Annotated in this window: 57 protein-coding genes and 1 tRNA gene (1 of these 58 cut by a window edge); 27 read left to right on the top strand and 31 right to left on the bottom strand. The window is 61.3% G+C overall.

Annotation, left to right across the window (positions count from 1 at the left end; genetic code table 11):
* Positions 1-431: the final stretch of an aldehyde dehydrogenase (NADP(+)) gene (locus TMS3_RS08410; protein WP_025164823.1), read on the top strand. The gene continues 1156 nt to the left of window position 1, outside the view; the window shows 431 of its 1587 coding nt (coding positions 1157-1587); its start codon lies off the left edge, out of view; its stop codon occupies positions 429-431.
* Positions 432-694: 263 nt separating this feature from the next.
* Here TMS3_RS08410 and TMS3_RS08405 read toward each other — a convergent pair whose 3' ends face one another.
* From TMS3_RS08405 to TMS3_RS08395, 3 genes are all read right to left on the bottom strand, one after another.
* Positions 695-1702 carry an Ldh family oxidoreductase gene (locus TMS3_RS08405; RefSeq protein ID WP_025164822.1) on the bottom strand — a complete coding sequence of 336 codons (1008 nt, stop codon included), beginning with the start codon at positions 1700-1702 and terminating at the stop codon, positions 695-697.
* A gap of 101 nt (positions 1703-1803) precedes the next feature.
* Positions 1804-2277, bottom strand: coding sequence for a WbuC family cupin fold metalloprotein (locus TMS3_RS08400; RefSeq protein ID WP_025164821.1), 474 nt, complete (start codon positions 2275-2277; stop codon positions 1804-1806).
* A gap of 4 nt (positions 2278-2281) precedes the next feature.
* A complete protein-coding gene (locus TMS3_RS08395; protein WP_025164820.1) occupies positions 2282-2839 on the bottom strand; it encodes a hypoxanthine-guanine phosphoribosyltransferase in 558 nt (185 codons plus the stop codon).
* 281 nt (positions 2840-3120) lie between these two features.
* Between TMS3_RS08395 and upp the strand changes: the two genes are divergently transcribed.
* Together upp and TMS3_RS08385 are read left to right on the top strand one after the other, a co-directional pair.
* On the top strand, positions 3121-3759 hold the full coding sequence (gene upp / locus TMS3_RS08390) for a uracil phosphoribosyltransferase (RefSeq protein ID WP_025164819.1): 639 nt from the start codon (positions 3121-3123) through the stop codon (positions 3757-3759).
* A gap of 2 nt (positions 3760-3761) precedes the next feature.
* Complete coding sequence (locus TMS3_RS08385) at positions 3762-5027, top strand: uracil-xanthine permease family protein (RefSeq protein ID WP_025164818.1); 1266 nt, start codon at positions 3762-3764, stop codon at positions 5025-5027.
* A 266-nt stretch (positions 5028-5293) separates the two neighbouring features.
* Here the strand turns inward: TMS3_RS08385 and TMS3_RS08380 are convergent, their stop codons facing one another.
* From TMS3_RS08380 to TMS3_RS08370, 3 genes are all read right to left on the bottom strand, one after another.
* The gene (locus tag TMS3_RS08380) at positions 5294-6625 is read right to left on the bottom strand and encodes a spinster family MFS transporter (protein ID WP_025164817.1); all 1332 of its coding nucleotides are present in this window, start codon (positions 6623-6625) and stop codon (positions 5294-5296) included.
* A 257-nt stretch (positions 6626-6882) separates the two neighbouring features.
* Positions 6883-7905, bottom strand: a complete 1023-nt coding sequence (gene hemH / locus TMS3_RS08375; protein WP_025164816.1) for a ferrochelatase — start codon at positions 7903-7905, stop codon at positions 6883-6885.
* Between the two features lie 12 nt (positions 7906-7917).
* Positions 7918-8820 (bottom strand): TIGR01777 family oxidoreductase, encoded by a 903-nt coding sequence (locus TMS3_RS08370; RefSeq protein WP_025164815.1) that lies wholly within the window; start codon positions 8818-8820, stop codon positions 7918-7920.
* A gap of 200 nt (positions 8821-9020) precedes the next feature.
* On the opposite strand from TMS3_RS08370, the gene TMS3_RS08365 reads away from it, so the two are divergent.
* The 12 genes from TMS3_RS08365 (at position 9021) to TMS3_RS08310 (ending at position 19138) form a co-directional block, all read left to right on the top strand.
* Entirely contained in the window at positions 9021-10010 is a 990-nt protein-coding gene (locus TMS3_RS08365) for an NAD(P)/FAD-dependent oxidoreductase (protein ID WP_025164814.1), read from the top strand.
* Positions 10010-10255 carry a TIGR02450 family Trp-rich protein gene (locus TMS3_RS08360; RefSeq protein ID WP_025164813.1) on the top strand — a complete coding sequence of 82 codons (246 nt, stop codon included), beginning with the start codon at positions 10010-10012 and terminating at the stop codon, positions 10253-10255. Before TMS3_RS08365 ends, TMS3_RS08360 begins: the two co-directional genes overlap by 1 nt.
* Before the next feature lie 135 nt (positions 10256-10390).
* On the top strand, positions 10391-11359 hold the full coding sequence (locus TMS3_RS08355; RefSeq protein ID WP_025164812.1) for a YbgA family protein: 969 nt from the start codon (positions 10391-10393) through the stop codon (positions 11357-11359).
* Entirely contained in the window at positions 11356-12306 is a 951-nt protein-coding gene (locus TMS3_RS08350; protein ID WP_025164811.1) for a MerR family transcriptional regulator, read from the top strand. Before TMS3_RS08355 ends, TMS3_RS08350 begins: the two co-directional genes overlap by 4 nt.
* An 8-nt stretch (positions 12307-12314) precedes the next feature.
* Complete coding sequence (gene phrB / locus TMS3_RS08345; protein WP_025164810.1) at positions 12315-13769, top strand: deoxyribodipyrimidine photo-lyase; 1455 nt, start codon at positions 12315-12317, stop codon at positions 13767-13769.
* On the top strand, positions 13766-14188 hold the full coding sequence (locus tag TMS3_RS08340; protein ID WP_025164809.1) for a nuclear transport factor 2 family protein: 423 nt from the start codon (positions 13766-13768) through the stop codon (positions 14186-14188). Before phrB ends, TMS3_RS08340 begins: the two co-directional genes overlap by 4 nt.
* Positions 14185-14958 (top strand): SDR family NAD(P)-dependent oxidoreductase, encoded by a 774-nt coding sequence (locus TMS3_RS08335; RefSeq protein WP_025164808.1) that lies wholly within the window; start codon positions 14185-14187, stop codon positions 14956-14958. Before TMS3_RS08340 ends, TMS3_RS08335 begins: the two co-directional genes overlap by 4 nt.
* Entirely contained in the window at positions 14955-16202 is a 1248-nt protein-coding gene (locus tag TMS3_RS08330) for an NAD(P)/FAD-dependent oxidoreductase (RefSeq protein ID WP_025164807.1), read from the top strand. Before TMS3_RS08335 ends, TMS3_RS08330 begins: the two co-directional genes overlap by 4 nt.
* Complete coding sequence (locus TMS3_RS08325; RefSeq protein WP_025164806.1) at positions 16202-17002, top strand: DUF1365 domain-containing protein; 801 nt, start codon at positions 16202-16204, stop codon at positions 17000-17002. The genes TMS3_RS08330 and TMS3_RS08325 overlap by 1 nt, the downstream gene beginning before the upstream one ends.
* Positions 16989-18263, top strand: coding sequence for an SAM-dependent methyltransferase (locus TMS3_RS08320; RefSeq protein WP_025164805.1), 1275 nt, complete (start codon positions 16989-16991; stop codon positions 18261-18263). Before TMS3_RS08325 ends, TMS3_RS08320 begins: the two co-directional genes overlap by 14 nt.
* Positions 18256-18783: a DUF2878 domain-containing protein gene (locus TMS3_RS08315; RefSeq protein WP_025164804.1), complete on the top strand. Its 528-nt coding sequence runs from the start codon at positions 18256-18258 to the stop codon at positions 18781-18783. Before TMS3_RS08320 ends, TMS3_RS08315 begins: the two co-directional genes overlap by 8 nt.
* Positions 18784-18820: 37 nt before the next feature.
* A complete protein-coding gene (locus TMS3_RS08310) occupies positions 18821-19138 on the top strand; it encodes a YkgJ family cysteine cluster protein (RefSeq protein WP_025164803.1) in 318 nt (105 codons plus the stop codon).
* An 86-nt stretch (positions 19139-19224) separates the two neighbouring features.
* Here TMS3_RS08310 and TMS3_RS08305 read toward each other — a convergent pair whose 3' ends face one another.
* The 6 genes from TMS3_RS08305 to hemA form a co-directional block, all read right to left on the bottom strand.
* On the bottom strand, positions 19225-19734 hold the full coding sequence (locus TMS3_RS08305) for an acyloxyacyl hydrolase (RefSeq protein WP_025164802.1): 510 nt from the start codon (positions 19732-19734) through the stop codon (positions 19225-19227).
* A 116-nt stretch (positions 19735-19850) separates the two neighbouring features.
* Entirely contained in the window at positions 19851-20639 is a 789-nt protein-coding gene (murI, locus tag TMS3_RS08300; protein WP_025164801.1) for a glutamate racemase, read from the bottom strand.
* Positions 20632-21387, bottom strand: coding sequence for a molybdopterin-synthase adenylyltransferase MoeB (locus TMS3_RS08295; RefSeq protein ID WP_025164800.1), 756 nt, complete (start codon positions 21385-21387; stop codon positions 20632-20634). Before TMS3_RS08295 ends, murI begins: the two co-directional genes overlap by 8 nt.
* A gap of 7 nt (positions 21388-21394) precedes the next feature.
* Positions 21395-22228: a peptide chain release factor N(5)-glutamine methyltransferase gene (gene prmC, locus TMS3_RS08290; protein WP_025164799.1), complete on the bottom strand. Its 834-nt coding sequence runs from the start codon at positions 22226-22228 to the stop codon at positions 21395-21397.
* A 130-nt stretch (positions 22229-22358) separates the two neighbouring features.
* Positions 22359-23441, bottom strand: a complete 1083-nt coding sequence (gene prfA, locus TMS3_RS08285; RefSeq protein ID WP_025164798.1) for a peptide chain release factor 1 — start codon at positions 23439-23441, stop codon at positions 22359-22361.
* Positions 23438-24718, bottom strand: a complete 1281-nt coding sequence (gene hemA / locus TMS3_RS08280; protein WP_025164797.1) for a glutamyl-tRNA reductase — start codon at positions 24716-24718, stop codon at positions 23438-23440. The genes prfA and hemA overlap by 4 nt, the downstream gene beginning before the upstream one ends.
* A gap of 186 nt (positions 24719-24904) precedes the next feature.
* Between hemA and TMS3_RS08275 the strand changes: the two genes are divergently transcribed.
* The 8 genes from TMS3_RS08275 (at position 24905) to TMS3_RS08240 (ending at position 32007) form a co-directional block, all read left to right on the top strand.
* On the top strand, positions 24905-26635 hold the full coding sequence (locus TMS3_RS08275; RefSeq protein ID WP_025164796.1) for a tetratricopeptide repeat protein: 1731 nt from the start codon (positions 24905-24907) through the stop codon (positions 26633-26635).
* Positions 26635-27252 (top strand): lipoprotein insertase outer membrane protein LolB, encoded by a 618-nt coding sequence (lolB, locus tag TMS3_RS08270; RefSeq protein WP_025164795.1) that lies wholly within the window; start codon positions 26635-26637, stop codon positions 27250-27252. The genes TMS3_RS08275 and lolB overlap by 1 nt, the downstream gene beginning before the upstream one ends.
* 190 nt (positions 27253-27442) lie before the next feature.
* The gene (gene ispE, locus TMS3_RS08265) at positions 27443-28252 is read left to right on the top strand and encodes a 4-(cytidine 5'-diphospho)-2-C-methyl-D-erythritol kinase (protein WP_235576635.1); all 810 of its coding nucleotides are present in this window, start codon (positions 27443-27445) and stop codon (positions 28250-28252) included.
* Positions 28253-28366: 114 nt separating this feature from the next.
* Positions 28367-29308 (top strand): ribose-phosphate pyrophosphokinase, encoded by a 942-nt coding sequence (locus TMS3_RS08260; RefSeq protein ID WP_025164793.1) that lies wholly within the window; start codon positions 28367-28369, stop codon positions 29306-29308.
* 112 nt (positions 29309-29420) lie between these two features.
* Positions 29421-30059 (top strand): 50S ribosomal protein L25/general stress protein Ctc, encoded by a 639-nt coding sequence (locus TMS3_RS08255; RefSeq protein ID WP_025164792.1) that lies wholly within the window; start codon positions 29421-29423, stop codon positions 30057-30059.
* 69 nt (positions 30060-30128) lie between these two features.
* The gene (gene pth, locus TMS3_RS08250; protein WP_025164791.1) at positions 30129-30719 is read left to right on the top strand and encodes an aminoacyl-tRNA hydrolase; all 591 of its coding nucleotides are present in this window, start codon (positions 30129-30131) and stop codon (positions 30717-30719) included.
* 34 nt (positions 30720-30753) lie between these two features.
* A complete protein-coding gene (gene ychF, locus TMS3_RS08245) occupies positions 30754-31854 on the top strand; it encodes a redox-regulated ATPase YchF (protein WP_025164790.1) in 1101 nt (366 codons plus the stop codon).
* Between the two features lie 76 nt (positions 31855-31930).
* Positions 31931-32007, top strand: a tRNA-Met gene (locus tag TMS3_RS08240).
* 99 nt (positions 32008-32106) lie between these two features.
* On the opposite strand, the gene TMS3_RS24580 is transcribed toward TMS3_RS08240, so the two are convergent.
* The 11 genes from TMS3_RS24580 to TMS3_RS08195 all read right to left on the bottom strand — a co-directional run bounded on the left by TMS3_RS24580 (position 32107) and on the right by TMS3_RS08195 (position 41008).
* Complete coding sequence (locus tag TMS3_RS24580) at positions 32107-32433, bottom strand: excalibur calcium-binding domain-containing protein (RefSeq protein ID WP_083491729.1); 327 nt, start codon at positions 32431-32433, stop codon at positions 32107-32109.
* 64 nt (positions 32434-32497) lie between these two features.
* Complete coding sequence (locus tag TMS3_RS08235; protein WP_025164789.1) at positions 32498-32803, bottom strand: HigA family addiction module antitoxin; 306 nt, start codon at positions 32801-32803, stop codon at positions 32498-32500.
* Between the two features lie 12 nt (positions 32804-32815).
* Positions 32816-32971 (bottom strand): type II toxin-antitoxin system RelE/ParE family toxin, encoded by a 156-nt coding sequence (locus TMS3_RS24575; protein ID WP_083491728.1) that lies wholly within the window; start codon positions 32969-32971, stop codon positions 32816-32818.
* Positions 32968-33603, bottom strand: a complete 636-nt coding sequence (locus TMS3_RS08230) for a LysE family translocator (protein WP_025164788.1) — start codon at positions 33601-33603, stop codon at positions 32968-32970. The genes TMS3_RS24575 and TMS3_RS08230 overlap by 4 nt, the downstream gene beginning before the upstream one ends.
* 461 nt (positions 33604-34064) lie before the next feature.
* Positions 34065-34373, bottom strand: a complete 309-nt coding sequence (locus TMS3_RS08225) for a hypothetical protein (RefSeq protein ID WP_025164787.1) — start codon at positions 34371-34373, stop codon at positions 34065-34067.
* A gap of 129 nt (positions 34374-34502) precedes the next feature.
* Positions 34503-35297 carry a methyltransferase domain-containing protein gene (locus tag TMS3_RS08220; RefSeq protein ID WP_025164786.1) on the bottom strand — a complete coding sequence of 265 codons (795 nt, stop codon included), beginning with the start codon at positions 35295-35297 and terminating at the stop codon, positions 34503-34505.
* A gap of 295 nt (positions 35298-35592) precedes the next feature.
* Positions 35593-35814, bottom strand: coding sequence for a hypothetical protein (locus TMS3_RS26155; protein ID WP_051394209.1), 222 nt, complete (start codon positions 35812-35814; stop codon positions 35593-35595).
* A gap of 319 nt (positions 35815-36133) precedes the next feature.
* A complete protein-coding gene (locus TMS3_RS08210) occupies positions 36134-36778 on the bottom strand; it encodes a YajG family lipoprotein (RefSeq protein WP_025164784.1) in 645 nt (214 codons plus the stop codon).
* A gap of 532 nt (positions 36779-37310) precedes the next feature.
* Positions 37311-38219 carry a DMT family transporter gene (locus TMS3_RS08205; RefSeq protein WP_025164783.1) on the bottom strand — a complete coding sequence of 303 codons (909 nt, stop codon included), beginning with the start codon at positions 38217-38219 and terminating at the stop codon, positions 37311-37313.
* Positions 38220-38224: 5 nt separating this feature from the next.
* Complete coding sequence (can, locus tag TMS3_RS08200; protein ID WP_025164782.1) at positions 38225-38869, bottom strand: carbonate dehydratase; 645 nt, start codon at positions 38867-38869, stop codon at positions 38225-38227.
* A 147-nt stretch (positions 38870-39016) separates the two neighbouring features.
* Positions 39017-41008 (bottom strand): bifunctional metallophosphatase/5'-nucleotidase, encoded by a 1992-nt coding sequence (locus tag TMS3_RS08195; RefSeq protein WP_025164781.1) that lies wholly within the window; start codon positions 41006-41008, stop codon positions 39017-39019.
* Positions 41009-41217: 209 nt separating this feature from the next.
* Between TMS3_RS08195 and TMS3_RS08190 the strand changes: the two genes are divergently transcribed.
* A complete protein-coding gene (locus tag TMS3_RS08190; protein ID WP_025164780.1) occupies positions 41218-41598 on the top strand; it encodes a hypothetical protein in 381 nt (126 codons plus the stop codon).
* Between the two features lie 4 nt (positions 41599-41602).
* Here the strand turns inward: TMS3_RS08190 and rimI are convergent, their stop codons facing one another.
* The 5 genes from rimI to TMS3_RS08165 form a co-directional block, all read right to left on the bottom strand.
* Positions 41603-42055 (bottom strand): ribosomal protein S18-alanine N-acetyltransferase, encoded by a 453-nt coding sequence (rimI, locus tag TMS3_RS08185; protein ID WP_025164779.1) that lies wholly within the window; start codon positions 42053-42055, stop codon positions 41603-41605.
* Positions 42052-42864: a hypothetical protein gene (locus TMS3_RS08180; protein WP_025164778.1), complete on the bottom strand. Its 813-nt coding sequence runs from the start codon at positions 42862-42864 to the stop codon at positions 42052-42054. Before TMS3_RS08180 ends, rimI begins: the two co-directional genes overlap by 4 nt.
* Complete coding sequence (locus TMS3_RS08175) at positions 42861-44408, bottom strand: 2-isopropylmalate synthase (RefSeq protein WP_025164777.1); 1548 nt, start codon at positions 44406-44408, stop codon at positions 42861-42863. The genes TMS3_RS08180 and TMS3_RS08175 overlap by 4 nt, the downstream gene beginning before the upstream one ends.
* 480 nt (positions 44409-44888) lie before the next feature.
* Positions 44889-46133, bottom strand: a complete 1245-nt coding sequence (locus tag TMS3_RS08170; protein WP_025164776.1) for a saccharopine dehydrogenase family protein — start codon at positions 46131-46133, stop codon at positions 44889-44891.
* 30 nt (positions 46134-46163) lie between these two features.
* Entirely contained in the window at positions 46164-47261 is a 1098-nt protein-coding gene (locus tag TMS3_RS08165) for a carboxynorspermidine decarboxylase (protein WP_025164775.1), read from the bottom strand.
* A gap of 395 nt (positions 47262-47656) precedes the next feature.
* Here TMS3_RS08165 and mksB point away from each other — a divergent pair, with 395 nt between their 5' ends.
* From mksB to mksF, 3 genes are read left to right on the top strand one after another with little or no spacing between them, the layout of a single operon-like run.
* Entirely contained in the window at positions 47657-48925 is a 1269-nt protein-coding gene (gene mksB / locus TMS3_RS08160) for an Mks condensin complex protein MksB (RefSeq protein WP_025164774.1), read from the top strand.
* A complete protein-coding gene (gene mksE / locus TMS3_RS08155) occupies positions 48922-49617 on the top strand; it encodes an Mks condensin complex protein MksE (protein ID WP_025164773.1) in 696 nt (231 codons plus the stop codon). Before mksB ends, mksE begins: the two co-directional genes overlap by 4 nt.
* Positions 49614-52451 carry an Mks condensin complex protein MksF gene (gene mksF, locus TMS3_RS08150; protein ID WP_025164772.1) on the top strand — a complete coding sequence of 946 codons (2838 nt, stop codon included), beginning with the start codon at positions 49614-49616 and terminating at the stop codon, positions 52449-52451. Before mksE ends, mksF begins: the two co-directional genes overlap by 4 nt.
* Positions 52452-52517: 66 nt before the next feature.
* On the opposite strand, the gene TMS3_RS08145 is transcribed toward mksF, so the two are convergent.
* The 3 genes from TMS3_RS08145 to TMS3_RS08135 are packed head-to-tail and all read right to left on the bottom strand — an operon-like array spanning position 52518 to position 56080.
* Positions 52518-54818, bottom strand: a complete 2301-nt coding sequence (locus TMS3_RS08145) for a PqiB family protein (RefSeq protein WP_025164771.1) — start codon at positions 54816-54818, stop codon at positions 52518-52520.
* Positions 54811-55434, bottom strand: coding sequence for a paraquat-inducible protein A (locus TMS3_RS08140; protein WP_025164770.1), 624 nt, complete (start codon positions 55432-55434; stop codon positions 54811-54813). Before TMS3_RS08140 ends, TMS3_RS08145 begins: the two co-directional genes overlap by 8 nt.
* The gene (locus tag TMS3_RS08135) at positions 55421-56080 is read right to left on the bottom strand and encodes a paraquat-inducible protein A (RefSeq protein WP_025164769.1); all 660 of its coding nucleotides are present in this window, start codon (positions 56078-56080) and stop codon (positions 55421-55423) included. The genes TMS3_RS08140 and TMS3_RS08135 overlap by 14 nt, the downstream gene beginning before the upstream one ends.
* Between the last annotated feature and the right edge of the window lie 159 nt (positions 56081-56239).

Genomic DNA, 56239 nt, shown 5'->3' with positions numbered 1-56239 from the left:
AACTGCTCCAGGAAGAAGTTTTCGGCCCGACCACCCTTGTGGTCGAAGTGACGGACAAGACCGAACTGCTGGCAGCGCTGCAAGGTTTACACGGACAGCTGACCGCCACCCTGATCGCCGAACGTGAAGACCTCGCGCCCTTCGCCGATGTACTAGCGCTGCTTGAGCAGAAGGTCGGCCGGGTGTTGTTCAACGGCTACCCAACGGGTGTGGAAGTGTGTGACGCGATGGTTCATGGCGGCCCTTACCCCGCCACCTCGGACTCGCGCGGCACCTCGGTGGGCAGCCTTGCCATCAACCGCTTCCTGCGGCCGGTATGCTACCAGAACTGTCCTGATCAATTGCTCCCGCAAGCCCTGCAAAACGCCAACCCACTGGGAATTGCCCGTTTGGTTGATGGTGAAACCACGCGCGACCCCCTGGCCGGATAGCTGTCGGCTCAGCCTTAGGGTTCTTGCCTTGCCCCGGTTCAGCGAGCCGGAGCTTTTTTGGCTATGCCCCGATGATGGGCTGCGAGGGTTTCGTAGGGTGGGTTAGCGGCGTATCGCGGTATATCACCTCACCTCGATAACCGTACGCCGCGTAACCCACCAGAAGGCAATCGGCTTGCTCATCATGGTGGGTTACGGCGCCACTGGCCGGCAACAGCCTATAGCCCTGCACCAGGCGCCTAACCCACCCTACGGTTCTGTCGCTAGTCGGCAATCAGCGCCTTGAGATCGTCATACAAGGCCTGGGGAATCTGCACGCCCTGCTCGGCGCTGCGCGCTCGGGCCTCGTAGCGACGCTGCGACGGCAGGCGCGCGCCTTGGCCCTGGATACTCTCGAACATCGCCTCGGCTCGAGCCAGATGCTCATCGGTGGCTTCACCGAGAAAGCGCCTTGGATCAATCACCACGATCAGTTCACCGTGATACGGCGATGACTTGCTGCCCGCGTCATAAGCCAGTGATTCGGCACTGGTCAGATCACCAATCAGCGGGCCGGCAATCAGCTCCACCATCGCCGCCAGCGCTGAGCCTTTGTGCCCGCCAAAGGTCAGCATGGCGCCGTTCATGACCGCCTCGGCATCCGTGCTCGGCTGACCATGCTGGTCAATCCCCCAGCCCAGCGGAATGGGCTTGCCCGCACGCCGATGCAGTTCAATCTCACCACGGGCAATCGCGCTGGTGGCGAAATCAAAAATAAACGGGTTGTGCCCGGCACGTGGCCAACCGAAGGCAATCGGATTGGTACCGAACACCGGCTTGCTGCCACCTGCCGGTGCCACCCAGGCATGGCTTGGAGTGAAGGCGAATGCCACCAGACCGGCCTCGGTCAGCGCCTCGATCTCGACCCACAATGCCGAGAAGTGCACACAGCGATTAATCGCCAGCGCGGCTATTCCGCACTGCCTGGCCTTTTCAACCAGTACCGGCAAGCCGGCCTGAAACGCCAGCTGAGAAAAGCCACCCTTGGCATCCACCCGAACCAGCGCCGGGGCCTGATCGATGACCTCCGGGTCGGCGTCCGCAACGACCTTGCCTGCCTTCAGCGAGCTGACGCAGCCGAGCACGCGATACAAGCCATGGGACGCGCAGCCATCACGCTCACCCGCCAGCACCGTAGCGCTCACTGCCTGTACATGGGGCTCGCTGAAGCCGTTGCCACGTAAAATTTTTTGCGCCAGTTCGCGCGCCTGTTCCAGGGTCAATTGAATCACGGTCAGCCTCCTCTGATAGCCAGTGGCTAGAGTGGCGCCTGGGGGCTAAAGCGGCTTGACCCCTTTACCTAGACAGGATGACGAATTCGGCACAGCAGTGCTCAGGAGAACTGCCCACGCATCCAGGCCAGATAGTCGGCGACCTCCGCGTCACCTTCGCTCGGTGCCCAGGGCGCGCGCTCGCCCTCACCGACCGGCCGGTAGGGGCCGGCCTTGCACTCGAACAGAATACTGTCGGCGGCCAGCACCACCAGGGCGTGGAACACACCGGGCGGCAGATCGACGCCGATACAGTCGCCGCCCTCCTCGAGCACGCGCGTTTCCAGCAGCTCGCCGCTGTCGCTGAAAATCAGCAGGCCCAGACGTCCCTTGAGCACCAGCAAGGCTTCGGCCTTATCCGCCGACAGGTGACGGTGCGGCGCAATATAGGTATCTGGCTGCAAGCCCACGGCCATGCGGTGGCAAGGCTCTTCCATCTGGTGGAAGTTGTGGTGCTGACGCTGGCGCGGACTGGCCGCGGCCTTCCCGGCCAGTTCGGCGAACAGGGTTTGATCGAGAAAGCGCGGTGCGTCCATGGGCTTACAGCCCCTTGACCGCAAAGATGCCGGCGGCGTTGCGCCAGTAGCCCTTGTAGTCCATGCCGTAACCGAAGATGTAGCGGTCGATGCAGGGCAGACCGACGTAATCGGCTTTCAGGTCCGGGCGCGCCTTGCGGTCGTGGTCCTTGTCGATCAGCACAGCGGTATGCACCGCGCGGGCGCCGGCGTGGCGGCAGAAATCGATGATGGCGCCGAGGGTGTGCCCTTCATCGAGGATATCGTCGATGATCAGCACGTCGCGGTCGATAAAAGAGACTTCCGGCTTGGCCTTCCAGAACAGCTCGCCGCCGCTGGTTTCGTTGCGGTAGCGGGTGGCATGCAGATAGGACACTTCCAGCGGGAAGTCGAGTTTTGGCAGCAGCTTGCCGGTGAAGATCAACCCACCGTTCATCACGCAGAACACCACGGGATTGCGTTCGGCCAACTCGCCATTGATCGCCACGGCGATCTGCTCAATGGCCGCTTCGACTTCGGCTTCGGTGTACAGGCAATCGGCTTCCGCCATGACTTGGCGAATGTGCGCGAGATCGGCGGACATGGTGATTCCTCTTCAGTGGGCGGCACTGCGCAAGGCAGAGAACCTGATCGGTACGTCAAAATAAAAGTCGGCAAAGGTACGCATCTGCCATCCAGGGGGCAAGCCCTGATGAACGAGCGTGGCCCCTGAGTATCCTAACCCGGTCGCAACCGGCGGGTTTATCGGCGAACTGGGGGATATTAAACGCTAACCTCTAGAAAGACTCGGCCATACGCCACCACTTGGCCCGGCCAATGCTTTAATCTAACGGCATTTTTGCCAGCCCTGCCGGAGAACCCGCCATGCCCATTCTCGAGATCCGCCATCCGCTGATCCGCCACAAGCTCGGTCTGATGCGCCGCGTCGATATCAGCACGAAGAATTTCCGCGAACTGGCGCAGGAAGTCGGGGCCTTGCTGACCTATGAGGCGACCAAGGACCTGCCCCTGGAAAGCTACGAGATCGAGGGCTGGTGCGGCACTGTCCAGGTCGAGAAGATCTCCGGCAAGAAGATCACCGTGGTGCCGATCCTGCGCGCCGGTATCGGCATGCTCGACGGCGTACTCAGCCTGATTCCCGGGGCCAAGGTCAGCGCCGTAGGCGTGGCGCGCAACGAAGAGACCCTGCAAGCGCACACCTATCTGGAGAAGCTGGTGCCGGAGATCGACGAGCGCCTGGCGATGATCATCGACCCGATGCTCGCCACCGGCGGTTCGATGGTCGCCACCATCGACCTGCTGAAGAAGGCCGGCTGCAAGGAGATCCGCGCCATGGTGCTGGTCGCCGCGCCTGAAGGCATCAAGGCGGTGACCGATGCCCACCCGGACGTGACCATCTATACCGCCTCCATCGATGAGCGCCTGAACGAGCACGGCTACATCATTCCCGGTCTCGGCGATGCCGGCGACAAGATCTTCGGCACCAAGCAGAAGGACGCCTGAGTATGCAGGATCACCTGCAAGACGCCCCCTGGCGCCAGGCCCTGGCCGGTTCGCAAATGCTTTTCGTGGCCTTCGGCGCGCTGGTGCTTATGCCGCTGATCACCGGCATGGACCCTAACGTGGCGCTGTTCACCGCTGGTCTCGGCACGCTGATTTTCCAGCTGGTGACCAAGAACCAGGTGCCGGTGTTTCTCGCCTCCAGTTTCGCCTTTATCGCACCGATTCTCGCCGCCAAGGCCGACTTCGGCCTGCCGGCGACGCTCGGCGGCCTGGTCGCCGCTGGCCTCATGTATATGCTGCTGGCCGGCGCGGTGCGCCTCAAGGGCACCGGCTTTATCGACCGTTTGCTACCGCCGGTGGTGATCGGCCCGGTAATCATGTCCATCGGCCTGGGCCTGGCCCCGGTCGCCGCCAATATGGCGATGGGCAAGGCCGGTGACGCCAGTGCGCAACTGGTGCCCTATGACATTGCCTTGATGATCTCCCTGCCGGCGCTGATTACCACCCTGGTGATGGCCGTGGTGGGCAGAGGTATCCTGCGTCTGGTGCCGATTCTCGCCGGCGTCGCCGTGGGTTATGGATTGTCCTGGATGTTCGGGGTGATCGACTTCGCCCCCATTGCCGCCGCGCCCTGGCTGGCCGTGCCGAACTTCGTCGCCCCCGAACTGCATTGGGGCGCCATCCTGTTCATGCTGCCAGTGGCCATCGCCCCGGCTATCGAGCATATCGGCGACGTGCTGGCGATCGGCACCGTGACCGGCAAGAATTACCTGAAGAAACCCGGCCTGCATCGCACCCTGCTCGGGGATGGCTTGGCCACCTCCGCCGCAGGCCTGCTCGGCGGCCCACCCAACACCACCTATTCGGAAGTCACCGGCGCGGTGATGCTGACCAAGAACTTCAACCCCAAGGTGATGCTCTGGGCCGCAGTGATCGCCATGCTCCTGGCCTTTATCGGCAAGTTCGGCGCGTCCCTGCAGAGCATTCCGGTACCGGTAATGGGCGGCATCCTCTGCCTGCTGTTCGGCTCCATCGCGGTGGTCGGTTTGAACACCCTGATCCGCCACCAGGTCGACCTGTCCGAGGCGCGCAATTTGGTAATAGTCGCGGTGACTCTGGTGTTCGGCATCGGCGGCATGGTGATCGGCGCCGGCGACGTCAGCCTCAAGGGCATCTCGCTGTGCGGCATCATCGCCATCCTGCTCAACCTGCTGCTGCCCGGCGGTCAGGGCTGGCGCAGCAAGACGTTGAGCGACGATCAGGCCTGAAAACAACTCGGGCAGTGCGCCGCAACCCGCGTGCTCGCGCAGCGCGCCATCAGCCAGAGATAAGAATGCCCCGCCAAGTGCGGGGCATTTTTATTTCCAGGACTACCCGCCTGAACGGTTGGTGGGTTAACTCAAGTTCGGATGCTGAGGCTTCGAGACCAGGTGCTGCGACGCGTCATAGTGGGCTATGGCGAGGAGCGGCGACGCAGTATCGGGGCCTCACGCACCGATACTGACTCATCGAACTCGCCACGCAGGCCACTCGCTCAGGCCGGCTCGGCCGACCATTGCTGCAGGCGCACCACGCTCTCACGATAGGGTTGCAAGCCTTTGTTCAACAGGGCGATAGAGGAAAATACCGCCAACGAAGAAACGATCAACAGCGAGTAACGCAACGCCTGGTCGTCGGCGAATACATAGTCGGTGACCAGCGCGACAGCCGTCGGACCAATACCCAAACCGATCAGGGTGATAACGAACAGGTAGATCGCCGAGGCCTGACCCCGCATGGAGTTGGGCATGATTTCCTGGATCGCTGCGGGAGCTACGCCAAAAGGCATGCTCAGGCAGAACACCGTTGGCGCCATCAGCAACACGGCCCACAGCGCCTCGTCCATCAAGGGGAAGGCCACCACACAAGGCGCCGCACCGATGGCGGCGTACAGACCGACACGCATATTGGCGTCACTGCGCCCACGCTTGGCCATCCAGTCGGCCAAGCGTCCACCGAAGACGATGCCCAGGCAACCGAACACCGCGACGATGCTGCCGTAGACGATGCCGACCTGGCCGGCATCCCAGCCATAAGTGCGAATAAAAAAGGTCGGCACCCAGGCTGCGCTGCCGTAGCCGGCGAACGCCAGGCCGGCGAAGCCGAAGTTATGGCACAACACGGTCCGTTTGTTGGCGCGAATATAGCGCCCGACATCGGCCAGCGGCACTACCACCCCCGCCCCGACACCACGCCGTGCTGGCTCTTTGACCGCCAGCATGAGCAGGGTGAACAGCACACCGGCGGCGCCAAGCGCGAGAAAAATCAGTTGCCAGGGCCGCACTTCGCCCACTATCGGCAGCAGCACGTCGCCTTGAGCCGAGGCCAACTTGATCACCAGGCCACCGAACAGAAAGGCCAGGCCCGAGCCCAGGTAGACCCCCATCGAGTAGACACTGATGGCTGTGGCGCGGCGCTCGGCGGGAAAGCTGTCGGCGATCAGCGAATAAGCCGCTGGCGACAAGGCCGCTTCACCGACACCCACGCCGATCCGACAGATCAGGAACTGCCAGTACAGCCTGGCCATTCCGCAGGCGGCGGTGGCCGCACTCCAGAACAGGATGCCGATGGCGATCAGCCCACGCCTGCTCCGGGTGTCGGCCAGACGCCCCAAGGGAATGCCACAGACGGTGTAGAACAGGGCGAAGGACAAGCCCATTAGCAGGCTCATCTGCGTATCGCTGATCAGCAGGTCGCGACGAATGGGGCCGACCAGCAGGTTGAGGATCTGCCGGTCGATAAAGGACAACACGTACGCCACCATCAGAATGGCGACAGTGGTCCAGGCGCGGACATTGGAGGGATAGCCGTTATTGTTGTTGGACACTGGCGGTCTCCTCGGCACCGTTTACGCGGTGCGCGACGGTTGAAAGAGACTCCAGCTTAGGCCGACATTGGCCATGGTGAGTATGACAAGACCCCGTTATCAATCTGGCGAATGCGCGGCATCCCTTCGGACTGATAACCGACCCGTACGTAGCCCGGATGCAGTCCGGGAGATTTAGATTCCCCGGATTGCATCCGGGCTACTGACTGACACGCTGATCAAGCGACGTCCCTCCCGCCCAGCAAAAGCATGGGCACTCAAAGCATCAGCGGCGCTCGTTCGCTCAGGCTGTTCAGCGCCGCCACCCAGCTCGGATGATCGTTGAGGCAGGGCACCAGCTGCAGGCTTTCGCCACCTGCGGCCTGGAATTGCTCAAGGCCCCGGTCGCCGATCTCTTCCAGGGTCTCGATGCAATCGGCGACAAAGGCCGGGCACATCACCAGTAGCTTCTTCACCCCCTGCTTACCCAGCTCGTCCAGGCGAGTTTCGGTATAGGGCTCGATCCACTTGGCCCGGCCCAGGCGCGACTGGAACGACACCGACCATTGCTCCGGGCCTAGACCCAGACGGCTGGCGAAGGCCGCGGCGCTGCGCAAACATTGTGCGCGGTAACAGTGAGCCAGCACCTCGGGCGAGGCCGTGCGGCAGCAGTCGGCGCCCTGCAGGCAGTGGCCGCTGGGGTCGAGTTTGTGCAGATGACGCTCGGGCAGGCCGTGAAAACTCAACAGCAGATGATCGAACGGCTGCTGCAGATAGGGCTTGGCGCTGTCCACCAGGGCGTCGAGGTATTCCGGCTGATCGTAGAACGGCGGCAGCACGGCGATACGCAGGTTCAGGTTGTGCGCGCGCACGACCCGTTTGGCCTCCTCGATCACCGTGGTCACCGTGCTGTCTGCGAACTGCGGATACAGCGGCGCCAGGGTGACTTGCTGGATGCCCTGCTCCGCCAGGCGCAGCAGCGCCGACTCAATCGACGGCTGGCCGTAGCGCATCGCCAACTCGACCGGCCCGTGACGCCACTGCGCCTGTATCGCCTGCTGCAACCGCCGACTCAGCACCACCAGCGGCGAGCCCTCCGGCCACCAGATCGAGGCATAGGCGTGCGCCGACTGCGCCGGGCGCTTGATCAGAATCAGCGACACTAGCAGTCGGCGCACCGGCCACGGCAGGTCGATCACGTAAGGGTCCATCAGAAACTGGTTGAGGTAACGCCGGACATCAGCCACTTCGGTCGACGCAGGGGAGCCCAGGTTGACCAGTAGCAGGGCGTGATCGGTCATATCTATTCCTAGTCAGTGACGGCCCAACAAGTCCTCGAGGGCCGTATCCAGATCGGTGAAACGAAAGGTGAAGCCTGCCTCGCCTAAACGCAGCGGCAGCGCACGCTGACCACCCAGCAGCAAGGCGGATAATTCTCCCAGCCCGACGCGCAGCAACAACGCCGGCGCCGGCAAAATCGCCGGACGGTGCAGCACGCGGCCCAGGGCGCGGGCAAAATCGGCGTTACGCACCGGCTCTGGCGCGCAGGCATTATAAGGACCGCGGGCCTGCGGCTGCTGCAAGAGAAAATCGATCAGGGCGACTTGATCGGCTAAATGAACCCACGACATCCATTGCCGTCCGTCTCCGAGCGGCCCGCCCAGGCCCAGCTTGAACGGCAACAACAAGCGCTTGAGAAAGCCGCCGTCCTTCGCCAGCACCAGACCGGTACGCACCAGCACCACGCGGATGCCCAGGTCTTCGGCGCGAAGGGCGGTTTCCTCCCAGGCGCCACACAACTGCGCGGCGAAATCTTCGCAGACCGGCGGGGTATCCTCATGCAGCTCACGCTCGCCGCCATCGCCGTACCAGCCCACCGCCGAACCGGAAAGCAGCACCTGTGGCTTCTGCTCACACAGTTTCAGCCACGCCAGCAACTGCTCGGTCAGGGTGATCCGGCTGGCCCATAACAGAGTTTTGCGCTTGCGCGTCCAGGGTCGATCGGCAATCGGCGCACCCGCCAAATTGACCACCGCATCCAACCCTACGTCGCCCAGTTCCTCGAGTTGGCCGATGCCACGCACCTGCGCACCACATAAACCTGGCACCTGCTGCGGACTGCGACTCCATACCGTCAGCTGATGCCCCTGCTTCGCCCAGTGGCTACACAGAGCCCGACCAATCAGTCCAGTACCGCCGGTCAGTAATATGTGCATGACATCTCCCTCGCATGGCGTAACACGGCATATCCACCCTAGTCTGATTCATGACGTTACAACGTGTCTTTAATCCAACTCAGGGTTGTCCTAATACTATAGAGAGGCGCGATTTAATCGAATCAAGCCTATACACAACCAAAACATTGTATAGCTTTTTCCTGAAGCGTAGCCTAATGCTCTAGCACACGAGGTAGACCATGAGCGCAACTGCACCCATCGCCATCATCGGCACCGGCATCGCCGGATTGTCCGCCGCCCAGGCCCTGCATGCCGCTGGACAAGAGGTCGAGTTGTTCGACAAAAGCCGCGGCAGCGGCGGGCGCATGTCGAGCAAGCGCAGCGATGCCGGCTCCCTGGATCTGGGCGCGCAATACTTCACAGCCCGCGACCGCCGCTTCGTCGAAGTGGTGCAGCAGTGGCAAGCTCGCGGCTGGGTTGCCGAATGGACGCCGAGTCTCTACCACTGCAACGACGGCCTCCTCAGCGCCTCGCCGGACGAACAGGTGCGCTGGGTCGGCATCCCGCGCATGAGCGCCATTACCCGCGCCATGCTCGGCGCCCTGCCCGTGCACTTCTCCTGCCACATCACCGAGGTGTTTCGCGGCGAGCAGCACTGGACCCTGCAGGATGCCGAGGGCCAGAGCCACGGCCCGTTCAGCCATGTCGTGGTTGCAGCCCCGGCGCCACAAGCCAGCGCGCTGCTGGCGGCGGCACCGAAGCTCGCTGCCGCCGCTGCCAGTGTGGCGATGGAGCCAACCTGGGCGGTCGCCCTGGCCTTCGACAGCCCCCTGGCGAGCCAGGTCGAAGGCTGCTTCGTGCAGGACAACCCACTCGACTGGCTGGCGCGCAATCGCAGCAAACCCGGTCGTGACACCGCACTGGACACCTGGGTTCTGCACGCCAGCAGCAGCTGGAGCAAGCAACATCTCGACCTGTCCAAGGAAGCCGTAATCGAGCACCTGCACGGCGCCTTTGCCGAGTTGATCGGCTGCGCCGTACCCGCTCCCGCCTTCAGCCTGGCGCATCGCTGGCTCTACGCCCGCCCAGCCAGTGCGCACCAGTGGGGGGTTCTGGCCGACGCCAACCTGGGTCTCTACGCCTGCGGCGACTGGTGCCTGTCCGGCCGAGTCGAGGGAGCCTGGCTCAGCGGCCAGGAGGCGGCGCGCAGGCTGCTCGAACACCTGTAATGAACGCCCCAGCACTAAGCGTCGCCGCGAAACATCGCCTCAACCCGCGCAAACTGCTGCTGTCCAAATGGACGGCAGTCCACCCGCAGAACCGTGAAAAACACTTCCTGGTCAGCCAACTGTTCTGCGACGAGGACGGCACCCTGCTGCACATCGAGTTGCAAGCGGTGTACAGCCAACGCAGCCAGTGCCTGGACTGGCGCGTCCTGCAAGATCCCCAGCACTGGCAGATCGGCTGGAAATAGCGGGCACGGCCCACCACCCAACAAACCTATACAATAATTGTACAAATAATTTGTACATGCACAATATCGCACCTATGATGGAATTAAGTTGTACAACCAAATCTGGATGTATAAGTATTCATCAGAGGTTGCGCCATGAATCGGCACCACTCAGCGCCCAGCAAACCCAAACTCGCGATCAGCGCCTGCTTGCTCGGTGCCGAGGTGCGCTACAACGGCGGCCATAAGCAATCGCAGCTGTGCAGTCGCACGCTCAGTGAGTACTTCGACTTCATCCCGCTCTGCCCTGAAGTGGCCATAGGTCTCGGCACCCCACGCGAGCCGATTCGCCTGGTCGGCGACCCGGCCGCACCGCGAGCAGTCGGCACCGTGCAGCGCGAGCACGATGTCACCGAGCCGCTGGCCGCATACGGCGAACAGATGGCCGCAGGGCTGGATGACATCTGCGGCTACATCTTCATGCAGCAGTCGCCGTCATGCGGCCTGGAACGGGTCAAGGTCTACCAGGACAACGGTCGCCCCAGCGAACCCAAGGGCCGCGGCATCTATGCCGAGGCCTTCTGCGCGCGCCGCCCGGACCTGCCGGTGGAAGAGGACGGCCGGCTCAACGACCCGGTCCTGCGTGAGAACTTCCTCACTCGCGTGTTCGCCTATGCCGAATGGCAGCAACTGCTGCGCGCGGGCCTGACGCGCCAGGCGCTGATCACCTTCCACTCGCGCTACAAATACCTGCTGATGGCCACCAACCCGCTGCAGTACAAGGCCCTTGGACGTCTGCTCGGCGACCTCGGCCAGCATCAACTGGCGGACCTGGCCCCGCGTTATTTCAGTGAACTGATGGCGGCGCTGAAGCAGTGCGCGACCCGACGCACCCACAGCAATGTGCTGCAGCATCTCAGCGGTTATCTCAAGCGCGCGCTGAGCGGCGAGGACAAGCAGGAAATACAGCAGCTAATCAGCCAATACCGCCTCGGCTTCGTACCCTTAGTGGTACCGCTGACCCTACTCAAGCACCACTTGCGTCGCCATCCCGACCGCTACCTCGCGCAGCAGGCCTACCTGCAACCGCACCCGGAAAACCTCAGCCTGCGCAACGCCCTATGAGCGCCGAGAAAACCGCTGCCGAGCCCTCTCGGTCCAGCGCTGGCTATCAGCCCGCACTGGCCGAGGACCTGCTGCCGATTCGTGAGGTGGCCCGCGCTACCGGGGTCAACCCGGTTACCTTGCGTGCCTGGGAGCGCCGTTACGGCCTGATCGTGCCGCAGCGCACGGCCAAGGGACATCGCCTGTACTCGGCCGAGCAGGTCGCACGCATTCAGGCGATTCTCGCCTGGCTCGAGCGTGGCGTTGCGGTCAGCCAAGTGAAGGGCCTGCTGCGCAGCGATCAGCCCGTCTCGACCCAGACCACCTCCCGGTGGCAACAGACGCGCAAAGAGCTGCTGCAGGCGATCGGCAAGCTGGCCGAACGGCGACTGGATGATTGCTTCAACCGCGAACTGGCCCTCTACCCAGCCCATACGCTGTGCCAGCACCTGCTATTACCGCTGCTCGATGAACTGCAACTGCGTTGGCGCAACCAGTTCGGCGCCCAGGCCGAGCGGGTGTTCTTCTACTCCTGGCTGCGCAGCAAACTCGGCGCACGGCTGTACCACAACAACAGTCAGCGCGGCGGCGCCCCTCTGTTGCTGGTCAACCTCTCCGAGCTGCCGATGGAACCGGGACTGTGGCTAACCGCCTGGCTGGCCAGCAACTCCGATTGCCCGGTGGAAGTATTCGACTGGCCGATTCCGCCAGCCGAACTGGCCCTGGCGATCGAACAGATCAAACCTCGCGCGCTGCTACTGTATTCCAGCCAGACGCTCAATACCGCGCTTCTCCCGCGTTGGCTGACGGGCCACAACTGCCCCTGTCTGATTATCGGAGCAACGGTATGCATCCATCGGACGGAACTGCACGTACTTACTACACATAACAACGCAGTGCACATGGCCGAGGGCCCTCTCGAAGCACTGGCAACCCTCACCCGTCTCGGCTTACTGGACCGGACATAAGGATTCCCATGCACCAACTGATGTGGTTTCGCAGCGACCTGCGCGTGCAGGACAACAGCGCCCTCACCGCCGCCATGAGCGCCGGGCCGACCCTGGCGCTGTTCCTGCTCAGCCCTGGGCAATGGCGGGCGCATGACGACGCGCCCTGCAAGGTCGACTTCTGGTTGCGCAACCTGCGCGAGCTGGCTGCGACGCTGGCCACGTTGAATGTGCCGCTGCTGATCCGTCAGGCCGATGACTGGAGCGCCGCACCGCAGGTGATCGGCGAGCTGTGCCAGAAACTGCGGATCAGCGCTGTGCACGCCAATCAGGAGTACGGCGTGCACGAACAGCGGCGCGACCAGGCCGTGGCGCAGAGGCTGCAGCAGCAGGACATCGTGCTGCACGACCACCTGGACCAACTGCTGTTCAATCCTGGCACTGTGCTGACCCAGAGTGGCGGCTACTTTCAGGTCTACAGCCAGTTCCGGAAGGTTTGCTATCAGCGCCTGCACAGCGCCCTGCCGCCGCAGTTCGGAACTCCTGCGGCACAAGCTCCGCTGGCCATTGAGGGTGACGCTATGCCAGCCGAGGTGAGCGGCTTCCCGGCGCCCAGCGCAGCCATGCGCCAGCTCTGGCCGGCGGGCGAAATGGAGGCCCGACAGCGTCTGCACAGTTTCGCCGAGGAGCGCATCGACTATTACCAGCAGCACCGCGACATCCCGGCCCTACCCGGCACCAGCCAGCTGTCGGCCTACCTCGCCGCCGGCGTGCTGTCGCCGCGCCAGTGCCTGCACGCCGCACTGCAGGCTAATCGGGGCGAGTTCGAGAGTGGCAGCAGCGGCATCGTCACCTGGATCAATGAGCTGCTCTGGCGCGAGTTCTACAAACACATCCTGGTCGGCTACCCACGACTGAGCAAACACCGCGCCTTTCGCCCGGAAACCGAAGCGTTGGCCTGGCGCCAGGCGCCCGCCGAACTGTTGGCCTGGCAGCAGGGCCGTACCGGTGTGCCGATCATCGACGCGGCCATGCGCCAACTGCTGACTACCGGCTGGATGCACAACCGCCTGCGGATGATCGTGGCGATGTTCCTGACCAAGAACCTGCTGATCGACTGGCGCGAGGGCGAGCGCTTCTTCATGCGTCAGCTGATCGACGGCGACCTGGCGGCCAACAACGGCGGCTGGCAGTGGAGTGCCTCCACCGGCACCGATGCGGCGCCCTACTTCCGCATTTTCAACCCGGTCAGCCAGTCGCAACGCTTCGACCCGGACGGCCGTTTTATCCGCCATTGGCTGCCGGAACTGGCGAGCCTGAGTAACAAGGACATCCACAACCCCGGTGCATGCGCGAACAAGGGCGGCGATCTGTTCGACAGGCTCGATTACCCACAGCCGATAATCGACCTGAGCAGCAGTCGCGCCCGCGCCCTGGAGGCCTTCAAGAGTCTGCCCAAACGCGGCACACAGGTGCTGCCATGAGCGATTTCCTGCGCCAATTCGCCAAGGACTTTGCCAGCCTGAACAGGCACAACCTGGACCGCCTCGGCGAGCTGTACAGCGACGACGTGCTGTTCTGCGACCCGCTGCACGAGGTGCGCGGGCTGGCCAATCTGCAGCACTATTTCGCCGAGCTGTACGCTCATGTCAGCGAGCTGCGTTTCGACTTCTATGGCTTCGATCAAGTCCGCGAGGGCGAGGGTTACCTGCGCTGGACCATGAGCTATCGCCACCCACGCCTGGCGCGCGGCCAGTTGATCCGGGTCGAAGGCTGCTCGCACCTGCTGTGGAACGGCAAGGTGCATCGCCACCGTGACTATTTCGATGCCGGCAGCCTGCTATATGAGCACCTGCCCCTGCTCGGCCAGGCGATTCGCTGGTTGAAGCGGAGGCTGGCATGAACGGCCGGCGCATCTGGCTCACCGGCGCCAGCAGTGGCATTGGCGCGGCCCTGGCCGAGCTGTTGCTGCAAGACGGCCATCGCCTGGCGCTCAGCGCGCGCCGGGTCGACCCCTTGCAGGCCTTGGCGACTCGCTACCCGAATCAGGTGCTGGTGGTCCCCGGCGACCTCGGCGAGGCCGCCCAGGTCCAGTGGATCGGTGAGCGCATTGCACAAGTGTGGGGCGCGCTGGACACGCTGATTTTAAATGCCGGCAGCTGTGAATATATCGACGCAAGGGCCTTCGAGGCAGCCATGCTCGAGCGGGTCATGCGCACCAATGTATTAGCCGTCGGCTACTGCCTTGAGGCTGCGCTGCCCCTGTTGCGCCAGGGCCTGCGCCCGCATCTGGTTGGCGTCGGCAGCTCGGTGACCTATCTGCCGCTGCCGCGCGCCGAAGCCTATGGCGCCTCGAAGGCCGCACTGCGCTATCTGCTGGAGGCGCTGCGCATCGACCTGGCCAGCGAGGGTATCGACGTCACCCTGATCAGCCCCGGCTTCGTCGAAACGCCGCTGACCCAGCACAACGACTTCCCCATGCCCATGCGTTGGCCGGTGGCTAAAGCCGCCCGACATATCGCCACCCGCCTGGACAAACGGCCCTTCGAGATCGCCTTCCCAGGGCCTTTCATTGCCGGCCTGCAGTTGCTCGCTCATCTGCCCGCACGCCTGCGCCTGGCCATCGGCACACGCCTGGCGCGCAGTGAACCAGCCCGCAAGGACAACCCATGAAAATCGCCATCATCGGCAGCGGCATCGCCGGTCTGACCAGCGCCTACCTGCTCAACCGCAGTCACCAGATCAGCCTGTTCGAGGCCAGCGACTGGGTCGGTGGGCATACCCACACCGTCGACGTCGAAGTCGCCGGCCAGCAGTACGCCGTAGACACCGGTTTTATCGTGTTCAACGACTGGACCTACCCGAACTTCATCCGCCTGCTCGACCACCTCGGCGTCGCCTGCAAACCCACCGAGATGAGCTTCTCGGTCAGCGACCCGGCCACTGACGTGGAGTACAACGGCAACAACCTCAACAGCCTGTTTGCCCAACGCAGCAACCTGCTGTCGACGAAGTTCTGGGGCATGGTTCGCGATATCCTGCGCTTCAACCGCGAGGCGCTGGTCGACCTCGAGCAGCAGCGCATCGCCGCCGATACCACCCTGGGCGCCTACCTGCGGGGCAAGGGCTACGGCGAGCGTTTCATCCAGCATTACATAGTGCCGATGGGCGCGGCGATCTGGTCGATGTCACTGAGCGACATGCTCGGCTTTCCCCTGCAGTTCTTCGTGCGCTTCTTCAAGAACCACGGCCTGCTGTCGGTCAGTAATCGTCCGCAGTGGTGCGTGGTCGAGGGCGGCTCGCGTAGCTACGTGGCGCCGCTGACGGCCTCGTTCAAGCAGCACATTCGCTTGAACTGCCCGGTGCATCGGGTCGAGCGCGACGAAACGGGTGTGACCCTGCACAGCGCAGCCGGCAGCGAGCGCTTCGACAAGGTGGTGTTCGCCTGCCACAGCGACCAGGCACTGCAACTGCTGGCCGAGCCGACAGCGGTCGAGTTGGCGATTCTCGGCGCCCTGCCCTATGCCGACAATGATGTGGTGCTGCACACCGATAGCCGCCTGCTGCCCCGACGCCGCCTGGCCTGGGCCAGCTGGAACTACCGCCTCAGCGGTGCGTTGGAGCAGCCGGCGGCGGTCACCTACGCGATGAACATTCTGCAGGGCATCCGCAGCGACACCAACTTCTGCGTCAGCCTGAACCAGACCGCAGCCATCGAGCCGAGCACCATCCTTGCCCGCTATAGCTACGCCCACCCGCAATACAGCCTGGCCGGCATGGCCGCACAGGCGCGTTGGAAGGAGCTGCTCGGCGCCAATCACAGCTACTTCTGCGGCGCCTACTGGGCCAACGGTTTCCATGAAGACGGTGTGGTCAGCGCCCTGCGCGTGGCCCAGGCGTTCGGGGAGGCACTCTGATGAACAGCGCCCTGTACAGCGGCTGGGTGCAGCATCGCCGCTTTGCACCCAAGCCGCACCACTTCCGCTACCGCATGGGCCTGCTCTATCTGGACCTGGAAGAACAGCAGCAGGTGCTCGGCCTATCGCCGCTCGCCGGTCAGGGCCGCTTCGCCCCGTTCGCCTTCCGCGAGAGCGACTTTCTCCCCGAGTTCACTCGCAACGGCGTCAGGTTGATCGACGCGGTGCGGCAGCGCGTTGGAGCAGCATTGGGGCATACGCCGCAGGGTTCGGTCTGCCTGCTGGCACAACCGCGCAGCTGGGGCCTGGCGTTCAATCCAGCGAGCTTCTTCTACTGCCATGAGGCCGATGGCAGCCTGGCGGCAATCCTCTGCGAGGTCAGCAACACGCCCTGGCGCGAGCGTTACCACTATGTACTGCCGGCCGTGGGTGAAGGCCATCAGCACTTCGCCGTGGCCAAGGCCTTTGACGTCTCGCCCTTCCTGCCCCGTGAACTGGAATACCGCATGGCCTTCAGCCCGGCCGGCGCCAGGCTGGGCATCCATATGGCCGACTGGCAGGGCGAAAACAAACTCTTCGATGCCAGCCTCAGCCTGCAGCGCGAAGCACTCACTCGCGCCAGTCTGCATCGCTACCTGCTGCGTTTTCCCTGGATGACCGGCAAGACCCTGGCTGCGATCTACTGGCAAGCACTGCGCCTGCTGCTCAAACGCCTCCCACTGTTCAATCACCACGCCGCGGCGGACAGCTTCAGCGTTGCCCTCCCGCGCCCGAAGGACCTACCCCATGAAAAGCCCTAGCCTGACTTCCGCCAAAGACTCGGTGCGCGCCGGCAATGGCCTCGGCGCCGGCCTGTTACGCCAGGCAGTGATGCGCCAGTTGCGCCAGTTGCGCCACGGCCACCTGGTGATCATCGAAGGCGATGAGCGCTTGGAGCTCGGCGACCCGCATGCCAGCCTGCGTGCGGAAATCCAGGTGCAGGATGGTGCGCTCTGGGGCATGGTTGCCGGCAATGGCTCGATCGGCGCCGGCGAGGCCTATATCCATGGTTACTGGACCACGCCCGACCTGACCGCAGTGGTGCGAGTGTTCGTCAGCAATCTGGACGTGCTGGACGCCATGGAGCGCGGCCTGGCCCAGCTTGGACGCCCGCTGATGCAAGGCCTGCACTGGCTCAACCGCAACACCCGCAAGGGCTCGCGCAAGAACATCGCCGCCCACTACGACCTGGGCAACAACCTGTTCGAGCAGTTCCTCGACCCGAGCATGATGTACTCGGCCGCCCAGTTCCGCAGCGCGGACGACAGCCTGGAACAAGCGCAACTGAACAAGCTGGAGCGTATCTGTCAGAAACTGGCGCTGAAACCCGACGATCACCTGCTGGAAATCGGCACCGGCTGGGGCAGCATGGCGCTCTATGCGGCGACTCACTACGGCTGCCGCGTGACCACCACTACGCTGTCGCAAGAGCAGTACGCCTATACCGCACAGCGCATCGCCGAGCAGGGCCTGCAGCAGCGCATCACCCTGCTGCGCAAGGATTACCGCGACCTCGACGGCCAGTTCGACAAACTGGTGTCCATCGAGATGATCGAAGCGGTCGGCCATCGCTTCCTGCCCACTTACTTCCAGCAGTGCGCACGCCTACTGAAAGACCATGGCCTGATGCTGCTGCAGGCCATCACCATCCGCGACCAGCGCTACGAACAGGCGAAAAACAGTGTCGACTTCATCCAGCGCTATATCTTCCCCGGCGGCGCCCTGCCCTCGATGCAGAAGATGCTGGAGATCATCGGCAGCCAAACCGACATGAGCCTGCAGCACATGGAGGATTTCGGCCCACACTACGCACGCACCTTGCGCCTGTGGCACCACAACCTGCATCAGGCCAGGCATAAACTGGAGCAACTCGGCTACGACGAGCACTTCTATCGCCTGTGGGAGTTTTACCTGTGCTATTGCGAGGGCGGCTTTATCGAGCGCACCATCGGCACCGCGCAACTGCTGCTGGCCAAACCGGCGGCCCGACCTGAACCACTACTGGGACCCTTGCATGCCTAAACTGATTGCCAACGCCCTGCTGTTTCAGCTCGGCTGGCTCGCCGCGGTGCTCGGCGGCGACAGTCCCTGGCTGCTGATCGTCGGCGGAGTAGTGGCGGTGCATCTGCTGTGGACCAGCAGCTGGGCGGCCGAAGGCAAGTTGCTGTTCAGCGTGTTTCTCGCCGGCAGCGCGCTGGACAGTTTCCTGCTCAATCTCGGCGTATTCGATTTCGGCGAGCCTCGCACCGTGATTCCATTGTGGCTGGCCCTGCTCTGGCTGCTTCTGGGCACCACCCTCAACCACTGCCTGGCCTGGACCGCGCAACCCTGGTGGCGCGCCAGCCTGCTCGGCGCCATCGGCGGGCCCTTGTCCTACTACGGCGGTGCACAACTGGCCGGCATCGGCCTGCCCCACAGCACCTGGCCGACCCTGGCGTTACTGTCAGCCATCTGGGCCCTGGTCATGCCCCTGCTGCATGGTTTCGCCAAACTCTACCGCGCGCAACACGAACAACGCCTGCGTACACGTCGGTCGTCTTGATCTCGCGCCGAGGCGCGCCTGGCGTACACTGCGCGATATGACCGACAGCCAACACATCAGCCACACCCAACTGCCCAGCGAAAACGCCGTGAGCTGCTCCAACTGCGCGGCCTGCTGCTGCCAGCTGGAAGTCATGTTGATCACCGATACCGGCGTACCGCCGCGCTTCATCGCCACCGACGACTGGGGCGGCGAAGTGATGCAACGCCTGGACGACGGCTGGTGCGCGGCGCTCGATCGCGACAGCATGCGCTGCAGCATTTACGAGCTGCGCCCGTTGATCTGCCGCGAATTCGAGATGGGCTCTGTCGAATGCCAGGACGAACGCCGCGGCATGACCAGTATCTATCGCTGATCAGGCTTTATTGCGGGCAGAAAAAAACCGGGCCGCGACCCGGTTTTTCTTTCTCTGCACACCACCGCGACGTGACGCGCGAGTGCTTAGAAGCTCAAGCGGTAATGCAGGGTATAGGCCTCGACACCATCGTTTGGTTGCTTCAAGCCGGCATTGGAGTAGTGCAGCGCGCGCACACCGATTTCCTGCTCGGCAAAACGCACGCCTAGACCGAGGCGATCTTCAAACTGGAAAGAAGAACCCAGGTCATTGTCTTCCAGCTCGGTATGGGCAAATGCCGCCACACCTATGCCCGCTTCTATATAAGGCCTGATCGTGTCACCGGCGAACTCGTAGACGAACACAGGGGCGAAGGACAGGCTGTGGTTACTCGACGTTTTGTCACCTTCCCAGAAGGTGTAGCCGGCATCCCAGTAACCGCTCAGATGGCCGACATCGCTCTGCCACCAACGGCTGCTGAAATCGAATTGGGTTCCCACGCGATAGACCATGGTCGAATCACCGGACTGACCAATGGCGAAGGTCACATCTGCGGCCTGAGCTGCCGTCCCCATGGACAAGGCTGCCAGCGCAGCAACGGCAAACAACTTCTTCATGTAATTATCCTTTTTCCAGAAGATCACGATAAAACCGCTTCGGGCTGTCTGGGAGTATAGAAATATTTACTGTTAATGGAAGTCGAATGGTCGGTAACACTGCGCAATAGTCGCGGTCAAAGCCGATCGACCCGCGCCACCTCACCCCACAATAGCGGCAACACGGCCTGCATCCGCAGCGGCTCACCGCTGGACCAGAAACGACCGGACTGTACCGCCCCAGAGGCCAACAGCCCGTGCTCGGACAAGCGCCGCTGCAGTTGCCGCGCCACTGCCGCGCCGGTGTCGATCAGGCTCACCGACTCGGGCACCAGCTCGCGCAGCAGCGGCCTGATGAACGGGTAATGGGTGCAGCCGAGAATCAGGGTATCGCAGCCCTCAGCCAACAGTGGCGTGACCAACCCCTGTAACAGGGTGCGGGTGGCACTGCTGTTCAGCTCGCCGGCTTCGATTTGCTCGACCAGCCCGGGACAGGGTTGAGTGATTACCCGCACGTCGCTGGCGAAACGGTCGAGCAGCGCGGCGAATTTGGCACTCTTCAAGGTGCCGGTGGTGGCCAGCACGCCGACCACCCCGGAACGGGTCGCCGCCGCCGCCGGCTTGACCGCCGGCTCCATGCCGATAATCGGCAACGCCGGATACAACTCACGCAACTCGGCCACTCCGGCCACCGTGGCGGTATTGCACGCCAGCACCAGTGCCTTGGCGCCGCGCGCGAGCAGGAACTCGGCAATCAGCCGACAGCGCTCACGGATGAATTCAGGGCTCTTCTCGCCATAGGGCACGTGGCCGCTGTCAGCCACGTACAGCAGCGACTCATGCGGCAGCAAGCTGCGGATTTCACCCAGGACCGAGAGGCCGCCGACGCCCGAGTCGAACACGCCAACCGGCGCATTATTAGCCATGCGCACTGCCACAGACGCTGCACGCCGGATCGCGCTTGACCCGCAACTCGCGAAAGCGCGAGCCGAGTGCATCGACCAACAGCAAGCGCCCGACCAGCGGCTCGCCGAAGCCCGCCAGCAGCTTCAAGGCTTCCAGCGCTTGCAGACTGCCGACCAGACCGACCAGCGGTCCGACCACGCCGGCCTCGCTGCAGGTCAACTCGGCTTCGCTGCCGTGACCATACAAGCAGTGGTAACAGGGGCTGTCTGCACGCCGTGGGTCGAATACCGAGAGCTGCCCTTCCAGACGAATCGCCGCGCCGCTGACCAAGGGCTTGCCCTCGGCGACGCAGGCGGCGTTCACCGCTTCGCGGGTGGCGAAGTTGTCCGAGCAATCCAGCACCAGATCCACCGCGGCCACCGCAGCCGCCAGCGAATCGGCATCCAGGGCACTGCGGTGCGCACGCAAGTGGATCTGCGGGTTGATCGCCGCAAGACGCGCCATCGCCGAGTCGACCTTGCTCTGGCCAATGCTCTGCGTGTCGTGGGCGATCTGCCGCTGCAGGTTGGTCAGATCCACCGTGTCGAAATCCGCCAGATGCAATTCGCCGACCCCGGCGGCCGCCAGATACAGTGCCACCGGCGAGCCCAATCCACCGAGGCCGATGATCAGCGCACGGCTCTGCTTGAGGCGTAACTGGCCCTCGACATCGATCTGCTGGACGAGAATCTGCCGGCTGTAACGCAGCAGTTCGTCATCACTCAGCATGGTCTGTTCATTCATGATTAAAACACCCCAGACTGATACGTTCATGGCCACCCAGGTCACGTCGGCTCGCCACCGCGGTAAAGCCGCGCAGGCCAAGCAACTCACGCACCGCCGCGGCCTGCTCGAAGCCGTGCTCGAGCAATAACCAGCCACCGGATTCAAGATAGCCCGGCGCCTGTTCGATGATCTGCCGAATATCGTCCAGACCATCCACCCCGGCCACCAGCGCGCTACCCGGCTCGAAGCGCACATCGCCCTGGGTCAGATGACGATCATCCGCGGCAATATAGGGTGGGTTGCTGACGATCAGCCGGTAACGTCGGCCGGCCAACGCACTGAACCAGTGGCTCTGGCAGAAGGCTGCATTGTTCAACTGCAGGCGCAGCCGATTGCGCTCGGCCAGGGCCACCGCATCCGCCACCCGATCCACGCCGGTCAAGTGCCAGGCCGGCCGTTCGGCCGCCAGTGCCAGGGCGATGGCACCGGTGCCGGTGCCGAGGTCGAGCAGCTCCGCAGACGTGGTCGGCAGCAGCCCCAGCGCAGCCTCCACCAGCAGTTCGGTGTCCGGGCGGGGAATCAGGGTATGCGGCGCCACGTCCAGCTCCAGATTCCAGAAGCCTTGTTGACCGAGAATATAGGCCACCGGCTCACCAGACTGGCGACGGGTAAGATCGGCGGCAAAGCGCACGGCCTGCTCGGCACCGACCTCACGCTCCGGCCAGGTGTGCAGGTAACTGCGCGACTTGCCCAGCGCCGCGGCGAGGAGTAACTCGACGTCCAGCCGAGGCGTTGGCGAGTCGGGCAGTTCGGCGCGGTTTAGCAGGTCATGGATGCTGGGCATGCTGGTTCCGTTTTGCCGATAACAAGGTGATCGCCAGCAAGCTGGCTCCAACGGTACAGCGAAATCATGTAGGCGCCAGCCCGCAGGCTATCCGCTACCCGGCTGAATCGGGCTCGCACCATGCACGACATCAGTCGCCCAAGGCGGCCAGCAGGTCGGCCTGATACTCGACCAGCAGCGGCTCGATCACCGCGTCCACGCCACCGGCCATCACTTCGGCCAGCGAATACAGGGTCAGGTTGATGCGGTGATCGGTGACCCGCCCCTGGGGGAAGTTGTAGGTACGAATACGCTCGGAGCGATCCCCGGAACCGACCAGCAACTTGCGCGTGTCGGACAACTCCTTGTGCGCCGCCGCCTCCTGCTGATCATTCAGCTTGGCCGCCAGCCATGACATGGCCCGGGCGCGGTTCTTGTGCTGCGAGCGCTCTTCCTGGCACTCGACCACGGTACCGGTGGGAATGTGGGTGATACGGATCGCCGAGTCGGTGGTATTGACGTGCTGACCACCGGCGCCGGAAGAGCGGTAGGTGTCGACGCGTAAATCCGCCGGGTTGATCTCGATCGCCACCTGCTCGTCCGGCTCCGGCAACACAGCCACGGTGCAGGCCGAAGTGTGGATGCGGCCCTGGGACTCGGTCTCCGGCACACGCTGTACGCGGTGGGCACCCGATTCGAATTTCAATTTGCCGTAGACGTTATCGCCCTCGACCCGGGCGATAACTTCTTTATAGCCGCCGTGCTCGCCCTCGTTGGCCGAGAGCACCTCGACCCGCCAGCCGCGACGTTCGGCGTAGCGCGAGTACATGCGAAACAGGTCGCCGGAGAAAATCGCCGCCTCGTCGCCGCCAGTGCCGGCGCGCACTTCGAGGAACACGTTGTGGCTGTCTTTCGGATCCTTCGGCAATAACATGCGCTGCAAGCGCTCTTCCAGCTCGATCAACTGCACCTTGGCCTCGGCGACTTCCTCTTCGGCCATTTCGCGCATATCCGGGTCGCTGTCCTTGAGCAACGCCTGGGCGCCCTCCAGATCGCCCTGAACCTTGCGGAACTCGCGGAACGCCTGGCTCACCGGCTCGATTTCGGCGTACTCCTTGGAATACGCACGAAACTGGGTTTGATTACCGATCACTTCGGCATCGCCGAGCAATGCGGTCAACTCTTCGAAACGATCCTGCAGCAGGTCGAGTTTGTTGATCAGCGAAGCTTTCATTGCAGACCTTTATTGGACGGCGCGCCCTCATCGAGGGCAAAGAGTTCCTGAGCCACGGCCAGCGCTTCGGCGCGGCCAGCGGCGGAGAGTTTTTTCAGCTGCACGCTGGGCGCGTGCAGCAATTTATTGGTCAGGCCGCGGGCCAATTGCGCCAGCACCTCTTCGGCAGAGCCGCCGTTGCTGAGCAGGCGCAGAGCCTTGGCCAGTTCCTCATCGCGCAAGCGCTCTCCCTGTTGCCGGTAGGCCTTGAGCACATCCACCGCAGCCAGTTCGCGCAGGCGCAGCATGAAGTCGTCGGCACCGGCGGCCACCAGTTCCTCGGCCGCTTCGGCGGCGCCCTGGCGGCTTTTCAGGTTTTCCTCGATAACCTCGTGCAGGTCGTCGACGGTGTACAGGTACACGTCATCCAGCTCGCCGACCTGGGGCTCGATGTCGCGCGGCACGGCAATGTCGACCATGAAGATCGGTTTGTGCTTGCGCCGCTTCAGCGCACTCTCCACCGCGCCCTTGCCGAGAATCGGCAGCTGGCTGGCCGTGGAGCTGATGACGATGTCGCTGTTGGCCAACTCCTGGGGAATGTCCGAGAGCAAGATGGCATGGGCGCCGAACTGCTCAGCCAGGGTGCTGGCACGCTCCAGGGTTCGATTGGCCACGACGATGCGCTTGACCCCCTGATCGTGCAGATGCCGGGCCACCAGGCTGATGGTCTCGCCGGCACCGATCAACAGCGCCTGGCTGCGGTGCAAGTCGCTGAAAATCTGCTTGGCCAGACTGACCGCAGCAAAGGCTACGGACACCGGGTTCTCACCGATGGCGGTATCGGTACGCACCTGCTTGGCCGTGCTGAAGGTCGCCTGGAACAGGCGCCCCAGCAGAGGGCCCAGGGTACCGGCCTCACGGGCCACGGCGTAGGCGGACTTCATCTGGCCGAGAATCTGCGGCTCGCCGAGCACCATGGAATCCAGCCCGGAGGCCACGCGCATCATATGGCGCACCGCCGCGTCGTCCTGGTGCACATAGGCACAGGCGCGCAAGTCGTCGAGGTTGAGCTGATGATAGTCGGCCAGCCAGGCCAGCACGGCATCGGCGGTCAGGCTGTCCTGCTCCAGATACAGCTCACTGCGGTTGCAGGTCGAGAGGATCGCCGCCTCGCGACTGGCCGTACGCTGACAGAGCAGTTGCAAAGCCTCAACCAACTGCTCTGGAGTGAAGGCCACACGTTCGCGGACATCCACCGAGGCGGTCTTATGGTTGATACCGAGGGCAATAAAGGCCATGCAAGGTCGCTGACAAGAAAGGTAAGCGGGCAATTGTCCTACTTCGCCAGAGCGAGAACAACCACCGCCGAATATTGTCCTACTTGTCGAGCGCCCCCTCCAATCAGCTATCGCGCCTTGCCCCATGGGCTTGCCCAACGGCTTGTGTCATGATGCCCCGACCGCAGGTTAGTCGTCTTTTTCTCTATGAATAGATCCTTCGCGTTGCTGACCGCCCTGGCGTTGCTAAGCGGCTGTCAGACTTTCACAGCTTCCACACCGGATGGCACACCGCCGGTCGAAGAAGCAGCCTCTTCGGCGCAAACAGCGCAGCCGAAGGTCTATAGCTCGTTCAGCCAGGAAACCTTGCTGGCGCTGCTTACTGCAGAGTTGGCAGGGCAGCGCAACCGCTTCGACATCGCCCTCGGCAACTATGTACAGCAGGCCAACGCGACCCAGGATGCTGGCGTCGCCGAACGCGGCTTTCGGATTGCCGAGTACCTCGGTGCCGACCAGGCGGCGCTGGATACCGCGCTGATCTGGGCTGCCAATGCCCCCGACAGCATCGACGCCCAGCGCGCCGCCGCGGTGCAACTGGCGCGGGCCGGCCGCTACGACGAATCCATGACTTACATGGAAACAGTCCTGCAACGCCGGGGCGACACCCATTTCGACTTCCTTGCCCTGTCTGCCGCGGAAACCGATCCGGATACTCGTGCCGGCCTACTGCAAAGCTTCGACCGGTTGCTGGAGAAGCATCCGAGCAACGGCCAACTGCTGTTCGGCAAGGCCGTACTCCTGCAGCAGGATGACCGTCCGGAGGAAGCCCTCGAGCTGCTCGAAGCGCAACCTGCCGACACTCGCGAAGCGGCACCACTGTTGCTGCACGCGCGCCTGCTGCAAAGCCTGAAGCGTGGCGACAAAGCCTTGCCGTTGCTGGAGAAAGGCATTCGCCAACACCCGGATGACAAACGTTTACGCCTGACCTATGCACGCCTGCTGGTCGAACAAGACCGCCTGGACGATGCCAAGGGCGAGTTCGCCTCGCTGGTGCAACAGTTCCCCGAAGACGACGACCTGCGCTTCTCCCTCGCCCTGGTCTGCCTCGAAGCCGAGGCCTGGCGCGAAGCGATCGTCTACCTGGAAGAACTGGTCGAACGTGGCAGCCATGTCGATGCGGCGCACTACAACCTGGCTCGCGCGTATGAGGCATTGAAGCAACCGGAAAGCGCGCTGATCGAATACCAGCTGGTCGGCCCAGGCAATGACTTTCTCCCCGCACAGGCGCGCCAGACTGACTTGCTGCTCAATAGCCAACGACTCGACGAAGCCAGCGCGCGCCTGGCCAGCGCCCGGGAAAACCAACCCGACTATGCCATCCAGCTCTACCTGATCGAAGCAGAGGCACTGGCCAAGCTGCAACAAGAAGAGCGCGCCTGGCTCTTGATCCAGCAAGCACTGGAGCAATTCCCTGACGATCTCAACCTGCTCTACACCCGCGCCATGCTCGCAGAGAAACGCGACGATCTGGAACAGCTGGAGCAGGACCTGCGCTTTATTCTCGAGCGCGAGCCGGACAACACCATGGCGCTCAATGCACTCGGCTACACTCTGGCCGACCGCACTACTCGCTACAGTGAAGCGCAAGCCTTGATCGAGCTAGCCCTGCAACTCAACCCGGACGACCCGGCGACGCTCGACAGCCTCGGCTGGGTCAACTATCGCCAGGGCAACCTGGAAGAAGCCGAACGCCTGCTGCGCGAGGCACTGGCACGCTTCCCCGACCATGAAGTCGCTGCTCACCTCGGCGAAGTGCTGTGGGCCCGAGGCAAACAGCGAGAAGCCCGGAAAGTCTGGGCCAGCGCGCTCAAAGAACAACCCGACAGCCCCATTTTGCGCAGCACTCTGCTGCGCCTGACCGGATCAGAGACGCCTTGATGCTTGTGCGCCCGCTTATCGCTTTCAGCTTGATCGTATTGCTCGCCGGCTGCTCCAGCCTGACCTCCCGCGAAGCGCTTGAAGGCCAGGGCGACCCAGCCCGCTGGCAAGCACACAAACAACAGGTCGGCAGCCTCGATGCTTGGCAGATTAGCGGCAAGGTCGGCATTCGCGCGCCGAAAGACTCAGGCAGCGGCACCCTGTTCTGGCTTCAGCGTCAGGACTATTACGACATTCGCCTGTCCGGCCCCCTCGGCCGCGGCGCCGCACGCCTGACCGGCCGCCCAGGGGCCATTCTGCTGGAAGTGGCAAACCAGGGTCGCTATAAGGCCGCCTCCCCCGAAGCCCTGCTGCAACAACAGCTGGGGCTCAACCTGCCGGTCTCGCACCTGCTCTGGTGGATTCGCGGCCTACCCGCACCCAACAGCAAGAGCCGCCTGACCCTGGATGGCGATAGTCGCCTGGCACAGCTGCGCCAGGACGGCTGGGAAGTCGACTACCTGAGCTACGCCGAACAGAACGGCTTCTGGCTGCCCGAACGCCTCAAGCTCAACGGCCACGACCTGCAAGTCACCCTGGTGATCAAGGACTGGCAGCCACGCCAGCTTGGCCAGTGATGCCCCCGCAATACCTGAGAGCCGGCTGCGGCACTCCTGAGCTAGAACCAGGCAAGCCAATCACCGGCAAGGACGCGGAGTTTACGAACGGTAGATGAGCATTCCGAACGAACTTTTAACGCAGCAGGACCAGCGCGCAGCAGAACCGGGACAGACTCTCACCCTGCCGGCGCCAGCCAAGCTCAACCTGATGCTGCACATCCTCGGGCGCCGCGCCGATGGCTATCACGAGCTGCAGACTCTGTTTCAGTTTCTCGACTACGGCGACGAACTGACCTTTGCCCTACGCGCTGACGGTCAAATTCACCTGCATACGGATATTCGCGGCGTGCCGCATGACAGCAACCTGATCGTGCGCGCAGCCCGCCAATTGCAACGGCAAGCCAATTGCCCGCTTGGCGCCGACATCTGGTTGAACAAACGCCTGCCCATGGGGGGCGGCATCGGTGGCGGCAGCTCGGACGCGGCAACCACTCTGCTCGGCCTTAACCACCTCTGGCAACTCGACTGGCCCGAGGATCGCCTGGCAGAGCTGGGCCTCAGCCTAGGCGCCGATGTACCGGTCTTCGTGCGCGGCCGCGCCGCTTTTGCCGAAGGTGTCGGGGAAAAACTCACACCGATCGAACTCAGCGAACCCTGGTTCCTCGTGGCAATCCCGCAAGTACTTGTCAGTACAGTGGAAATTTTCTCCGACCCTGAGTTGACACGCGATACGCCGCCCATTAAAGTTCGCAGCCTTCTTGAGGGGGGCGGTCATAACGACTGCCTGCCGGTGGTTCAGAAGCGTTATCCAGAAGTTCGTAACGCTTTGATCTTGTTGAACAAATTTGTTCAGGCTAGATTAACCGGCACTGGAGCTTGTGTGTTTGGGAGCTTCCCAAACAAGGACGATGCTGATAAAGTCGCCCGCCAACTTCCGGCCACTTTGCCGAGTTTTGTAGCTCAGGGTCGCAACATTTCGATGTTGCATCGCAAGCTCGAAATAATGGCCAAGAAGTGAATGCGCACGAGTTAGTTATACACTGTAGGGGCGTCGCCAAGCGGTAANNAATCCAGCCGCCCCTGCCATTTTCTATACTCATCCAGGTATACCCTCAGCCGGCAGGTACTGCGCGTGTCCAAGATGATGGTCTTTACGGGGAACGCTAACCCCGATCTGGCGCGACGTATCGTACGTCAGCTGCACATCCCCCTCGGCGATGCCTCTGTCGGTAAGTTCTCCGACGGCGAAATCAGCATCGAAATCAACGAAAACGTTCGCGGTAAAGACGTCTTCCTGATTCAACCGACGTGCGCGCCAACCAACGACAACCTGATGGAACTGGTGGTAATGGCCGACGCCTTACGCCGCTCCTCAGCTACCCGAATCACTGCAGTCATCCCCTACTTTGGCTATGCCCGCCAGGATCGCCGTCCGCGCTCCGCTCGCGTGGCAATCAGCGCCAAAGTCGTGGCAGACATGCTCACCGTGGTAGGTATCGACCGTGTGCTCACCGTCGACCTGCACGCGGATCAGATTCAAGGCTTCTTCGATATTCCCGTGGATAACATCTACGGCTCCCCCGTTTTGGTGGATGACATTGAAGATCAGCGCTTCGAAAACATGATGATCGTCTCCCCGGATATCGGCGGCGTGGTCCGTGCGCGTGCCGTAGCCAAATCCCTGGGTGTAGACCTGGCGATCATCGACAAGCGCCGCGAGAAAGCCAACCAGTCCGAGGTGATGCACATCATCGGTGACGTGGAAGGCCGCACCTGCATCCTGGTTGACGACATGGTCGATACCGCCGGCACTTTGTGCCACGCGGCCAAAGCACTGAAGGAACACGGCGCTTCCAAGGTCTTCGCCTACTGCACCCACCCTGTACTGTCAGGGCGTGCAATCGAAAACCTGGAAAACTCCATGCTGGACGAGCTGGTGGTGACCAACACCATCCCACTGTCCGCCGCAGCACAATCCTGTTCGCGTATTCGCCAACTGGATATCGCCCCCGTTGTAGCTGAAGCGGTTCGCCGCATCAGCAATGAAGAATCGATCAGTGCGATGTTCCGCTAACCCGGCATCGTAGCTGACGAAATGCGCCCCGCTCTGTGCGGGGCTTTTTACCCAACCGTCCGGTCGCTGGTCGCAAGCGTGAAGGACGGTTTGGTTATTTTGGAGAAATGTAATGACTGAATTTGCCCTGAATGCTGAAGTGCGTTCCGACCTGGGGAAAGGTGCGAGCCGCCGCCTGCGTCGTCTCGCCAGCCTGGTACCTGCCGTAATTTACGGTGGCGACAAAGCCCCGCAATCCATCAGCCTGCTGGCCAAAGAACTGGCTAAGCTGCTGGAAAACGAAGCGGCCTACAGCCACATTCTGTCCCTGAATGTTGGCGGCACCACCGAACAAGTATTGGTCAAAGCCCTGCAGCGTCATCCTGCTAAAGGCTTCGTACTGCACGCCGACTTCATCCGCGTAGTGGCTGGCCAGAAACTGACCGCTCACGTCCCACTGCACTTCCTCAACGAAGAAACCGCAGTTGGCGTCAAGCAAGGTGGCGGCGACGTCTCCCACACCCTGTCTGAAGTAGAAGTTTCTTGCCTGCCGAAAGACCTGCCGGAATTCATCGAAGTGGACCTGGCCAAGGTTGAAGTGGGCCAAACCGTTCACCTGTCCGACCTGAGCCTGCCGAAAGGCATCGAACTGGTTGCACTGGCTCACGGCAACGACCTGGCTGTCGCCAACATCCACGCCCCTCGCGTTGTTAAAGAAGACAGCGAAGTAGCAGGCGAAGCTGAAGGCGAAGGCGAAGGCGCTGCCGAGTAACTCTCGCAACGCTGGAAAACGGTCCAGACGCATCAGCGACTGGGCTATTTCCACGAAAGGGCTCCTGACATGACTGCCGTACAACTGATCGTTGGCCTGGGTAACCCAGGCCCCGAATACGACCAGACCCGGCACAATGCAGGGGCCCTTTTCGTTGAGCGTCTGGCAAACAGCCAGCGCATCAACTTAAGCGTTGATCGCAAATATTTCGGCCTGACAGGTAAATTCAGCCATCAGGGTCGCGATGTTCGTCTACTGATTCCCACCACCTACATGAACCGCAGCGGCCAGGCCGTAGCGGCACTTGCGAATTTCTTCCGCATACCCGCAGAAGCTATTCTGGTGGCCCATGACGAACTCGATATGCCGCCAGGCGTCGCCAAACTCAAACAGGGTGGCGGGCACGGTGGGCATAACGGGCTGCGCGACATCATCGCCCAGCTCGGCAACCAGAAAGACTTTCACCGCCTGCGGCTCGGCATTGGCCATCCAGGGCACAGCAGCATGGTCTCCAACTACGTTCTCGGCCGCGCCCCGCGCAGCGAGCAAGAGCTCCTGGACACCAGTATCGACTTCGCCCTAGGCGTACTGCCGGAAATACTCGCAGGCGACTGGAGCAAGGCGATGCACAAGTTGCACAGCCAGAAAGCCACCTCTTAACTCTTTACCGCTATTTCGCGCGAGGGATATACCCATGGGATTCAATTGCGGCATCGTCGGCCTGCCCAACGTCGGCAAGTCCACCCTGTTCAACGCCCTCACCAAATCCGGGATCGCGGCAGAGAACTTCCCCTTCTGCACCATCGAGCCTAACAGCGGCATCGTGCCGATGCCCGATGCACGCCTCGAAGCCCTGGCCGCCATCGTCAAGCCTGAGCGCGTAATACCGACCACCATGGAGTTCGTTGACATCGCCGGCCTGGTGGAAGGCGCCTCGAAAGGTGAAGGTCTGGGCAACAAATTCCTGGCCAACATCCGCGAAACCGATGCTATCGCCCACGTCGTACGCTGCTTCGAGGATGACAACGTCATTCACGTGTCCAACAGCGTCGACCCTAAGCGCGACATCGAAATCATCGAACTGGAACTGATTTTCGCCGACCTAGATAGCTGCGAAAAGCAACTGCAGAAGACCACGCGCAATGCCAAAGGCGGCGACAAAGAAGCCGTGGCGCAGAAAGCCCTGCTGGAAAAGCTGATCCCGCACTTCACCGAAGGCAAACCAGCACGTACCTTGCTGAAAACCTTGGGCGACGACGAAAAACAACTGGCTCGCGGCTTCCACCTCCTCACCAGCAAGCCGGTGATGTATATCGCCAACGTCGCCGAGGATGGCTTCGAAAATAACCCCATGCTCGACGTGGTCAATGCCATCGCCGCCGAGGAAGGCGCGATCGTAGTACCGGTATGCAACAAGATCGAAGCAGAAATCGCCGAACTGGACGATGGCGAAGAGAAGGACATGTTTCTCGAAGCCTTGGGCTTCGAAGAGCCCGGTCTGAACCGAGTCATCCGCGCTGGCTACGACCTGCTCAACCTGCAGACCTACTTCACCGCCGGCGTGAAAGAAGTGCGCGCCTGGACCGTACGCATCGGTGCTACGGCACCGCAGGCTGCGGCCGTGATCCACACAGACTTCGAGAAAGGCTTCATCCGCGCCGAAGTGACCGCTTACAACGACTTCATCCAGTACAAGGGTGAACAGGGCGCCAAGGAAGCCGGAAAATGGCGCCTGGAGGGCAAGGAATACATCGTCAAGGATGGCGACGTCATGCACTTCCGTTTCAACGTCTAAGCGCTTGATCGCGCGCATAAAATTTCGCAAGCAGGCTTGACAGCAAAGCCCCATACGAGAATAATGCGCGCCACTCGGCTACGTAGCTCAGCTGGTTAGAGCATAGCATTCATAATGCTGGGGTCCGGGGTTCAAGTCCCTGCGTAGCCACCATACAAAACAAGGGTTTACCGAAAGGTAAGCCCTTTTTTGTTTTCCGAAGTGACTACCAAGTGACTACGGCGTGCCCACAGCCGCAACGGCTCGTAAATCTTATCGGCACCACTGCTGCTCACATGGGACGCCGTCATAGTTCCCGTCCATCTTCGTTCCAGGGCAGTTCTTGAGGAAGTACGTAGCCTCCTCGCAGGAACGCATCTGTGAACAATGGGTTCGCCCATCACAGCGATAGGAAGATGCCGTCGAGGCCGATAATGAAGTCGATGGCGATCTAGCTTTACTGAAAGCACCCGTAATCACTGGGCTGCTCAACACGCTACCATCGCTACCGATGTTGGTTATGACAGGGCTATTGGAAGGCTTCGGGTAGTACTGCCACACCGCAAAGCCAATCGCGACAATCAAAAGCAACTTTTTCATTCCGTAGACTCAAAGATCCCTATTTCGGCGCAGGCCCGCTCTACTCCAATCGCTTAAGCAAATGTCACCTGTGAGCCGCTAGCGGTTCAATCTCATGCTCGATCTCTTCGCCATTGGCCGCAAAGGTAGTGGCCAATGCGTACTCGGTCTGAAGGTTCATCCAGAACTGAGCGGACGTATCAAAGTAGCGACCCAGGCGGATGGCCATATCAGCAGTTATGCCGCGACGCTCCCGCACAATGTCATTTACGGTCGGGGCGGACACATGCAGAGCGCGAGCAAGCGCAGCGGGCGTAATCGCCAACGGCTCCAAAAACTCTTCGCGTAGGATCTCGCCCGGATGGATGGGGCGCATTCCGTTAATTGCCATGGTGCGACCTCCTCAGTGGTAATCGACGATTTCAACGTTTATCGGCCCTGCATCTGTCCACTCAAAGCAGATGCGAAATTGGCCGTTTATCCTGATGCTGCACTGACCAGCCCGGTTACCGTGTAATGCCTCAAGCCTGTTACCCGGTGGGGACCTTAAGCAACTCATCGACCCGTCGGCTTATCGAGTAATAACAATCGAGCGGCCAGTCCAACAAAGATCCAGGCGTGGAACCAGCCAAAGTACCTGGAAGCAGTTGCACTGCGCTCGAACAACGAACCGACCTTGCCACTCGAAATGCCCAAGCCACAATGGAACACAAGCGCGATAAGCGCTAGCAGGACGCCGAGTATGGTGAGCTGCAAGGGCACCTCCCCGCTCTCCGGTGATACGAACTGCGGCAGGAACACCATGAAGAAAAGCAGCGCCTTAGGGTTAAACAGGCTGTTCAGCATGGCCATGCGGAAGATGCTCCAGGTAGTCGCCTTGCGCTCCTCGACCAGGTGCGGAGAACCATGATGCCGGATCGCTTGAACAGCCAACCACAGCAGGTAGACCGCCCCGAAGTACCTCAGTATGTCGAACGAAGGCGGCCATGCGGTGATGATTGCAGTGATGCCCGTCGCGGTCAGTGCGGTAAGCAACAAGTCCGCAACAAATATCCCGAACGCTACCGCTAGCCCGCCCCGCGCACCATGCGAAATCCCGTGAGACAGCAGAAACGCCATGTTAGGCCCTGGAGAAACCAGTAGAGCCAACACAGCGGTGGAGAACAGAAGAAGGGTTTGAGCGTCAATCACTGGCGATCCCTCTGCAGCAAAGCTGTGAAAATAACCTGTAATGAAATTTGGTGAAGGTACGGGTTATTAGCGAGGGGACTGCGAAAGGGAATATCTGAGATACATCGGGTCATCCGTGACTCCAGCGGGTCAGAGGGCACAAGGCCACTAGCTTAGCGAGATCATGCATCAGAGCCATGAAAAGGGGAACTCGGCGCGAGTGGTTACATTGACCCTATTTTTGGAAAACGCTGTTATACCGAGGGTCAGGACCTGCTGAAAGCCCCATTTTATGGGCTTATCTGGTTCAGCCAAGGCCACCCAGGTGATTCATAAACCCCAGCGTGACGATAACGTGAAACCAGACCATCAAAAGTCTTTGGACTCAGCCGCCCTGCTTTAGCACCTGCCGCAACCCTTGATAGCTAACGCCAGTGTTGAGGGGGCGCAGGAAGCACGCCCCTTGATCGGCTGGTTAAATATTAATCACGCCACTTCTTCCCGAGTTCTTCCAGGCCTGCATTCCGCAAGTCTTCCGGGCTCATCAAAATGCGGAATTTGCAGTTAGCTTGGAAGGTGAGAAAGAAGGGCTCTGCAAATGCTGGGACGTCCGATGGGGCCTTTACGTCGATCACGAATAGTCCGGCACGGGTGCCGTCTTGCTCCGTGAAGTAGGCGGCCTCAGGTTTGATGGTATCGAGGATGCGCCCAATAACCTCACCACACTTGCCACTTTTGACCAGGGTGTTGAAGGGTTCATGGGGGAATTCGACCGTAAGTAGCATTTTCATACGATGGCCTCCTTCTGTTGCGGCAGTTATAGGCGGTGCCGCGGACGCCTTACCAAGATCCCGGCTCTATTGGCTTTAGCTGCTGCCCTGTCGTCTTTAACCAGCAAAGCCTGAACCGAGATCAATTCATCACGGCTTGCCGGCTGTGATGATCAGGGCTGGCATTACAAAGGCGACGTTGCCATCGGCCGTCACGAACGGTTGCAGTGACTCCTTTGCCTGATCCAGCAGTTGTTCGAACTGCTCATCGTCCAGCAGGCCGCCTAGCGTCCATACGCAAGCTCTTTCGGTGGATATGAGTGAACTGATGGACGCGAAACGGACCCTGCCGTCGTGCCGCATGATCTTCGCGTTGGTAATGCCGGCCTTGCTGCACAGGGTGAACAACGGTTGTGGATCGCCGCACGTAAAGGGCGCGCGGAACGCCTGCGCCACCTGTTCGCCAAACAGCCGATGCAGCAGCTCTGCAAGTACTGCATAGCCTGGGGAATGGTCCAACGCGTCGCATACAGCCACTGCCAGTCGTCCGTTTGGCCGCAACACCCGCATCATTTCCCGCAGTGCAGCGAGTCGATCCTCAAAGAACATGAAGCCGAACTGACTGACCACCGCATCAAAGCTTTCATCTGGGAAGGGCAACAACTCTGCCCGACCACTTCGCCACTCGATACTTGAGCTTTTGCGCCGGGCTACGTTGAGCATTTCTTCGTTGGTATCGAGACCCACGACACTTCCACCACCGCCCACACGTTCAGCACAAGCGCAGGCCAACACCCCGGTGCCGCAGGCAACATCAAGCACCCGTTGGTTCAGCCAAACACCTGCTTCATCCGCGACGATATGCGCCCACTGTTCAAACAGCGCAGGGACGAAGAACTCGTCATAAATTTCCGCAGGAAAATGTACAGTTTGCTGCATGTTCATTTGGCGCCTCCCCTCACACGATCTTGCCGCCCAGCATCATGTAGACAGCAAATAGCGCGTGTGAGCGCCCGCGCGTGGTGGCTAAAACGCCGATCTACTTAGACGGAAGGTCTCTAAAGCAAGGCTTTTGCAGCAGGAAAGGCAATGAAGGGTAACCCTGTGCGCGATGAAGTATTTTTTGTGCACGCGCAGCCAAGCGCAAATGGGGTGTCCAAGGATATGGACGGATAGTGAGCCATCCGCCGATGAGCCCCACTCGCAGCTCGGCGGGGTTAGCCGACATTGAGTTCGTTGCTTAAAGGCCCATTTTTACAATCATCCAGACTGCCATGCCAACCACCATGAGGTTTTCCGTTAGCGAGATGAAACCGAGCGGTACGTTGCTGTCGCCGCCAACGCATGCACATTTAAGTTCGCGCTTGTCGATATAGACCGCCTTGAACACCGAGACGACGCGAACGGTAAGCAGTGTGCCGAATGCCGTCCAGCTTGCCGCGAGAGCCATCAGCACCGTCATTGCGATACAGCTATCACCGGCTGGTAAGTCACCGCCTCAGGATCACGAACGGATTTGCCGAAATGGAGTCTCAAGGCCACATATCCACCAACTCGCTTGCCCCCGATAAAAACCTGCGGTGTACTTTCGACGCCCGCGCGTGGTGGCTAAACGTTGGGCGACTTAAGCGGAACGCCTCTAAAGCGGAGCTTTGGAGACTGAAAAGGCAATGAGAGGCTTGCTCAGCCGTTGGCAGGATAGAACCATCAGGCAAGGTAAACAGAGAGGGACAGGTATATTTGCTAGCAAGGCAAAACATACATGCCCCTCAGGGTGCATATTAGAGCTTCCGATCCAACTCAGCAGCATACTTACTAAATGCAACCTGCATTATTTCCAACCAATTACTCTCCGTGGCAACCTGATAGCTATCAGACGCTTTCACGCTAATTTCTTTACTCTCAGTTGACGCACCGCCCTTGATCGCAATATCAGTAGAAATCTCCGTACTTAATGTGATCGCGAAGGCACCAGGATTCATCCAGGACCACAGCTTATTAATTTTAACGTCTGCAATGTATGTATTTTTCGTAATCAGTTCTTTGCTAGCGATTACAGTGTAACCTTTATTCACTAGCTCTTTACTAACTACAGATTCGATCAGCGTCTCAACTGTCTTACCCTCAGGCAAAAGAATATCCCCAAGCCCCTTGCCATATCCATTGCGTTTACGGCCAATAGCGCGTAGTTGAATCTTCATCCCTTGCGCCTCGCTTGGATCAAGTGATGGGGTATTAGGATTAGATGGCTTTACCTCGAACACTCGATTATCTGTAACCGAGTTAATATAAATTTCTTTGCCATTTTGATTAGACATAGCAGCGGGCGCGGCAACCGGAATATCTATAGTCGACCGACTCGTTGCACAGCCACTAACAAATAGCGCAGACACAATTGTTGCCGCGATTAGCAATCTTGATTTCATACCGACTCCTTTGGTTAGAACAGACTTCACTTTAGAATTTATAACGATTGCAAACAGGGAGACCGCTCTACTGTTTGGCCAACAACAAACCCATCCCATTTACGATCTACTGCAGAGCAAGGCGGCCCTCAAAAGCCATGCAGCACCAATCCCGGCCAGGAACGCTCTGGGCTCATGACAGCGGGTTACGGGCTGACTGCGATTGAATGCAGAACCCACCACACTACAAAGGAGCTCTGGAACGGCACCCACCAAGACAGGCGGCTTGCTAAGAAGATGCGATGTTCGAAAAGGGGATATTGCTTTGCTGCGGGTCATCCATGACTCCAACTAATCCATGGCACAGAGCCACTAGCGAGGGCGGATGATGCCGCAAAGACAGATTCTGGGAAACTAAAATAGGTGGCCACAACAGGCTGTTTTTCTGGAAAGCGCTGGGTTGGCGAGGCTCGAGGCAGGTTGAAAGCCCCGTTTCATGGGCTTATCTGGGACAGTGAATGGCAACTGTCAGGACGCATCAGGATTCAACCCTTTATTCGCGCTTCGGCGCCATCTGCGTGCCCAGCAGAAGCCCGCTGAAGATCAGCGCGCCGCCCAGCCAGTGGAACGGCTGCAGGCCCTCCCCCAGCAGCAACCAACCGAGCAGCGCGGTGAATACCGGCATCAGGTAGTTGGACAGCGCCGCCTTGGCGGCACCGAGTACGCGCACGCCGTGGTTCCAGGCCAGGTAGGCGACGAGCGAGGCAAACACGGCCGTATAGCCGATAGCGCCGAGGTTGCTCGGCGTGACGGCGAAACGGGCACCCTGGCTGAGTTCATACAGGTAGAACGGCAGGATCAATGGCACCCCGAGCAGCATCAGCACGCCTAACAAGCCCAAGGCTGGGATCGGCAGCAGGTACGTGGCCCAGCGCCGCAGCAGCAATGAATACAGCGCCCAGTCGGCCACGGCCAGAAGCATGATCAAGTCGCCACGATTAAATGCCAGCGTCGCCAGGCTAGCCCAGCTGCCCTGGGCGATCAGTATCAGCAGGCCAACGGCTGCCAGCCCCATACCCATCCAAGCGCGGCGCAGCGGCCATTCGCCCAGTAGCAGACCGGCGCCGATGAAGGTCATCAGCGGCAGGCAAGTGTTGACCAGGGTGATATTGATCGCCGCCGTGGTTTGCGCCGCACTATAGAGCAGTGAGTTGTAGGCACTGATGCCGCATGCGGCGAGCACCAGCAGGCGCCATCCCGCTTGACGCAACGCCGTGCGATGACGCCACACAGGCCCGATCGCGAACGGCAGCACCAGCAACAACGCCAGGCTCCAACGCCAGAAGGCCAGTGCAAACGGCGGTATGTCGTCGTGAAACGCTCGAGCGACCAAGGCGTTGCCCGACCAGCACAGCACGGCCAGCAGCAGGCCGAGCATCGCGAAGGTACGCGGGCTATTCATCGGGTTCAGTTCTGCCCGAGTGGACGCAGGCGGTATTGCGGCGGCAGTTGATCGAGACCGCTGACGGCCACATTGAGATCCTTCCAGCGGCCATCCTTGATGCCGTAAATACAGCCGTGCACCGACAGCGCCTGACCGCGGTGCCAGGCGTTCTGCACGATGGTGGTATGGCTGACGTTGGCCACTTGCTGGATCACGTTCAGTTCACACAGGCGATCGACCTGCTCACTCTCGGTCGGTAGCTGCGCCAGGTGTTGGCGATGCTCGTAATACAGATCGCGAATCGAGCGCAGCCAGCCATCGATCAGGCCGTACTGGTTGCTCTGCATCGAGGCCCGCACCCCGCCACAGCCGTAGTGACCGGTCACCAGTATGTGTTTGACCTTGAGCACATCGACCGCGTACTGGATCACCGACAGGCAATTGAGGTCGGTGTGCAGCACCACATTGGCGACGTTGCGATGAACGAACAGATCGCCTGGCAATAAACCGACGATCTCATTGGCCGGTACCCGAGCATCCGAACAGCCGATCCACAGGTATTCCGGCGTCTGCTGGCGGGCCAGCTTGGCGAAGAACTCCGGGTCCTCCTGAGTGATCGCCTCGGCCCAGCGCGCGTTGTTGTCGAAGAGGTGCTGTAAATCACTCATGCCGTCTGCTCCCAGAAATGCCGATGCGCACCATACGAAGCGCGCCTGGCCTTTGACAAGCCACATGGCACAACAGTCACAGCTAACAACCAGGCTAGCGCTCGCATCCCCGCCCAAGACCACCACGCTTTGCAGGCTTTTCGCTGACTAGTCCTGGCGCAGCGGGTCTACTCGTGACGGCTCTGCCCCAACTGTTACATTCGCAGGCAACTCGCCTTGTTCAGCGCGTCGGCGCCAACTACGCCTGAACAGCCACGCCATCCACCACAGTCCAGCCACTAGCAGCAGACTGGCGCCCAACTGCATCGGGCCGGCATAGCGGTACAGCTCCGATGGATACAGGCTGGGCTCGCGCAGCATGCGCTGTTCGGCCGCCGTGCCCTGGGTCGGGATATCGGCCAAGCCATCGCCATCGAGGTCCGGCAGACTGCGGATATGGTCGAGCAGCCCCTGCCATTCCTTGTATTCCTGCACACCGGGCTGCTGGGGATCGACATCGATCACCGCCGCCTTGATCTCCGCCAAGGGCTGGCCCTGGGCGTCCTTGGGTTGCACCTGCAGCAGGCCCTTGGACAGATCGGCGATCAGCCAGGTGAAACTGCCGACGTAGCTAGTGGCGCCGATGCTGTAGAGCCGATCAGACCGCATATCCAAGGCTTGATAGCCCTTGTCCGCATCACCGATCTCGATCCGACTGACCCGATCGAACGGCACGCGGTAGGGGTTGTAGCTGAACTTCACTCCGGACACGCGCGGGTAGTAGCTTTGGCTGTCGCGCAGCTGATAAGCCAGCAGCAACACTTCCAGAATGTTCTTCAATTCCTGGCCGGTGACGTACACCTTGATCAGCGGATAGCCCGGTGCGTCGTCGAATTCGCCGATGCCCAGCGGTGCGATGCGAAACAGATCCGAGACACTCTGCACGCCGCCCCGGCCCACAATCAGGTTGTCGCGGATGGTGCCGTTGCCGGTGAAGGCCAGGTCGCTGCCGGCGGCATGGCGCAAGGCATCGGTGACCAGGTTAGCCAGGATCGGATCGTCGTACTCCCGAGTCAGGGTCTGGTCGACCTTGGCCAGCGGCTGATCGAAGCGATAACCCTTGGGCGCCAGCATCTGCTGGTCGACCACCCGTTTGAAATCCTCCACCTCGGCGGTGATCGCCACATCACCTGCGGTCTGGTCATTCAGGGGGTGCAGGCTGTAGTCGAGCACCTGGCTATTGCCGTCGTCGTCCAGGCGCATGTGCAGTTCGCCCAGGTACTGGATTTCCGAACCGGCCTGCATCACCGGGGTGTGGCCATTGACCAGGATCGGCTGCGGCAGCGCGGTGTGCGAATGACCGCCGACCACGATGTCGATCCCCGGCACCTGCTCGACCAGTTCGACCTCCTCGCCGCGCCAGCTGCCATCGGCCTGCTGGGTCACGCCCATGTGCGACAGCAGGATCACCACCTCGGCGCCCTCCTCGCGCAGCTTCGCGACCATGAGTTTGGCGGTGGCCACCGGATCGGCAAAAATCGCCGGTTTGATCATCGGGCTGACCGCCACAGCGTTGCTGCCGAGCAGGCCGAACAGGCCGAAGCGAATGCCGCCCTTGTCGATCACCTTATAGGGCAGGATGCGTCCGGCGTCGTAGTGCGCCTGCAGACTGTCGTCCTCTTTGCGCGCGGGATCGAAGCGCAGGTTGCTGGAAAACAATGGCACCAGCGCATCGCCCTTGGCCTGGTGCGCAGCCGAGATCATCGCCGCCAATCCGGCCGGACGAATATCGAATTCATGGTTACCCAGGGTCGCGCCGTCGTAGCCCAACTCGCTCATCAGCCGCAGTTCACCGCCGATCTCGCGACTGACCGTGTGAAACAGCGTGCCCATGCTGAAATCGCCGCCATCGAGCAGCAGTACCGGTTGCGCCCCGGCTGCCGCGCGTCGCGTCTTGACCAGGGTCGCCAGACGGGCGACACCGCCGAGCGTGTCATCGTCATTCAGGCTGGCCGGGCTGTACTCGTTGTTCGGCCCGAAACCGAGCAGGCGCGATTGCCAGTCGTTGGTGTGCAGGATGGTGAAACTGCGCTCGGCGGCAGGCGCCAGGCCGGCCAGCAACAAGCAGCTGGCAGCGAGCCAGAAGCGGAGCAAACGCATCGCGATTCCTTAAGCGAATGGGACAATCAGCACCGCCTGGGTGAGCGGTGGGTTGGCCTGCAGTATGTGACAGGCCGTGCGCTGCAGCAGTGTCGGATCAGGCCGCACGCACTCGCCAATCGAGTCACTAGCTACGGAGGCTGCCACGCTGGGAATCTTTCGCGCCGACCGACGTCAACTTTACATAAGGGCAACACAGGGAACCGCAGATGTCGTCACCCACTCAGCGCAGCCGGCAAGCGGCCAGCAAACACCCGCACGAAGACCTCGATCTCGACTCAGCAGACGCTCAGGAGGATCTTCTGCAAGCCACCGAAGCTGACGAAGAACTGATCGAAGAGTTCGAGCACAGTCAGCGCCGCGAAGCCGGCTTGAGCGACGATGCCCCGCCGGGCCATGGCCCTGACAAGGATGATGTCGATCTCGAAGACCTGATCCACGAGGACGGTGCGCGTTCACCATTCGAGGAGGCCAGGGAGCGCTCAACAGACCATGGCATGGACGAGGACGCTGACATCCCCGACGAGGAAGCGGACACAGTCGAGCAATCCCAGAGTACGACGCGCGAGACACCCGGCGGCAGGGCCTAAGCAGTCAGTCGAGCAGGGTGCAGGCCATGACCAGCGCATCCTCGCGGCCACCGACCGCGGGGTAGTAATCACGCCGACGGCCGATTTCATTGAAGCCGTAACGTTCATACAGGCGGTAGGCCGACTGGTTGCTCGCCCGCACCTCGAGGAAGCACTCGCCGGCCTTGAGTTGTATGGCGCGCTGCATCAAATACTCCAGCAGACGCAAGCCTAGACCACGCCCCTGGCTCTCCGGTTTGACGGTGATATTCAGCAGGTGCGCTTCGTCGATGATCACGTTGATCACCCCGTGTCCAACCTGTTGGCTGCCCTCGAACATCATCCAGCAATCGTAAGACTTGATGCTGTCGAGAAAAGTACCGCGCGTCCATGGATGGCTAAAGGCGGCATATTCGACTTTCAGCACGGCATCGATATCCGCCTCGGTCATCGGGCGGAAGGAAATTGCATCACTCATTGCGGCTGACTCATCCAACGTTGGCGCACTCTGCGCATGGCCTGCCATAGCTCGGCCTTACGCTCCGGCTCGTCCATCAATAACTCCAACCCCGGCAGTGCCCAGGCCGCGCCCAAGCCCTCGATCTGCAATTCGCGGTTGTAGACCTCGGCATCGGCGTCGCCGGCAAAACGAATGGCCGGTAAGCCGACCAACCACAGGCAGGCGCAGGGTTCCTGCTCCTCCAGGCGGGCGCCGACAAAGCTCTGGATGAACTCCAGGGCGGCTGACGGGCCCTGGTCCATGTTGCCGCGCACCAACAACGGCCAGCGCACCGGTTCGCCGATCAGTTGCGGGCTGTCCGGCAGGTCGGCGGCGCGCAGCAAATCCTTGAGCAGCAGGTAGGAAGGGTCGCGGCTCTGGAAGGGTTCGCCCGTGGGCAACTCGACCAGCACTGCGCAAGCACCCGCACGCAGTAGCTGCAGGGCGAAACGCGGCGGTGGCGTGACAGCGGCCTTGACCACCGGTGTGGCCGCTTCCGCCGCGGCGTCGGCTGAGACAGTTTTTGCCTCGCGGGTGGCGACGCTGGGACGCGGCACCTCGATCTTTGGCCGCTCTTGCGCTGGTTTGCTGACCGACTCGCCCTGAGCCGGCGCGGCGCTCACCCGCGCAACTGGAACGTCCGCTGCTGGCACCTCAGGCACCGCCTCCTGCAACGGCTCGAGCAGTTCCGGACGTGAGGGGGCGGCGAACGGCAAGTCCACGCGCGGCAGCCAACTGGCTACCTGCATGGCACTCAAATAGGCGCGGCGGCGCAGCTCTGCAATCAAACGTCAGCCACTTGTGGATGGGCCTTCTGCCCGGCCTGCATCAGGTTCAGCGCATTGATATAGGCCTTGGCGGAGGCCACCAGAATGTCGGTATCGGCACCGTTACCGTTGACGATGCGCCCGCCCTTCTCCAAACGCACGGTCACCTCGCCCTGGGAATCGGTGCCCTGGGTGATGGCGTTGACCGAGTACAGCTGCAAGTTAGCGTTGGAGGTGGCAATCGACTCAATAGCCTTGAAGGTCGCATCTACCGGGCCAGAGCCTTGGGCACTGGCGCCCTGTTCGGCGCCGTCGACGCTGAGCACCAACTGGGCCTGCGGCACTGCACCGGTCTTACTGGCCACCTCCAGGCTGACCAGCTTGAAGTGCTCCGGTGCATCCTCGGCCAAGGTGTCGGAGACCAGTGCCTGCAGGTCTTCGTCGAATATCTCGTGTTTCTTGTCGGCCAGTTCCTTGAAACGGGCGAAGGCAGCGTTCAGCTCGGCGTCGCTGGCCAGGACGATACCCAGTTCGTCCAGGCGCGAACGGAAGGCGTTGCGCCCCGACAGCTTGCCCAACGACAGCTTGTTGGTGTGCCAGCCGACCGACTGCGCCGACATGATCTCGTAAGTCTCGCGGTGCTTGAGCACGCCGTCCTGATGGATGCCCGATTCGTGGGCGAAGGCGTTGGCACCGACGATGGCCTTGTTCGGCTGCACCGGAAAACCGGTGATGCCGGACACCAGACGCGAGGTACTGAGGATGTGCGGGGTGTCGATGCGCGTATGCACGCCGAGCAAGTCTTCGCGGGTCTTGATCGCCATGACGATCTCTTCCAGCGCCGCGTTGCCCGCACGCTCGCCGAGGCCATTGATGGTGCACTCGACCTGCCGCGCCCCCGCCACCACCGCGGCCAGCGAGTTGGCCACGGCCAGACCCAGGTCGTTGTGGCAGTGCACGGAAAACACCGCCTTGTCGGCATTGGGGATGCGATTGAGCAGCTGGCGGATGGTTTCGGCGTACTGGTGCGGGATCGCGTAGCCGACGGTGTCGGGAATATTGATGGTGCGCGCACCGGCGTCGATGGCCGCCTCGATGATGCGGCAGAGGAAGTCGAGCTCCGAGCGACCAGCGTCCTCACAGGAGAACTCGACGTCGCTGCACAGGTTACGCGCGCGCTTGACCGCGTGCACCGCCTGCTCGACCACCTGATCAGGCTGCATGCGCAGCTTGTACTGCATATGAATCGGGCTGGTGGCGATAAAGGTATGGATACGCCCGGAGTTGGCGCCGGCCAGCGCTTCGGCGGCGCGGTCGATATCGGCATCCACGGCACGCGACAGACTGCACACGGTGCTGTCCTTGATGCTGTCGGCGATCGCCTTGACCGCGGCGAAGTCGCCCGGGCTGGCGATGGCGAAGCCGGCCTCGATTACATCGACACGCAAGCGTTCCAGGGCCTTGGCAATGCGCAGCTTCTCTTCACCGGTCATGGACGCGCCGGGGCTCTGTTCGCCGTCGCGCAGGGTGGTATCGAAAATAATGACGCGGTCGTTGCTGCTCATGCTGATGTCCTCACGGAGTCGCCGTAGCACGCACCCGACGTTGGGGCGCATGTCGATAAGCGTCGATTGTCGCGTGAAATGCCGCGGGCGGGAAGCGCGGTGCAGCGGCACAGTCTAAGTGCCTGCGGCAAACGGCGTACACAAGCCGTCCCATCGACGTGATGGACGCCTTTTTAGGATGGGTTGAGCCTGCGATACCCATCAATTCGCCGCCGACCGATTAATACCCTGATGGGTATCGCTGCGCTCAACCCATCCTACGATCTGTGTCAGAAAGCAAAACGCCCACCAAAATGGCGGGCGTTAGGCTGATCGAGCGAGCTAGAGTCATGCAAGGCAAAAACAGACGAGGAAGCGGAGTGTACTTTTGTACATAAGCATTACTCGCTCCGCTCGCCCTTCGGGCCGGTCTAAAGAACGTTCGGTGGCAAGCCACCGTCCGACTCTGTTTTTAACGCAGCAGGGCCGACGCGCAACCGATCAGAGGGCCTGATCCCAGGGGCGGTCGCCATTGGCGTCCTTGACCCGGGTCGGCAGGCCCATCACATCGAGCAGCTTGAGGAACGGCGCGGCCGGCATCTCCTCGACGTTGGCCATGCGCGCCACGTCCCAGTCGCCACGGGCGACCAGCAGCGCAGCCGCGACTGGCGGTACGCCGGCAGTGTAGGAAATGCCCTGGCTGTCAGTCTCGACATAGGCGTCCTTGTGGTCGGCGACATTGTAGATGAACACCTCGGCCGGCTTGCCGTCTTTGCTGCCTTTGATCAGATCACCGATGCAGGTCTTGCCGCTGTAGCCTGGGGCCAGAGAGGCCGGGTCCGGCAGTACCGCCTTGACCACTTTCAGCGGCACGACTTCGAGGCCTTCGGCGGTTTTCACCGGCTGCTCGGAGAGCAGGCCAAGGTTGTTCAGCACGGTGAACACATTGATGTAGTGCTCACCGAAACTCATCCAAAAACGCACATTGGGTACGTTCAGGTGTTTGGACAGGGAATGCACTTCGTCATGCCCGGTCAGGTACAGACTCTGCTCACCGACTACCGGCAGGTCATCGGTGCGCTTGACTTCAAACATGCTGTTGCTGGTCCACTGGCTGTTCTGCCAGCTCCAGACTTGGCCGGTGAATTCACGGAAATTGATTTCCGGATCGAAATTGGTAGCGAAGTACTTGCCGTGAGAACCGGCGTTGACGTCGAGGATGTCGATCGACTCGATGCTGTCGAAGTACTGCTGTTGCGCCAATGCGGCATAGGCATTGACCACACCCGGATCGAAACCGACGCCGAGGATGGCGGTCACGCCTTTTTCCTGGCATTCGGCCAGGTTTTTCCACTCATAGTTACCGTACCAAGGTGGCGTTTCGCAGACCTTGCCCGGCTCTTCGTGAATGGCGGTGTCGAGGTAGGCCGCACCAGTGTCCATGCAGGCGCGCAGCACCGACATATTGAGGAAGGACGAACCCACATTGATGACGATCTGCGATTCGGTTTCGCGGATCAGTGCCTTGGTTGCTTCTATGTCCAGCGCATTCAGGGCATAGGCCTTGATCTCGGCCGGCTGCTTGAGGCTGCCTTTGGCCTGAACGCTGTCGATGATGGCCTGGCATTTGGAGATGTTGCGCGACGCGATGGCAATACGACCGAGTTCGTCGTTGTGCTGCGCGCACTTGTGGGCCACCACCTTGGCGACACCTCCTGCACCAATGATCAGAACATTCTTCTTCAATTTCTTTATCTCTCCTTACACTGCCAGCTGTCAGGACAGGCTGGACAAGTAGTCATCAAAACCAAATTCACGCACTACCTCGACGCTACCGTCGAGCTGTCGCACTGCAATGGCCGGCATTTTCAAGCCGTTGAACCAGTTTTTCTTGACCATGGTGTAGCCTGCCGCGTCGATAAACGACAAACGATCGCCGATGGTCAGCGGACGATCGAACTGGTACTCACCAAAGATATCCCCGGCCAGACAGGACTTGCCGCACACCATGTAGCTGTGCTCGCCATCGCAGGGGGCCATCTTGGCGTCAAGCCGGTAGATCAGCAGATCGAGCATGTGCGCCTCGATTGAGCTGTCGACGACGGCCAGATTCTTGCCATTGAACAGCGTGTCGAGCACCGTGACTTCCAGCGAGGAACTCAGGGTGATCGCCGCCTCACCCGGCTCCAGGTAGACCTGCACGCCGAAGCGTTCGGCGAAGGCTTTGAGCCGCGCGCAAAACTGATCCAGCGGATAGCCTTCACCGGTGAAGTGGATGCCGCCGCCCAGACTGACCCACTGCACTTGATGCAGCAGATGGCCGAAGCGCTCTTCGATGGTGCTCAGCATCTGATCGAACAGCTCGAAGCTGCCGTTCTCGCAGTTGTTGTGAAACATGAAGCCGGAAATCTTATCCATCACCGTGGCGATCTTTTCCGGGTCCCACTCGCCCAGACGGCTGAACGGGCGCGCCGGGTCGGCCAGCAGGTAATCGGAGCTGCTCACCTGCGGGTTGACGCGCAGACCGCGTACCTTGCTCGCCGAAGCGTCGGCGAAGCGCTCGAGCTGACCGATGGAGTTGAAGATGATCTTGTCGCAGTTGGCCAGCATCTCGTCGATTTCGTCGTCGGCCCAGGCCACGCTGTAGGCATGGGTCTCGCCGGCGAATTTCTGCCGGCCAAGCTTGAGCTCGTACAACGAGGAGGAGGTAGTGCCGTCCATGTACTGCTGCATCAGGTCGAATACCGACCAGGTGGCGAAACACTTGAGGGCCAGCAACGCCTTGGCACCGGACTGTTCGCGGACATAGGCAATCTTTTCCAGATTACCCAGCAGCTTTTGCTTGTCGATGAGGTAGTAAGGCGTCTTGATCATCTGTGTACCTATGCAAGGTCTGCCGGCAGGAAATCAGTTGTACTGACCCCTCCCCAAAAAGTGGAGGCGAATTGTGCAGATAACTGGCACATATCGAAAGAGCAATGGCGATATTTCGTCGATTCCGCGACCGTTGGCAACGCATTGATACAACTCACCGATAGTCGGCAGCCACAATCTGGCCGATGAGAGGATGAGCGAATGGGGTTACAGGGGTATGACCTGTGGTTAAGCAGGTCGCACTTCAGATTGAGACGGATGCTGATAGGGACGTCCTGCGGTTCACCCGCACCATACCGGCAGGAGAACCAGAACAGACGATGACTGACACTCAAGTCTTTGCAGCCCCATGCAGTACAATCCGCGTTTTTCTTGATTAAGCGATCGGCCCCTCGATGATCGACCCCAAGCGCGTACTGCGCGCCCTTGCCGAACACTGGACCTTGCTCGAACCGCTCTGCGAGCATTTCGATAGCGGTACCCTGAGCCTGGTCGAACTGCGCAATCAGCTCAGCGCGCAGTTGCCCGACAGCACGCCGGTGGACATCACCGCCCTGCTCGACCAATGGATCCGCCTGGACATTCTGGTGCCGGTGGCCAAGAGCCCCAACCGCTTCGAGCTGAACGCGCAGATCCACGACTTCCTCGCCTACCTGCGCCGCGAGCACCGCCTGGGCCTGTGCCTGGAGATCGAGGCCTACCTGCGCCATCTCGAACGCCTGGCCGGTTATATCCAGGATGCCTTCGAGGTACGCGACGCCAGCGACCTGGCGCGTCAGCTGCGTCTGCTCGATATGCGTGTGCGCGACGTGTTGAAGAAACTGGCCAACGACGAACAGGCGCTGGTGGCAGTGGCCGAACGGGCCAAGACCAGCGATCGGCAGATTCCCCTGCGTCAGCGCTACGCCGAGGTGTTGGCCACCTGGGATGAATACGTCGAACCGATGATCCAGCTGGTCGCCGCCGACGGCGCCTTCGAGCAGGGCGTGTACCGCGTCGAACATGTACTGCTGCGCCTGCTCGGCGAGCAGCAACGCCTCGGTCAGCTGGTCGACGACGATCTGCTGCTGCGCACCCACGCACGCATCCTGGAAATGCAGACCACCGCCCAGCTGACCCTGCGCCGCGCCCGCGAGCTGTTGCTGCCGCTGCGCGAGGAAGCCCGTCGGCACAACGCCGTGACCCGCGGCGCTGCCCTGGCCCTGGCCGCCATCCGCCGCAAAGGCCTGGACGCCGTGCCACAGGCGGCCCTGCCCTTGTTCAGTCGACCGCAGAGCACCTTCCTCGGCAGCGCCTCGCAAGTCGAGGCCTACGTCTATGCACTGGCGCGCTTCCAGCCGAAACCGGCGCAGTTCCCCAAAGCCAGCGCCACACGCAAGGGTGAAGCGCCGCGTGCGCCACGCACCGCCCGCGAGATGCTCGAGCGCTGCCAGCAGGCCCTGCCGCTGCCGGACCTGATGCTCTGGCTGCTGGAGCAGGAACCGGAAGGCGCTACCGACGAGTTGCTCTACTGGTTCTCCCGCCTGTCACGCGACGCGCGCTTCCAGCGTGAGCGCCTGCAGCGTCGCGACTACCTGACCGTCGAGCATCAGCTCAGTCTGAGCTCATTCGCCCTGATCAAAAGCCTTACGGCCCCCGATAAAGCCGAGAAGAACCCTGTATGAACCTCGACCTCTCCGAACTGAGCCAGCTGGCGCCGATTTTCCGCGAGCTGTTCAAGGGCTATCACGTCAGCCGCCGCGACCCCGAACTCTATGCCCAGCTGTCCAACCAGCAGGATCAGTACCGCGCACTGTTCAAGGCGCTCGGCTTCGAGCTGGTCTGCGACCCGCGCGGCTTCTATTACTTCGTCCCCGAACAGATGGGCGCACAGGTCAACAAGACCGCTCAACGCCTGGCGCTGTTCACCTTCATCCTGGTCGAACACCTCGCCGACCAGGGCCGTGATCCGCTGGCCGTGCTCGATGGCGGCAGTATCGGTCGCGACGAACTGCCGGCGCTGCTGGAGAAATACCGCGACCTGTTCGTCCAGGCCGAAGTCACCACCCAGGATGAGTTGGAGGAGAAAGTCATGCGTCGCCTCGGTCAACTGGGCTTCGCCAGCGAAGACAACGGCATCTACCGCTTTCTCGCGCCAATGCATCGCTTCCTCGACGTCTGCCTGTCCGTGCAGCAGGATCGCGACCTCGCCGCCACGCTGCACAGTGACCTGCCGCTGCCCTCCCCGCAGCTGATCGACGACGAGCCCGAGGACGAGATCATCAGTCTGGCACTGGATGAGCCTGAGCTTTCCGAAGAAGACGCCCTGGCCCGCGCCATGGCCGAAGAACGCACGCAACAGGAGATCGAAGCATGAGCCAGGAACGCTACGGCATCCGCCGCTTCGCCCTGCTGAATACCGCCGGCTACAGCCTCGGGCTGTTCCCCCTGGAACACCCGCTGTCGGTCTACGGCGCCAACAACCTGGGCAAGAGCGCCTCGATCAACGCCCTGCAGTTCCCGATTCTGGCGCGCATGTCGGACATGAGTTTCGGCAAGTACAGCCTGGAGCAATCACGCAAGTTCTACTTCGCCTCGGATACCAGCTACATCCTGGTGGAAGTCGCTTTACCCCACGGCCCCCATGTGATCGGCGTGGCCGGGCGCGGTCCGGGTGGCGGCTTCGGTCACCAGTTCTTCGCCTACGCCGGCGAGCTGGACCTGGCCCACTACCAGAAGAACGACACCTGCCTGCGTCAGCGCGAGCTGTTCAGCAATCTCGAGCGCGAAGGCATCAAGGCCTACGAACTGAAACCCGAAGAACTGCGCCGCCTCCTGGTGGGCGGGCACACCTCGGTGCCACTCGACCTGACCCTGATTCCGCTGCGCTCGACCAGCGAACAGAGCCTGAAGACCTTCCGCGCGCTGTTCATCAACCTGTTGCACATGCGCGAAATCACCGCGGCCAAGCTCAAGCAGCTGTTCCTCGACGCCTTTGAACACAGCCTGCGCTCCGGCAGCGTCGACTACATCGCCGCCACCGAAGAAGCCTTCCGCGATGTGCGCCGCATGGAGCAGGATTATCAGGCCCTGGTCGGCGCCGGGCCGCTGATCGAAGCGCTGTCCGCCGGTGTGGCCCAGCGCGAGCACCTGCGTGGCAAGCTGCACCGCCTCTCGCCACTGCTCGACTCCTTGCTCGGCACCTGGCAGGACTATGCCAGCGCACGCCGTGAGGAGCTGGTGATCCAGGCCGAGCACTACCGCGGCGAGCAGGATGGCCTGCAGCAGGAACAACGCGGCGGCACTCAGGAGCTGATGCGCCTGGAGCGCGAAATCAGCGAGGTTCAACGCTGGCTCGGCGAACTGGCGGTGCTGAAGAACCGCTTCGCCCTGGTCGAGAATGCCCAGGTGCTGGAAGCCCAGCTGCTGGCTGCCAAGGACGCCCATGACGAGTTGGCTGGCGCCCTGGCGCAATCGCGGCAGTTCTCCAGCGAGGATCTCGACGAGCGCCTGCGCGACCTGGAGAAACGCCTGAAGTCGATCAAGCAGCAACTCGAGCATGCCGACAACAACAGCTACGCCAGGCTGCGCGAGGAATTCTCGCAACAAGACGTCGACCGCCTGATGCGCCTGTTCAACGGCCAGCTGTTCAGCCTGCCGTTGGGCGACAAGGGCATCCAGTTGGATGACGGCAACGCCTGGGTTCGCTCCCTGGAAGCCGTGCTGGATAGTTTCAAGGGCGAGCGCTTCGAAGCCCCCGGCCTGTCCATCGACCTCGCTCACATCGAGCCACCCGCCCTGCAGGCCCTGGCCGACCGCGCCGCCCTGCGCGATCAAAAAGACCGCCTGGAGCGTGAATACAAACAACTGAAGACCCAGCAGACAGTGGCGGCCGACCGGGCCGCGAGCAAGGCGCAGACTGAGCAGCTGTACCAAGCCGTGCTGGATGCGCAGAAGGCCCTGGAGGACTTCCGTCGCAGCCAGACTCTCTCCGTTGAGGAGGCCGACAAACTGGAGCGACTGGCGCAACTGGAAGCCGCCCAGGACGAACTGACACGCGCCAGTGATGCCTTTACCGAACGGGTCCAGCAACTTTCCGCCAAGCTGCAACTGATCGGTCGCCAACTCGCCGACCTGGAAGCCAAACAGCGCACCTTGGAAGACGCCTTGCGTCGCCGCCAACTCTTGCCGGCCAATCTGCCGTTCGGCACCCCCTTCACCGACCCGGTCGATGACTCGCTGGACAACCTGCTACCGCTGCTCAACGACTATCAGGACGCCTGGCAGGGCTTGCAGCGCATCGACGGGCAGATCGAGGCGCTGTATGCCCAGGTGCGTCTAAAGGGTGTGGCCAAATTCGACAGCGAGGACGACGTCGAGCGTCGTCTGCACCTGCTGGTGAATGCCTACGCGCATCGCCAGGATGAAGCCCTCACCCTGGCCAAGGCACGTCGCGCGGCGGTCACCGATATCGCCCGGACCCTGCGCAATATCCGCAGCGATTACGACAACCTGGAACACCAGTTGGCGCTGTTCAACCGCGAGATCAACAAGCGCCAAGTGTCCAATCTGGAAAGCTTCCGCATCGTTCTCGCACCGAACAAGGAGGCGCTCAAGCATATCGATCAGATCATCCACAGCGCCGGTCAGTACGAGGAAGGCGAGACCTTCTCGGTGTTTGACTTGCAGCAGAGCGGCGATCAGGACGTGAAGAACGAGGAAGCCAAGGAGTACCTGGCACGGCTGGTGGCAGCCAACCATAACCAGCTGGGGCTCAAGGACCTGTTCGAACTGGCCTTCGAGATCACCAAGGTCGGCGGCACCCCGGTGATCCACACCGACATCGACGGTGCGGCCAGTAACGGTACGACCATGACCATCAAGGCGCTGACCAACATGTACCTGCTGTTGCACCTGATGGATCGTGAGCAGGCCGGACGCGTACGCCTGCCCTACTACCTCGACGAAGCGGCGGACATCGACGAACGCAACCAGCAGGCACTGATCGAAACCAGCCTGCAACTCGGTTTCGTGCCGATTCTGGCCTCAGTGAAACCGCAGGTTTCCGCACACGTGGCGATCGACCTGGAAGGTGGCAGCGGCCCTGACGGCATCTACATCGACGAAGCCGACTGGAAGTTCATCAAGCCTCGCGAGCCCGCCAAGGCCAAACCAATGGCCGCGACTCTGGAGACCAGCGAGCTGGTTTAATTTTTCCGCCATACGCCACATATAGTAGGGGCCGCAAATGCGGCCCCTACTATATGTGCGCCTCTTTTAGGGCAAGGCAATCTTCGGCGCCCAGCGCAACCAGGCTTCCTGTGGATCCTCGAACAGGGCAAAGGTCTGTCCGGGCTTGGCCTGCATGCCCATGTCCTCCTGTTCTGGCGTCGCGAACGCCACCCCGCCTTCGACAATGGTTTCCAAGGACTCGGCACGCACCTGCACGCCTTTGAACAAGCCGGCATCGACACCGACTCCCGAGGTGTTCCAGAAACGGCTGCCGGTATGCACTAAAGTCATATAGCGCGGCTCGATCAGGATATGGATCAGCACCCGATCCGCCGTTGGCCCGAGCTCATAGCCCGTGACCTTGCCAACCGGAACCTCGCGATAGGTCACCGGCACACCGGCTTTCAACGAACTGCGTTGCGCCGCACTGAGCACCAGACGCAATCCGGCAGAAGGTGCAACCTTGTTCGGCGGTTGCGCCAGGGCGATGAACTGGGTCTGTTTAGCGCTCAGCTTGTCCGCCGGTAACACCTCCAGATATTGGCCCGTGACCAAGGTCTCCAGGTTCTCCACCCGGGTCAGACTCAACTCCGGCTTGACCACCCAGAACTGCGTACCGGCGCGCGCAATCTGCTGACTGGCCTGGGTGATGCGCGCATGCAACAGCAGCGCTTGCAGGTCCTCGGTCAGCTCGATACGTTCGACTTTGCCAACTTCTAATCCCTTGTAGCGAATGGCGGTGCCGGGACTCAGTCCATCAACCCTATCCAGCCGAATAGTGATGGCCTCGCCACCTTGCAAGGCAATCTCGCGACTCTCATGCAAATTAAACTGCAGCAGCTTCTTGGGCGTCTTGGCCGCCTGAGGGTCCGGGGTTTCGAAGGCCACACCACCCGCCAGCAAGGTTTGCAGCGACTCACTCTTCACCTCGACGCCGGACAAGCCGCCCTTGAGCGTGATGCCACTGGCATTCCAGAAGCGCGTGCTGCTGTTGACCAAGTGGGCATACTCCGGCTCAATGTACGCCGCGAACAGCATTCTCTGGTTATCACTTGCCAGCTGAACACTCTGCACCGAACCGACCTTGAGCTGGTGAAACAGCACAGGGCTGCCTACCTCCAACGAACCCAGATTATCGCTGAACAACTCCAGGTGCTGCCCAGGCGCACTCAGGTCCATCGGTGGTGCCTTCGCTCGTCCTTCGAACACACGCTTGGCCTTGCCGCCCTTCTTGCCCGGACGCACAGCGATATAGTTGCCTGAGACCAGCGCTTCCAGCCCCGAGATTCCGGAGAGGGAGATCGAGGGTTTGACCGTCCAGAACTCGGTTCCTTCGACCAGATAGTCTTCGACCCGCGGGTCCAGTGTCAGCTCAGCCGTGGCACTTGCCAGATCCTCGTTGACCGTCAGGGTCTTTACGCTGCCGGCCTTGATCCCGTTGTACAACACGGCGGAGCGACCAGCCTTAAGCCCGGCAAAATCGCTCAGATTAACCAGAACCTTGATTCCAGACTGCGCCGCCTCAAAGTCCTCATATAGACGAAACGGCTTGCTTGGATCGGTCGCGGGGCTGTCCTTGCGGTACTCCGGCGTAGCGAAAGCGATGCCGCCCGCCACGATGCTGGCCAGCGACTCGCTGCGCAACTTGATGCCCGATAAGTCGGCATCGATAGTGATCCCGCTGACATTCCAGAAGCGCGTATGTTTGCGCACCAGGCTGGCATAAGCCGGCTCGACATACACCTTCACCTCGATCGTGCTCTGGTCCTCGCCCAGCGCGTAGCTCTTAACCCGACCAACCTGGATCTGCTTGTAGAACACCGGGCTGTCGCGGTTCAGAGAGCCCAGGCGCTCGGCCTTCAAGGTCAGGTGCAGTCCAGGGCGATCATCCGACAGCGGCGGCGCCTCGGGTAGCGCTTTGAACTTGTAAGTCGGCTCACCCTCACCTGGGCTGACAGCGATATAGTTACCCGAGACCAATGCCTCCAGGCCAGTAATCCCGGCCAAGGTCACGCTCGGCTTGACCAACCAGAATCGCGTTTCGGCACGCAGATGCGACTCGACATCGTTACTCATTTCCAGGGTTGCGATCACCCCACGCTGACTCTCACTGCGGTCCAGGGCCAGTCGCTTGACCTTGCCGATCGACATCCCCTTATAGATCACCTCGGTTTTACCGGCCTGAATACCTTCCCCACTCTCGAAAATCACCTGGATCTCGACCCCGGCCTGGCTATAGGCGCGCCAGCCCAGCCAACCACCAATCAACAGGGCAATCAGGGGCAGGACCCATATGGCCGACCAGTTGGACACCGGGCGTTTCTTTGCCAGGGGCAGATCACTCATGGTCGTCTTCCGACTCCGTATTATCCCAAATCAAACGTGGGTCAAAGGTTAAGGCAGCCAGCATGGTCAGAATCACCACACTGGCAAAGGCGACGGCGCCCATACCCGGCTCGATACTCGCCAGGGCGCCAAAATTGACCACCGTCACCAGAATGGCGATGACAAAGATGTCCAACATTGACCAGCGGCCGATCCACTCGATAAAGCGGTACATCAAAATCCGCTGCTTCGCCGACATGGGCTGATGTCGCTGCACTGAATAGAGCAGCAACGCAATGCCAACCAGCTTGAAGGTCGGCACCAGAATACTGGCGATGAATACCACGGCCGCAATCGGCAGCATGCCATGGTTCATCAACTCCACCACTCCGGACATGATGGTGTCCGATTGTCCTTTTCCCAGCGAGTTGACAGTCATGATCGGCAGCAGGTTGGCCGGGATATACAGGATCGCCGCAGTCAGTAGCAACGCCCATGTACGCGCCAGACTGTTAGGTCGACGTGCATGCAGGAGCCCACCGCAACGTGAACAATACTGCTTGCCCGAGCTCGCCGCCTGGCGATTCAGTTGGTGGCATTCGTGGCAGAGGATAAAACCGGCATCAATCGCGCGCATGCTCATCCTCCCCCGACAAGGCTTGCCAAATCTGATGCGGTGACATGGTCACCTCCAGCCAGACCTGAGTCAGCAGTAGCGCAATAAAACACAGTAAGCCCAGGCCCAGGCTGAGGTCTGCCAGATCAGCCAATTTAACCATGGCGACCAGAATACCCATCAGATAGACCTCAAGCATGCCCCAGTCACGCAGGTGGTGATAGATGCGGTATAGCAATAAGCCATAGCCACGGCCAAAATCCAGACGAATGCTCAACAACACCGCGAGCTGACACAGCAACTTGAGCAGGGGCACGGCCATGCTGCAGAGAAAAACCACCACGGCGACGCCCTGCATACCGCTGTCATACAAACCGAGCACCCCACTCCACAGCGTATCCTCGGTCGTTTGTCCCAACAGATTGAGCCGCATGATCGGCAAGAAATTGGCAGGGACATAGAGCAACAAGGCAGCAATCACCAACGCCAGGCTACGGCGTACTACCTGATGGCGATAGGTATACAGCTCATAACCACAACGTGGGCATTCCACGCGCTCACCCTCCGTGCAATCTGGTTTGCGCATCAACAGATCACACTCGTGGCAGGCAATCAGCGCCTCTATTGGCAGCTCCGGCATTGTCTGAGGGTCGGCCGAATCACTCATAAACGGGCTCTCTGAAAGATGTGCCTATTCTAGACGAGCAGTACACCGAACTGTGGAGTAGGCGGCCACAGGCAGCGATGTCCGTTGCAATCCATGACGCTCGGCGACGTCTACTCACTTGCCTATCAACGCCCTGCGAGTATTTCTGGCACGCAAAGA

The organism is Pseudomonas taeanensis MS-3, from assembly GCF_000498575.2.
Lineage (GTDB): Bacteria > Pseudomonadota > Gammaproteobacteria > Pseudomonadales > Pseudomonadaceae > Aquipseudomonas > Aquipseudomonas taeanensis.
The sequence above is the reverse complement of the archived record's forward strand: the minus strand, read 5'-3'. Positions and strand labels throughout refer to the sequence as shown.

Bases quoted from the DNA above. Each gene is read 5' to 3' on its own strand.
- TMS3_RS08400 (WP_025164821.1), bottom strand. From the start codon at position 2,277: ATGGACGCACCGCGCTTTCTCGATCAAACCCTGTTCGCCGAACTGGCC.
- TMS3_RS08395 (WP_025164820.1), bottom strand. From the start codon at position 2,839: ATGTCCGCCGATCTCGCGCACATTCGCCAAGTCATGGCGGAAGCCGAT.
- upp (WP_025164819.1), top strand. From the start codon at position 3,121: ATGCCCATTCTCGAGATCCGCCATCCGCTGATCCGCCACAAGCTCGGT.
- TMS3_RS08385 (WP_025164818.1), top strand. From the start codon at position 3,762: ATGCAGGATCACCTGCAAGACGCCCCCTGGCGCCAGGCCCTGGCCGGT.
- hemH (WP_025164816.1), bottom strand. From the start codon at position 7,905: ATGACCGATCACGCCCTGCTACTGGTCAACCTGGGCTCCCCTGCGTCG.
- TMS3_RS08370 (WP_025164815.1), bottom strand. From the start codon at position 8,820: ATGCACATATTACTGACCGGCGGTACTGGACTGATTGGTCGGGCTCTG.
- TMS3_RS08365 (WP_025164814.1), top strand. From the start codon at position 9,021: ATGAGCGCAACTGCACCCATCGCCATCATCGGCACCGGCATCGCCGGA.
- TMS3_RS08360 (WP_025164813.1), top strand. From the start codon at position 10,010: ATGAACGCCCCAGCACTAAGCGTCGCCGCGAAACATCGCCTCAACCCG.
- TMS3_RS08355 (WP_025164812.1), top strand. From the start codon at position 10,391: ATGAATCGGCACCACTCAGCGCCCAGCAAACCCAAACTCGCGATCAGC.
- TMS3_RS08350 (WP_025164811.1), top strand. From the start codon at position 11,356: ATGAGCGCCGAGAAAACCGCTGCCGAGCCCTCTCGGTCCAGCGCTGGC.
- phrB (WP_025164810.1), top strand. From the start codon at position 12,315: ATGCACCAACTGATGTGGTTTCGCAGCGACCTGCGCGTGCAGGACAAC.
- TMS3_RS08340 (WP_025164809.1), top strand. From the start codon at position 13,766: ATGAGCGATTTCCTGCGCCAATTCGCCAAGGACTTTGCCAGCCTGAAC.
- TMS3_RS08335 (WP_025164808.1), top strand. From the start codon at position 14,185: ATGAACGGCCGGCGCATCTGGCTCACCGGCGCCAGCAGTGGCATTGGC.
- TMS3_RS08330 (WP_025164807.1), top strand. From the start codon at position 14,955: ATGAAAATCGCCATCATCGGCAGCGGCATCGCCGGTCTGACCAGCGCC.
- TMS3_RS08325 (WP_025164806.1), top strand. From the start codon at position 16,202: ATGAACAGCGCCCTGTACAGCGGCTGGGTGCAGCATCGCCGCTTTGCA.
- TMS3_RS08320 (WP_025164805.1), top strand. From the start codon at position 16,989: ATGAAAAGCCCTAGCCTGACTTCCGCCAAAGACTCGGTGCGCGCCGGC.
- TMS3_RS08315 (WP_025164804.1), top strand. From the start codon at position 18,256: ATGCCTAAACTGATTGCCAACGCCCTGCTGTTTCAGCTCGGCTGGCTC.
- TMS3_RS08310 (WP_025164803.1), top strand. From the start codon at position 18,821: ATGACCGACAGCCAACACATCAGCCACACCCAACTGCCCAGCGAAAAC.
- TMS3_RS08305 (WP_025164802.1), bottom strand. From the start codon at position 19,734: ATGAAGAAGTTGTTTGCCGTTGCTGCGCTGGCAGCCTTGTCCATGGGG.
- murI (WP_025164801.1), bottom strand. From the start codon at position 20,639: ATGGCTAATAATGCGCCGGTTGGCGTGTTCGACTCGGGCGTCGGCGGC.
- TMS3_RS08295 (WP_025164800.1), bottom strand. From the start codon at position 21,387: ATGCTGAGTGATGACGAACTGCTGCGTTACAGCCGGCAGATTCTCGTC.
- prmC (WP_025164799.1), bottom strand. From the start codon at position 22,228: ATGCCCAGCATCCATGACCTGCTAAACCGCGCCGAACTGCCCGACTCG.
- prfA (WP_025164798.1), bottom strand. From the start codon at position 23,441: ATGAAAGCTTCGCTGATCAACAAACTCGACCTGCTGCAGGATCGTTTC.
- hemA (WP_025164797.1), bottom strand. From the start codon at position 24,718: ATGGCCTTTATTGCCCTCGGTATCAACCATAAGACCGCCTCGGTGGAT.
- TMS3_RS08275 (WP_025164796.1), top strand. From the start codon at position 24,905: ATGAATAGATCCTTCGCGTTGCTGACCGCCCTGGCGTTGCTAAGCGGC.
- lolB (WP_025164795.1), top strand. From the start codon at position 26,635: ATGCTTGTGCGCCCGCTTATCGCTTTCAGCTTGATCGTATTGCTCGCC.
- ispE (WP_235576635.1), top strand. From the start codon at position 27,443: ATGCTGCACATCCTCGGGCGCCGCGCCGATGGCTATCACGAGCTGCAG.
- TMS3_RS08255 (WP_025164792.1), top strand. From the start codon at position 29,421: ATGACTGAATTTGCCCTGAATGCTGAAGTGCGTTCCGACCTGGGGAAA.
- pth (WP_025164791.1), top strand. From the start codon at position 30,129: ATGACTGCCGTACAACTGATCGTTGGCCTGGGTAACCCAGGCCCCGAA.
- ychF (WP_025164790.1), top strand. From the start codon at position 30,754: ATGGGATTCAATTGCGGCATCGTCGGCCTGCCCAACGTCGGCAAGTCC.
- TMS3_RS24580 (WP_083491729.1), bottom strand. From the start codon at position 32,433: ATGAAAAAGTTGCTTTTGATTGTCGCGATTGGCTTTGCGGTGTGGCAG.
- TMS3_RS08235 (WP_025164789.1), bottom strand. From the start codon at position 32,803: ATGGCAATTAACGGAATGCGCCCCATCCATCCGGGCGAGATCCTACGC.
- TMS3_RS24575 (WP_083491728.1), bottom strand. From the start codon at position 32,971: ATGAGTTGCTTAAGGTCCCCACCGGGTAACAGGCTTGAGGCATTACAC.
- TMS3_RS08225 (WP_025164787.1), bottom strand. From the start codon at position 34,373: ATGAAAATGCTACTTACGGTCGAATTCCCCCATGAACCCTTCAACACC.
- TMS3_RS08220 (WP_025164786.1), bottom strand. From the start codon at position 35,297: ATGAACATGCAGCAAACTGTACATTTTCCTGCGGAAATTTATGACGAG.
- TMS3_RS26155 (WP_051394209.1), bottom strand. From the start codon at position 35,814: ATGACGGTGCTGATGGCTCTCGCGGCAAGCTGGACGGCATTCGGCACA.
- TMS3_RS08210 (WP_025164784.1), bottom strand. From the start codon at position 36,778: ATGAAATCAAGATTGCTAATCGCGGCAACAATTGTGTCTGCGCTATTT.
- TMS3_RS08205 (WP_025164783.1), bottom strand. From the start codon at position 38,219: ATGAATAGCCCGCGTACCTTCGCGATGCTCGGCCTGCTGCTGGCCGTG.
- can (WP_025164782.1), bottom strand. From the start codon at position 38,869: ATGAGTGATTTACAGCACCTCTTCGACAACAACGCGCGCTGGGCCGAG.
- TMS3_RS08195 (WP_025164781.1), bottom strand. From the start codon at position 41,008: ATGCGTTTGCTCCGCTTCTGGCTCGCTGCCAGCTGCTTGTTGCTGGCC.
- TMS3_RS08190 (WP_025164780.1), top strand. From the start codon at position 41,218: ATGTCGTCACCCACTCAGCGCAGCCGGCAAGCGGCCAGCAAACACCCG.
- rimI (WP_025164779.1), bottom strand. From the start codon at position 42,055: ATGAGTGATGCAATTTCCTTCCGCCCGATGACCGAGGCGGATATCGAT.
- TMS3_RS08175 (WP_025164777.1), bottom strand. From the start codon at position 44,408: ATGAGCAGCAACGACCGCGTCATTATTTTCGATACCACCCTGCGCGAC.
- TMS3_RS08165 (WP_025164775.1), bottom strand. From the start codon at position 47,261: ATGATCAAGACGCCTTACTACCTCATCGACAAGCAAAAGCTGCTGGGT.
- mksB (WP_025164774.1), top strand. From the start codon at position 47,657: ATGATCGACCCCAAGCGCGTACTGCGCGCCCTTGCCGAACACTGGACC.
- mksE (WP_025164773.1), top strand. From the start codon at position 48,922: ATGAACCTCGACCTCTCCGAACTGAGCCAGCTGGCGCCGATTTTCCGC.
- mksF (WP_025164772.1), top strand. From the start codon at position 49,614: ATGAGCCAGGAACGCTACGGCATCCGCCGCTTCGCCCTGCTGAATACC.
- TMS3_RS08145 (WP_025164771.1), bottom strand. From the start codon at position 54,818: ATGAGTGATCTGCCCCTGGCAAAGAAACGCCCGGTGTCCAACTGGTCG.
- TMS3_RS08140 (WP_025164770.1), bottom strand. From the start codon at position 55,434: ATGCGCGCGATTGATGCCGGTTTTATCCTCTGCCACGAATGCCACCAA.
- TMS3_RS08135 (WP_025164769.1), bottom strand. From the start codon at position 56,080: ATGAGTGATTCGGCCGACCCTCAGACAATGCCGGAGCTGCCAATAGAG.